This window comes from Enterobacteriaceae endosymbiont of Donacia tomentosa, from assembly GCF_012571135.1.
GTDB lineage: Bacteria > Pseudomonadota > Gammaproteobacteria > Enterobacterales > Enterobacteriaceae.
This window is the reverse complement of the sequence record NZ_CP046216.1, coordinates 2,312-59,982: the sequence shown is the minus strand read 5'-3', so window position 1 is coordinate 59,982 and position 57,671 is coordinate 2,312. Positions and strand designations below refer to the sequence as shown.

49 protein-coding genes, 6 tRNA genes, 2 rRNA genes and 1 other RNA gene (1 of these 58 cut by a window edge) are annotated in these 57,671 nt (G+C 23.0%); 29 read left to right on the top strand and 29 right to left on the bottom strand.

The window, feature by feature from the left end:
* The 3 genes in view from rplY to GJT88_RS00290 are tightly spaced (at most 43 nt apart) and all read right to left on the bottom strand, a layout consistent with a single transcriptional unit that may run on beyond the window.
* Positions 1-253: the 5' portion of a 50S ribosomal protein L25 gene (rplY, locus tag GJT88_RS00300; protein ID WP_168894974.1), read on the bottom strand. It extends 35 nt beyond the left edge of the window; the window shows 253 of its 288 coding nt (coding positions 1-253); its start codon is at positions 251-253; its stop codon lies off the left edge, out of view.
* 29 nt (positions 254-282) lie between these two features.
* Positions 283-1,245 carry a 6-phosphofructokinase gene (gene pfkA, locus GJT88_RS00295; RefSeq protein WP_168894973.1) on the bottom strand — a complete coding sequence of 321 codons (963 nt, stop codon included), beginning with the start codon at positions 1,243-1,245 and terminating at the stop codon, positions 283-285.
* A 43-nt stretch (positions 1,246-1,288) separates the two neighbouring features.
* Entirely contained in the window at positions 1,289-2,227 is a 939-nt protein-coding gene (locus tag GJT88_RS00290) for a cation diffusion facilitator family transporter (protein ID WP_168894972.1), read from the bottom strand.
* Positions 2,228-2,415: 188 nt separating this feature from the next.
* Here GJT88_RS00290 and glyQ point away from each other — a divergent pair, with 188 nt between their 5' ends.
* Both glyQ and glyS read left to right on the top strand, forming a co-directional pair.
* Complete coding sequence (gene glyQ, locus GJT88_RS00285; protein WP_168894971.1) at positions 2,416-3,297, top strand: glycine--tRNA ligase subunit alpha; 882 nt, start codon at positions 2,416-2,418, stop codon at positions 3,295-3,297.
* A 24-nt stretch (positions 3,298-3,321) separates the two neighbouring features.
* Positions 3,322-5,394 carry a glycine--tRNA ligase subunit beta gene (gene glyS, locus GJT88_RS00280; protein WP_168894970.1) on the top strand — a complete coding sequence of 691 codons (2,073 nt, stop codon included), beginning with the start codon at positions 3,322-3,324 and terminating at the stop codon, positions 5,392-5,394.
* Here the strand turns inward: glyS and dapA are convergent.
* From dapA to leuA, 6 genes are all read right to left on the bottom strand, one after another.
* Positions 5,386-6,264: a 4-hydroxy-tetrahydrodipicolinate synthase gene (gene dapA / locus GJT88_RS00275; RefSeq protein WP_168894969.1), complete on the bottom strand. Its 879-nt coding sequence runs from the start codon at positions 6,262-6,264 to the stop codon at positions 5,386-5,388. The genes glyS and dapA overlap by 9 nt on opposite strands.
* A gap of 90 nt (positions 6,265-6,354) precedes the next feature.
* Positions 6,355-7,017 (bottom strand): adenylate kinase family protein, encoded by a 663-nt coding sequence (locus GJT88_RS00270; RefSeq protein ID WP_168894968.1) that lies wholly within the window; start codon positions 7,015-7,017, stop codon positions 6,355-6,357.
* A 19-nt stretch (positions 7,018-7,036) separates the two neighbouring features.
* A complete protein-coding gene (gene leuD / locus GJT88_RS00265) occupies positions 7,037-7,636 on the bottom strand; it encodes a 3-isopropylmalate dehydratase small subunit (RefSeq protein WP_168894967.1) in 600 nt (199 codons plus the stop codon).
* 17 nt (positions 7,637-7,653) lie between these two features.
* The gene (gene leuC, locus GJT88_RS00260; protein ID WP_168894966.1) at positions 7,654-9,051 is read right to left on the bottom strand and encodes a 3-isopropylmalate dehydratase large subunit; all 1,398 of its coding nucleotides are present in this window, start codon (positions 9,049-9,051) and stop codon (positions 7,654-7,656) included.
* Positions 9,052-9,060: 9 nt separating this feature from the next.
* The gene (gene leuB, locus GJT88_RS00255; RefSeq protein ID WP_168894965.1) at positions 9,061-10,152 is read right to left on the bottom strand and encodes a 3-isopropylmalate dehydrogenase; all 1,092 of its coding nucleotides are present in this window, start codon (positions 10,150-10,152) and stop codon (positions 9,061-9,063) included.
* A gap of 18 nt (positions 10,153-10,170) precedes the next feature.
* Positions 10,171-11,715, bottom strand: a complete 1,545-nt coding sequence (gene leuA, locus GJT88_RS00250; protein ID WP_168894964.1) for a 2-isopropylmalate synthase — start codon at positions 11,713-11,715, stop codon at positions 10,171-10,173.
* Positions 11,716-12,010: 295 nt separating this feature from the next.
* On the opposite strand from leuA, the gene ribD reads away from it, so the two are divergent.
* Genes ribD through nusB form a run of 3 tightly spaced genes read left to right on the top strand, consistent with a single transcriptional unit; the run spans position 12,011 to position 14,087 of the window.
* Entirely contained in the window at positions 12,011-13,123 is a 1,113-nt protein-coding gene (ribD, locus tag GJT88_RS00245; protein WP_168894963.1) for a bifunctional diaminohydroxyphosphoribosylaminopyrimidine deaminase/5-amino-6-(5-phosphoribosylamino)uracil reductase RibD, read from the top strand.
* 32 nt (positions 13,124-13,155) lie between these two features.
* Positions 13,156-13,656: a 6,7-dimethyl-8-ribityllumazine synthase gene (gene ribH / locus GJT88_RS00240; RefSeq protein ID WP_168894962.1), complete on the top strand. Its 501-nt coding sequence runs from the start codon at positions 13,156-13,158 to the stop codon at positions 13,654-13,656.
* Positions 13,653-14,087: a transcription antitermination factor NusB gene (gene nusB, locus GJT88_RS00235; RefSeq protein ID WP_168894961.1), complete on the top strand. Its 435-nt coding sequence runs from the start codon at positions 13,653-13,655 to the stop codon at positions 14,085-14,087. Before ribH ends, nusB begins: the two co-directional genes overlap by 4 nt.
* A gap of 105 nt (positions 14,088-14,192) precedes the next feature.
* Here the strand turns inward: nusB and GJT88_RS00230 are convergent, their stop codons facing one another.
* The 3 genes from GJT88_RS00230 to tadA are packed head-to-tail and all read right to left on the bottom strand — an operon-like array spanning position 14,193 to position 16,547.
* Entirely contained in the window at positions 14,193-14,753 is a 561-nt protein-coding gene (locus GJT88_RS00230; protein WP_168894960.1) for a DJ-1 family glyoxalase III, read from the bottom strand.
* Positions 14,754-14,813: 60 nt separating this feature from the next.
* Positions 14,814-16,064, bottom strand: coding sequence for a serine hydroxymethyltransferase (glyA, locus tag GJT88_RS00225; protein WP_168895319.1), 1,251 nt, complete (start codon positions 16,062-16,064; stop codon positions 14,814-14,816).
* Between the two features lie 12 nt (positions 16,065-16,076).
* Positions 16,077-16,547 carry a tRNA adenosine(34) deaminase TadA gene (gene tadA, locus GJT88_RS00220; RefSeq protein WP_168894959.1) on the bottom strand — a complete coding sequence of 157 codons (471 nt, stop codon included), beginning with the start codon at positions 16,545-16,547 and terminating at the stop codon, positions 16,077-16,079.
* A 342-nt stretch (positions 16,548-16,889) separates the two neighbouring features.
* Here tadA and hisS point away from each other — a divergent pair, with 342 nt between their 5' ends.
* From hisS to metE, 9 genes are all read left to right on the top strand, one after another.
* Positions 16,890-18,182, top strand: coding sequence for a histidine--tRNA ligase (gene hisS, locus GJT88_RS00215; protein WP_168894958.1), 1,293 nt, complete (start codon positions 16,890-16,892; stop codon positions 18,180-18,182).
* A gap of 123 nt (positions 18,183-18,305) precedes the next feature.
* Positions 18,306-19,484 (top strand): outer membrane protein assembly factor BamB family protein, encoded by a 1,179-nt coding sequence (locus GJT88_RS00210; protein ID WP_168894957.1) that lies wholly within the window; start codon positions 18,306-18,308, stop codon positions 19,482-19,484.
* Positions 19,485-19,497: 13 nt separating this feature from the next.
* A complete protein-coding gene (gene der, locus GJT88_RS00205; protein ID WP_168894956.1) occupies positions 19,498-20,844 on the top strand; it encodes a ribosome biogenesis GTPase Der in 1,347 nt (448 codons plus the stop codon).
* A gap of 77 nt (positions 20,845-20,921) precedes the next feature.
* Positions 20,922-21,908: a tRNA dihydrouridine(20/20a) synthase DusA gene (gene dusA, locus GJT88_RS00200; RefSeq protein ID WP_168894955.1), complete on the top strand. Its 987-nt coding sequence runs from the start codon at positions 20,922-20,924 to the stop codon at positions 21,906-21,908.
* A gap of 47 nt (positions 21,909-21,955) precedes the next feature.
* Positions 21,956-23,365, top strand: coding sequence for a replicative DNA helicase (gene dnaB / locus GJT88_RS00195; RefSeq protein WP_246213258.1), 1,410 nt, complete (start codon positions 21,956-21,958; stop codon positions 23,363-23,365).
* A 153-nt stretch (positions 23,366-23,518) separates the two neighbouring features.
* Positions 23,519-24,925, top strand: a complete 1,407-nt coding sequence (gene cysS, locus GJT88_RS00190; protein WP_168894954.1) for a cysteine--tRNA ligase — start codon at positions 23,519-23,521, stop codon at positions 24,923-24,925.
* Positions 24,897-26,963: an NAD-dependent DNA ligase LigA gene (gene ligA, locus GJT88_RS00185; RefSeq protein ID WP_168894953.1), complete on the top strand. Its 2,067-nt coding sequence runs from the start codon at positions 24,897-24,899 to the stop codon at positions 26,961-26,963. The genes cysS and ligA overlap by 29 nt, the downstream gene beginning before the upstream one ends.
* 94 nt (positions 26,964-27,057) lie before the next feature.
* On the top strand, positions 27,058-27,882 hold the full coding sequence (gene dapD, locus GJT88_RS00180) for a 2,3,4,5-tetrahydropyridine-2,6-dicarboxylate N-succinyltransferase (RefSeq protein ID WP_168894952.1): 825 nt from the start codon (positions 27,058-27,060) through the stop codon (positions 27,880-27,882).
* Positions 27,883-27,973: 91 nt separating this feature from the next.
* Positions 27,974-30,259 (top strand): 5-methyltetrahydropteroyltriglutamate--homocysteine S-methyltransferase, encoded by a 2,286-nt coding sequence (metE, locus tag GJT88_RS00175; RefSeq protein WP_168894951.1) that lies wholly within the window; start codon positions 27,974-27,976, stop codon positions 30,257-30,259.
* Positions 30,260-30,302: 43 nt separating this feature from the next.
* On the opposite strand, the gene GJT88_RS00170 is transcribed toward metE, so the two are convergent.
* The 5 genes from GJT88_RS00170 to recA form a co-directional block, all read right to left on the bottom strand.
* A tRNA-Arg gene (locus tag GJT88_RS00170) sits at positions 30,303-30,375 on the bottom strand.
* Between the two features lie 3 nt (positions 30,376-30,378).
* A tRNA-Ser gene (locus GJT88_RS00165) sits at positions 30,379-30,466 on the bottom strand.
* Positions 30,467-30,557: 91 nt separating this feature from the next.
* The gene (gene csrA, locus GJT88_RS00160) at positions 30,558-30,743 is read right to left on the bottom strand and encodes a carbon storage regulator CsrA (protein ID WP_168894950.1); all 186 of its coding nucleotides are present in this window, start codon (positions 30,741-30,743) and stop codon (positions 30,558-30,560) included.
* A gap of 112 nt (positions 30,744-30,855) precedes the next feature.
* Positions 30,856-33,489 (bottom strand): alanine--tRNA ligase, encoded by a 2,634-nt coding sequence (alaS, locus tag GJT88_RS00155; RefSeq protein ID WP_168894949.1) that lies wholly within the window; start codon positions 33,487-33,489, stop codon positions 30,856-30,858.
* A 62-nt stretch (positions 33,490-33,551) separates the two neighbouring features.
* Positions 33,552-34,559, bottom strand: coding sequence for a recombinase RecA (gene recA, locus GJT88_RS00150; RefSeq protein WP_168894948.1), 1,008 nt, complete (start codon positions 34,557-34,559; stop codon positions 33,552-33,554).
* Between the two features lie 150 nt (positions 34,560-34,709).
* Here recA and GJT88_RS00145 point away from each other — a divergent pair, with 150 nt between their 5' ends.
* Entirely contained in the window at positions 34,710-34,961 is a 252-nt protein-coding gene (locus GJT88_RS00145; RefSeq protein WP_168894947.1) for a sulfurtransferase TusA family protein, read from the top strand.
* On the opposite strand, the gene rsmD is transcribed toward GJT88_RS00145, so the two are convergent.
* A complete protein-coding gene (rsmD, locus tag GJT88_RS00140; protein ID WP_168894946.1) occupies positions 34,958-35,536 on the bottom strand; it encodes a 16S rRNA (guanine(966)-N(2))-methyltransferase RsmD in 579 nt (192 codons plus the stop codon). The two genes, GJT88_RS00145 and rsmD, sit on opposite strands and share 4 nt — an antisense overlap.
* 136 nt (positions 35,537-35,672) lie before the next feature.
* Here rsmD and ftsY point away from each other — a divergent pair, with 136 nt between their 5' ends.
* The 6 genes from ftsY to metG all read left to right on the top strand — a co-directional run bounded on the left by ftsY (position 35,673) and on the right by metG (position 42,569).
* On the top strand, positions 35,673-36,644 hold the full coding sequence (gene ftsY / locus GJT88_RS00135) for a signal recognition particle-docking protein FtsY (protein ID WP_168894945.1): 972 nt from the start codon (positions 35,673-35,675) through the stop codon (positions 36,642-36,644).
* 60 nt (positions 36,645-36,704) lie between these two features.
* The gene (gene rpoH / locus GJT88_RS00130; protein ID WP_168894944.1) at positions 36,705-37,589 is read left to right on the top strand and encodes an RNA polymerase sigma factor RpoH; all 885 of its coding nucleotides are present in this window, start codon (positions 36,705-36,707) and stop codon (positions 37,587-37,589) included.
* A 107-nt stretch (positions 37,590-37,696) separates the two neighbouring features.
* Entirely contained in the window at positions 37,697-38,224 is a 528-nt protein-coding gene (gene ssb, locus GJT88_RS00125) for a single-stranded DNA-binding protein (protein WP_168894943.1), read from the top strand.
* A 52-nt stretch (positions 38,225-38,276) separates the two neighbouring features.
* Complete coding sequence (locus GJT88_RS00120; RefSeq protein WP_168894942.1) at positions 38,277-40,217, top strand: exoribonuclease II; 1,941 nt, start codon at positions 38,277-38,279, stop codon at positions 40,215-40,217.
* Positions 40,218-40,251: 34 nt separating this feature from the next.
* Positions 40,252-40,779 carry a metal-dependent hydrolase gene (locus GJT88_RS00115; RefSeq protein ID WP_168894941.1) on the top strand — a complete coding sequence of 176 codons (528 nt, stop codon included), beginning with the start codon at positions 40,252-40,254 and terminating at the stop codon, positions 40,777-40,779.
* 152 nt (positions 40,780-40,931) lie between these two features.
* The gene (gene metG, locus GJT88_RS00110; RefSeq protein ID WP_168894940.1) at positions 40,932-42,569 is read left to right on the top strand and encodes a methionine--tRNA ligase; all 1,638 of its coding nucleotides are present in this window, start codon (positions 40,932-40,934) and stop codon (positions 42,567-42,569) included.
* Between the two features lie 74 nt (positions 42,570-42,643).
* Here the strand turns inward: metG and alr are convergent, their stop codons facing one another.
* A complete protein-coding gene (gene alr / locus GJT88_RS00105; RefSeq protein ID WP_168894939.1) occupies positions 42,644-43,723 on the bottom strand; it encodes an alanine racemase in 1,080 nt (359 codons plus the stop codon).
* Between the two features lie 256 nt (positions 43,724-43,979).
* Between alr and hspQ the strand changes: the two genes are divergently transcribed.
* Entirely contained in the window at positions 43,980-44,303 is a 324-nt protein-coding gene (gene hspQ / locus GJT88_RS00100; RefSeq protein WP_211080586.1) for a heat shock protein HspQ, read from the top strand.
* 85 nt (positions 44,304-44,388) lie between these two features.
* Here hspQ and gltX read toward each other — a convergent pair whose 3' ends face one another.
* Positions 44,389-45,795 carry a glutamate--tRNA ligase gene (gene gltX, locus GJT88_RS00095; protein ID WP_168894937.1) on the bottom strand — a complete coding sequence of 469 codons (1,407 nt, stop codon included), beginning with the start codon at positions 45,793-45,795 and terminating at the stop codon, positions 44,389-44,391.
* A 146-nt stretch (positions 45,796-45,941) separates the two neighbouring features.
* On the opposite strand from gltX, the gene GJT88_RS00090 reads away from it, so the two are divergent.
* The 3 genes from GJT88_RS00090 to metB all read left to right on the top strand — a co-directional run bounded on the left by GJT88_RS00090 (position 45,942) and on the right by metB (position 47,424).
* Positions 45,942-46,014: transfer RNA gene (locus GJT88_RS00090), tRNA-Val, on the top strand.
* Positions 46,015-46,041: 27 nt separating this feature from the next.
* A tRNA-Lys gene (locus GJT88_RS00085) sits at positions 46,042-46,114 on the top strand.
* A gap of 137 nt (positions 46,115-46,251) precedes the next feature.
* Positions 46,252-47,424, top strand: a complete 1,173-nt coding sequence (gene metB / locus GJT88_RS00080) for a cystathionine gamma-synthase (protein WP_168894936.1) — start codon at positions 46,252-46,254, stop codon at positions 47,422-47,424.
* Between the two features lie 43 nt (positions 47,425-47,467).
* Here metB and GJT88_RS00075 read toward each other — a convergent pair.
* A tRNA-Arg gene (locus GJT88_RS00075) sits at positions 47,468-47,541 on the bottom strand.
* A gap of 92 nt (positions 47,542-47,633) precedes the next feature.
* Between GJT88_RS00075 and folD the strand changes: the two genes are divergently transcribed.
* On the top strand, positions 47,634-48,494 hold the full coding sequence (folD, locus tag GJT88_RS00070; protein ID WP_168894935.1) for a bifunctional methylenetetrahydrofolate dehydrogenase/methenyltetrahydrofolate cyclohydrolase FolD: 861 nt from the start codon (positions 47,634-47,636) through the stop codon (positions 48,492-48,494).
* Positions 48,495-48,505: 11 nt separating this feature from the next.
* Here folD and rnpB read toward each other — a convergent pair.
* Together rnpB and rsmI are read right to left on the bottom strand one after the other, a co-directional pair.
* An RNA gene (gene rnpB / locus GJT88_RS00065) (RNase P RNA component class A) lies at positions 48,506-48,860 on the bottom strand.
* Between the two features lie 36 nt (positions 48,861-48,896).
* Positions 48,897-49,754 carry a 16S rRNA (cytidine(1402)-2'-O)-methyltransferase gene (gene rsmI / locus GJT88_RS00060; protein ID WP_168894934.1) on the bottom strand — a complete coding sequence of 286 codons (858 nt, stop codon included), beginning with the start codon at positions 49,752-49,754 and terminating at the stop codon, positions 48,897-48,899.
* 95 nt (positions 49,755-49,849) lie between these two features.
* Between rsmI and GJT88_RS00055 the strand changes: the two genes are divergently transcribed.
* Positions 49,850-49,934, top strand: a tRNA-Ser gene (locus GJT88_RS00055).
* Positions 49,935-49,968: 34 nt separating this feature from the next.
* Entirely contained in the window at positions 49,969-50,271 is a 303-nt protein-coding gene (locus tag GJT88_RS00050) for a TusE/DsrC/DsvC family sulfur relay protein (protein ID WP_168894933.1), read from the top strand.
* Between the two features lie 149 nt (positions 50,272-50,420).
* Here the strand turns inward: GJT88_RS00050 and mreD are convergent, their stop codons facing one another.
* From mreD to GJT88_RS00035, 3 genes are read right to left on the bottom strand one after another with little or no spacing between them, the layout of a single operon-like run.
* Entirely contained in the window at positions 50,421-50,903 is a 483-nt protein-coding gene (gene mreD / locus GJT88_RS02335) for a rod shape-determining protein MreD (RefSeq protein ID WP_168894932.1), read from the bottom strand.
* Between the two features lie 4 nt (positions 50,904-50,907).
* Positions 50,908-51,726 (bottom strand): rod shape-determining protein MreC, encoded by an 819-nt coding sequence (gene mreC / locus GJT88_RS00040; RefSeq protein WP_168894931.1) that lies wholly within the window; start codon positions 51,724-51,726, stop codon positions 50,908-50,910.
* Between the two features lie 30 nt (positions 51,727-51,756).
* Entirely contained in the window at positions 51,757-52,800 is a 1,044-nt protein-coding gene (locus GJT88_RS00035) for a rod shape-determining protein (RefSeq protein ID WP_168894930.1), read from the bottom strand.
* 146 nt (positions 52,801-52,946) lie between these two features.
* Between GJT88_RS00035 and aroQ the strand changes: the two genes are divergently transcribed.
* Complete coding sequence (gene aroQ / locus GJT88_RS00030) at positions 52,947-53,408, top strand: type II 3-dehydroquinate dehydratase (protein ID WP_168894929.1); 462 nt, start codon at positions 52,947-52,949, stop codon at positions 53,406-53,408.
* An 84-nt stretch (positions 53,409-53,492) separates the two neighbouring features.
* Here aroQ and murB read toward each other — a convergent pair whose 3' ends face one another.
* From murB to GJT88_RS00015, 3 genes are all read right to left on the bottom strand, one after another.
* Positions 53,493-54,530, bottom strand: a complete 1,038-nt coding sequence (gene murB, locus GJT88_RS00025; protein WP_168894928.1) for a UDP-N-acetylmuramate dehydrogenase — start codon at positions 54,528-54,530, stop codon at positions 53,493-53,495.
* A 19-nt stretch (positions 54,531-54,549) separates the two neighbouring features.
* Positions 54,550-54,665, bottom strand: a 5S ribosomal RNA gene (rrf, locus tag GJT88_RS00020).
* Between the two features lie 56 nt (positions 54,666-54,721).
* Positions 54,722-57,652 (bottom strand): 23S ribosomal RNA (locus GJT88_RS00015).
* Positions 57,653-57,671: the final 19 nt, after the last annotated feature.

The following is a 57,671-nucleotide window of genomic DNA, read 5'->3' as shown; positions in this document are numbered from 1 at the left end:
TATTTTTATAGGGATGATACTGAATATCTAATACTTTAACTTTAAAAATATTATTTTGTTCGTCTATTAAATTTAATTTTTTATTTAAAAAATTACTGAGGTCAACATTTGACATATCTTGATTTTTAATAAAAATTGAAATTTCTTTTATTTTTTTACCGTAAATAATAGCAGGAAACTTATTATTTTTTCGTAGATGTTTACTAAATTTTTTTCCTGTTTTTATTCTTTGAAAACATTTTATACAATGCATATTTATTTCTCTTTTTTAATTGTTTTAGATTAAAATAATTTTTTGGCAGTATCTAGTAAATCTTGTCTAAATACTTTTTTCATATTTAAAATAGCATCGATAATATCATTATGTACCATTTTATCATTTTTTATACCTACACATCTACCTCCTAAACCTTTATATAATAATTCTACCGAATAAGCACCCATTCTAGATGCTAGAATACGATCATAAGCTACAGGAGATCCTCCCCTTTGGATATGTCCTAAAACTGTTGTTCTAGTTTCTCTTTTAATTTTTGTTTCAATAAATCTTGCTAATTTATTAATATCACAAATAAATTCAGTGATCAACACGATTGCATGTTTTTTACCTTTATCTATTCCAAGTTTGATTTCTCTTACTAAATCATTTTGATTATAAGTAATTTCTGGTAGTATAATAAATTCACAACCTCCAGCAATTGCTGCTGCTAAAGTTAAATCACCACAACGCCTTCCCATAATTTCTATAATTGATATTCTTTGATGAGAAGTTGATGTGTCTCTTAATCGATCTATTGCTTGGACTATGGTTTCTAATGCTGTAAAATATCCTATGCTGTAATCAGTACCTGCCACATCATTGTCAATGGTACCAGGTATTCCTATACATGGGAAGCCCATTTCGGTTAATAACTTTGCTCCTAAATAAGTACCATCTCCTCCAATAACAACCAGAGCATCAATACCCTGTTTTTGCATATTTTTAATGGCTATAGAACGGATTTTTTGATCTTTAAATTGAGGAAAACGAGCAGAACCTAAAAAAGTTCCACCTCTATTAATAATATCAGATACACTATATCTATTTAATTTTATTAAATTATTTTTATATAATCCTAAATATCCATTATATATCCCAAATACTTGAATATTATAGCCTATTGCTGTTCTGACAATACCACGAATAGCTGCATTCATCCCAGGTGCATCTCCTCCACTTGTAAGAACACCAATTTTTTGAATCATTTTTTACTCCTTTACTATAAGAATAATTAAATATTAATGTTTATTAATTTTTAAAAAAACCTTTATATTTTTCAGAAACGATAGAATATGGATCTTGATGTATAATAATTTCTGAGTAAGGAAATTTTTTATTTAAAGCATTTTCTATCTCTTCTGCTATAGAATGTGACTCTAATAAAGGTAAATTATCATCTAATACTAAATGAAATTGTATAAAACGTGTAGGTCCTGATTGTCTGGTTTTTAATTGATGTGCTCCCATAACTCTAGGCCAAGAACTTATTAGATTTATTATTATATTTTTTTCTTTATTTGGTAAAGATTTATCTAATAATGATTGTATTGCTTTATATCCAACTTTAAAAGAATTATAAAAAATAAAAATACTTATTACTGATGCTATTAAAGAATCTGCTTTTTTTATATTATAAAAATTTAAAATTAAAGCAGCTAAAATTGCACTATTAATTAAAATATCGGATTCATAATGAATCATATCTGCATGTGTAGCTTGACTATTTGTTTTATATATAACTTTTTTTTGAAATATCACCAGTATTAAAGTTAAAATAAAAGAAGTAATTATAACTATTATTCCTATAATAGGATAGTTTAATTTTTCAGGATGAGATAAATATCGTAAACTATTTAAAAATAAAAATACAGCTGACCCACATACAAATATACTTTGTGTTAAAGCAGATAATGATTCTGCTTTACCATGTCCAAAAGTATGTTCTGAATCAGCTGGTTGTAAAGAATAATAAATAATTGATAAATTAATTATTGAAGATGTTATATCTATTAATGAATCCATACAAGCAGCTAACATACTGATTGATTTTGTATACCACCAAGCTAATATTTTTAATATTAATAATGTAAAAGATAATAGAATAGCTAAACTTGTAGCCATTGTTATTAGTCTATTATATTCATTTTTTTTCTTTTTAAAAGAAATTTTTTTAAAAACATTATTCATATAAACATTTAATCCTTTTATAGATTTTGTAATTTAATATAAATGTTTTATTATTTTAAAATAACAGATTATAATAACATTATTTTTATAATAAAAAAAAATATGTTAAATTTTAGTTGTATTAATTTTTTTAAAAAAAATATATATAATAATTATATTATAATTAAAATTTAAAAAATAAATAATAAATGAAAAAATTTAATGAAAAAACATTTCAAGGAATGATATTTATTTTACAAAAATATTGGTCACAACAAGGCTGTACTATAATTCAGCCAATTGATACTGAAGTTGGAGCGGGAACATCTCATCCTATGACATGTTTATATGCTATAGGGAAAAATCCTAAAAAAATAGCATATATCCAGCTATCAAGACGACCTTCTGATGGAAGGTATGGGAATAATCCTAATAGATTACAACAATATTATCAATTTCAAGTAATAATGAAACCTCCTCCAAAAAACATTCAATCTTTATATTTAAAATCTTTAGAAAAATTAAAAATAGATTTAAGTACAAATAATATTTGTTTTATAGATGATAATTGGGAAAATCCTACTTTAGGAGCTTATGGTATTGGTTGGGAAATATGGTTAAATGGAATGGAAATAACTCAATTTACATATTTTCAACAGATGGGTGGTATGCAGTGCAATCCAATAACCGGTGAAATAACATATGGTCTTGAAAGATTAGGAATGCATATTCAAAAAGTTAAAAATATATATGATTTAATCTGGAATGAAAATAATAATATTAGTGTTACATATGGTAATATTTTTTCTCAAAATGAATTAGAACAATCTATATATAATTTTCAATATGCAAATGTCAATTTTCTTATTTATTGTTTTAAACATTATGAGTCAGAAATAAATTATTTATTAAATTTAAAAAAACCATTGATTTTTCCTGCATATGATAAAATTTTAAAAGCATCTCATTGTTTTAATTTATTAGAATCACGTAGATTTTTTTCTCATACAGAGAGACAAAGATATATTTTAAAATTACGTAATATGACTAAATCAATTATAATGAAATATTATGATTATATACAACAATAATTATTAATTAGGTAATATCATTTTATGAATAACAATACATTATTATTAGAAGTAGGTGTGGAAGATATACCTTCTAAATATTTATTAAAGATAACTAAGATAGTTTTTGAAAACTTTAAAAATGAATTGAAAAAAAATAACTTTAAATATAAAATAATCAAATTTTTTTCTACTTCCAGACGAATTGCTATACAAATAGTTAATTTAAGTGTATTCCAATTAGATTCTACTTTAATAATTAAAGGACCTTTTGTTACTAATAAAAAAAATATGTTCTTACTAAAAGAAGTACGTTTTTGGATAAAAAAACAAAAAATTAAGAATACAAAAGAAATTACATATAAAAATAATTATTTGTTTTACAAAAAAAAGATAAAAGGTTTACATATAAAAAAAATATTACCTAATATGATATTTAATTCTTTAAATAATATCTCTTTAATCCCTAATTTAATGTATTGGGATACACATTATTTTAAGTTTATTAGACCAATAAGAAGTTTTACGTTCGTTTTAGGTAAAAAAATTATTAAAAATAATATTTTGAACATAAAATCTAATAACCTTCTTCAAGGAAATAGGTTTATGTGTAATAAAAAAATTATTTTAAAAAATGCTGAAGAATATGAAATGTTACTTTTTAAAAAGGGTAAAGTTATTGTTAATTTTATCCAACGTAAAAATAAAATTTTGAATAATATAAATAAAATAATAAATAGTTTAAATGCTCATATAAAAATAACTAATGTTTTTTTAGAAGAATTAACTGCAATGGTGGAATGGCCAACAGTATTATTAGGTCAATTTAATAAAAAATTTTTATGTCTACCATCTAAAATATTAGAATATGTTATGATAAACTATCAGAAATATATCCCTTTATATGATAAAAATAATAAATTATTACCTAATTTTATTTTTTTAATAAATATTGAAACAAAAAATGAAAATGTAATTATTAGTGATAATGAACAGGTTCTTCAAGCAAAATTTCAGGATGTTAAGTTTTTTTTTGAAAATGATACAAAAATAAAACTTGAGGAATATCTAAATAAATTAAAAAATATTCTTTTTCAAAAAGAATTGGGTAGCTTATTTGAAAAAACTATTCGCATAGAAAAACTATCTAAATATATAGCTAAAATAATTAATGCTAATATTTTATATTGTATTAGAGCAAGTAGATTGTCTAAATGCGATTTAGCTACTCAAATGGTTTATGAATTTCCAGATTTACAAGGTATTGTTGGTATGTATTATGCAAAACATAATAAAGAAAATATTGAAATAATAAAAGCTATTAAAGAACAATATCAATATAAAATAAATGATAAAATACCTAAAAGTGTAATTTCTTGTACTTTATTTATAGCAGATAAAATAGATACATTAGTTGGTATATTTAGTATATATTCGTTTCCTACAGGAAATAAGGATCCATATGCTCTTAAACGTATAGCATTGTTTCTAGTGCGTATTATTATTACAAATAAATTAAAAATAAATTTGGTAAAATTAATTAATTTTAATCTTCATTTGTATAATTACAATTCTAATAATAATAATATTTATTTATTAAATAAAATATTAGATTTTATTATAAATAGATGTAAAAATTGGTATATTTCTTTAGGTTATAAAAAGATCATTGTAACTAATGTTTTAAAAAATAAAACTGAAATGCCATTAATTTTAGATTATAAAATAAAAGCATTAGATAAATTTTTTAAATCTGAGAAACAACAAAGTTTTTTTTTAATATATACTAATAAAAGAATAGATAAAATTTTATTAAAAAATACGAAGAACATAAATTATGACTTTAAAATTAATATGTCTTTATTACAAAAGAAAGAAGAAATTAAATTAGTTAATTATATAATAAAATTATCTAAAATTTTGAAAAATAAAATTAAAAATTACGAATTTTATAACATACTCCTAATTTTATCAGAACTTTATTATCCAATAAATGATTTCTTTAAAAAAGTTAAAATTAATGATGAGAAAATAATTATAAAGAATAATAGAATTACAATATTATATAATGTAAAAAAATATCTATCAACCATCATAAACCTACAGAATTTATATTAATTTCAGTTTTTTTAATGTAATCTCTAATATTTCTTGATTATATTTTGAAAGTTTTGTCATTGGTAATCTCATTGTATTGCTATCTATGAGTCCAATTCTTTTGGCAGCCCATTTTACGGGTATCGGATTAGATTCAATAAATAATTGGTGATGCAATTTAATTAAACTTTGATTTATTTTTTTTGCTTTTGTAATTTTTTTTTCTTTTATATAATTACAAAATTGGTTCATTTGTACTGCTACAATATTAGCAGTAACTGATATAACTCCATCTCCTCCTAATAACATAAATTCAAAAGAAGTTGTATCATCACCACTAATTAAAAAAAAATTTTTATCAACTAAATTTTTTATTTTATAAAAACGAGATAAATCTCCTGTAGCTTCTTTTATACCTACAATATTTTTTATTTTTGATAATCGATAAATTGTTTCTGGTAAAAGATCACAACCGGTACGTGACGGAACATTATATAATATTTGCGGTAATGTAGTACTATTAGCAATTTCCTTAAAGTGTTGATACATTCCTTCTTGTGTAGGTCGATTGTAATATGGAGTAACACTTAAACATCCTATAATTCCTGATTTTTCTAAAACAGACGTAATAGCTATACATTTAGTTGTAGAATTAAATCCTGTTCCAGCTATAATAGGTATTTTGTTTTTTGAAAAATCTAATGCGTACATTACTGTTTTAATATGTTCTTCATAAGTTAAGGTAGTCGATTCACCTGTAGTTCCCATAATAACAATAGCTTTTGTACCACTATCTATATGATATCGAATAAGTTTTTTCAAATTTTTTTTACAGATATTACCTTTAATATCCATTGGAGTTATAAGTGCCACAATACTTCCGGTGAACATTAGACTATAATCCATTTATTAAAATTATTAATTATGTTTTTCATAATAACAAATTTAAAACAAATAAACAAATTATAAAAATTATGATTTTTACAATTTAGAAAATTTTAAAAAGTTATCTATTTTTTTTTTTACATCTAAAATAGATGATGTATTATTTATTTTTTTATAAAAAAATCTTTTTTTCCACAATTGATTTTTATAATATTTAATTAATGGTTGTGTTTGTTTTAAATATTCTTGTAATCTATTATTTATTGTAGAAATATTATCATCTGTTCTTGTTATTAATTTTTCTCCTGTGATATCATCTTTGCCCTTTATTTTAGGAGGATTTAAAATTATATGATAAGTTCTTCCTGAGGGTTCATGAATTCTCCTACCTATAATTCTTTTAATAATTTGATTATAAGGTATATATAATTCAATTATTATATCTATATTTATGTTTTCTTTTTTTAAAATATCAGCCTGTATTATATTTCTAGGATATCCATCTAATAAAAAACCTTTTTTACAATCTAAATTATATAATCTATTTTTAATAATTTTAATAGTTATATAATCAGGGACCATAGCACCATTATTAATACATTTTTTTATTTTCTTACTTAAAATAGAATTTTTATTATTTAATATATAGTTTCTTAATATATTTCCTATAGAAATATTAGGTAAATTATATTTTTCAGATATAAATTGAGCATAAGTTCCTTTACCTACTCCTGGTGGACCTAATAAAATTATACGCATTTAAGAAAATTCTCATATTTTAAAAAAAATGAAAATATGTTTTTTCAAACATACTGATTTTTTTATAATACTTCATTGTTAAATCTATTTGATCTAAATTATCAGTAATATAATCAATTATAAATGAATCTATATTAAAATTAAAAGATTGATCATTTATGATAATTTCTTGAAATTTTAAATTTACATAACAAGTTATACCAGGAAATTTTTCTACTATAAAAAAGAATTTATCAAGTATTTTTTTTTCTAAAGTTATTAATAATAATTTATTATTTATTGCATTATTATAAAATATGTCTGCGTAACTAGATGCTATTATAGTGTGAAAACCAAAATCTTTTAAAGCCCACGGAGCGTGTTCTCTGGAAGACCCACAACCAAAATTATTGCGAGTTAACAAAATTTTTGCATTTTTAAATTTTTTTTTGTTTAGAATAAAATTAGGATTAGGTATTTGATTATTATTATCTAAATATCTCCAATCATTAAATAAATAATTTCCAAAATTTTTTTTATCATTTTTTTGTAAAAATTGTTTAGGTATAATGACATCAGTGTCAATATTTGAAATATTGAAAGGAGCTATAATTCCACTATATTGTAAGTTTTCTTTCATTTTTTTTACTTTATTATTTATATTTTTTGTACATCAAAAAAATACCCGTAAATAGCTGCTATTGCAGCCATAATTGGGCTTACTAAATGAGTTCTTCCATTACGACCTTGTCTACCTTCAAAATTTCTATTACTAGTAGAAGCACATCTTTCTCCTGGTTTTAATTTATCATTATTCATTGCTAAACACATAGAACAACCAGAATATCTCCATTCAAAGCCAGTATTTTTAAAAATTTTATCTAATCCTTCTTCTTCTGCTTGTTTTTTTACAGAATTAGATCCAGGAACAACTATTGCTTGTATATGAGTAGCAATTTTTTTACCAAAAATTATTTTTGCAGCTGATCTTAAATCTTCAATTCTAGAATTAGTACAAGATCCAATAAAAACTTTATTAATTTTTAAATTAATTAATTTCATTCCTTCTTTTAATCCCATATAATTTAATGCATTTATTGCTAGTGTTTTTTTTGTTATATCTTTATAAGAATTTATTAAAGGAATATGCTCATCAATACTTACTGATTGTTCTGGATTAGTTCCCCAGGTAATTTGGGGTTTTAAATGAGAAATATTTATATTAATAATTTTATTAAATTTAGCATTGTTATCACTGTATAATGTTTTCCAATATTTTAATGCCTCAATCCATAAATTTCCTTTAGGAGTAAATTTTCTATTTTTTAAATATTCAAAAGTTATATTATCTGGAGCAATCAAACCTGATTTTGCTCCCATTTCAATAACCATATTACAAATAGTCATTCTTGATTCCATACTTAATTTTTTTATTGTACTACCTGAAAATTCTACAATATATCCATTACATCCACTAATACCAATTTTTCTTATAATTGATAAGATAATATCTTTCGCTGTAATATTATTTGGAATCTTACCATTAATATTTATTAGCATATTATTAGCACGATGTTGTTTTAAAGTTTGAGTTGCTAAAACATGTTCCACTTCTGATGTACCTATACCAAAAGCTAATGACCCAAAAGCACCATGAGTGGATGTATGTGAATCTCCGCATACAATTACCATTCCTGGTAAAGTTATTCCTTGTTCTGGGCCTATTACGTGTACAATGCCCTGTAAAGGATGATAAATATCATATAATTGAATATTGAAATCCTTACAATTTTTAATCAGTGTTTCCATTTGTTTTTGTGCTATAAAACCGGAAGCTTTAATATCTTTAATTTGTGTAGATACATTATGATCCATAGTTGCAAATGTTTTATTCGGTCTATATATTTTTCTATTATTATTTCTTAATTCATTAAAAGCTTGAGGTGAAGTTACTTCATGAATAAAATGTCTATCAACATATAATAAATTTATTTTATTTTTTATTTTACAAATAACATGTCTATCATATATTTTTTCGTATAATGTTTTACCCATATAATATTCCTATATTATAGATTCCATAATTAATGTTCCCATATCTTCAGTATTAACTATTTTTTCATTTATTTCATTAGTAGATAAATCTAAAGTTCTATATCCTCTATTTAAAACTTTTTTAATAGCATCATTAATTTTTTTAGATATATTATATTCTTTTAAAGAATATTCTATTAACATAGATAAAGACAATATTTGTGCAATAGGATTTGCTATATTTTTCCCTGCAATATCAGGAGCAGACCCTCCTGATGGTTCATATAAACCAAAATAATCTTGATTAAAACTAACTGATGGTAAATTACCTACGGACCCTGTAATCATAGCACATTGATCTGAAATAATATCTCCAAATAAATTTGGACATAATATTACATCAAATTGTGAGGGATTTTTCATTAGTTGCATTACAGCATTATCAATATACATAAATTCTAGTTTAACTGATTTATATTCTTTAGAAATATTAATTAAAACTTCACGCCATAATATGGATGTATTTAGTACATTTGCTTTATCAATAGAACAAATTTTTTTTTTCCTTTTTAAAGCAATTTTAAAAGCAATATGTCCAATTCTTTCTATTTCAAATTTAGAATAAATTTCAGTATCAAAAGCATATTCATTTATACCCTTCTTTTTTCTTCCAGATGGCTGACCGAAATAAATACCTCCTGTTAATTCTCTAATACACATTATATTAAATCCTTTTTTTAAAATTTTTTCTTTTAAAGGACTTAATATACTTAATTCATTATAAAAAAAAGAAGGACGTAAATTAGCAAATAAATTAAAATATTTTCTAATTTTTAATAAAGCTCCTTTTTCTGGTCTTTTGTTTAAAGGTAAATAATCCCATTTAGGCCCACCTACTGAACCAAATAGTATGGCATTTGATTGTTCACAGCCATATAATGTTTTTTTTGGTAAGGTATTACCATATAAATCAATAGCAGCTCCTCCTACAACATATTCATCGAGAATAATTTTTACATTTAAATATTGTTTTACTTTTTCTAAAATTTTCATTGCTTGTTTTATAACTTCAGGACCAATACCATCTCCAGCTAAAATAGCTATTTTAAATATATTTGACATATAAATTTTCCAAAAATTTTAAGATTTATTTTTTAAAATATTTTTTTTTACTTGATCAAATCTCCAAATATCATTTAAGCTATTTACTATAGCAATAATAGAAGCTTCAATTATATCTTTCGATAATCCAATGCCATGGAAAATTTTTTTTTTGTATTTTATTTTAATTTCTACTTGTCCTATTGATTTTTCAGTATGATTTTTAGCTATTAATCTATATTTAATTAAATCTATATTATAATTAGTAATTCTAATTATGGCTTTATAAATTGCATCTACAGGTCCTAATCCCGTTGCTGCTTCTAATTTAATTAAATTACCACATTGTAGTTTTATAGTTGCAATAGAAATTGAACTAGAATTTGACTCTACATTAAAATATTTTACTGAATAATATTCAGTAATATTATCTATTTCATTATTAAATGCTAATGATTCTAGATCATAATTAAATATTTGTCCTTTTTTATCTGCTAATTTAATAAAATTATTATATAATTTATTAATATCATAAGTATTACTTTTATATCCCATTAGTTCCATATGATATTTTACAGCGGCTCTACCTGATTTTGAAGTAAGATTAAATTCTGTTTCATTTACACCTATAAATTTTGGATCTAAAATTTCATAAGTTTTTTTATTTTTTAAAATACCATCTTGATGTATTCCTGATGAATGAGAAAAAGCATTTTTACCTACAATAGCTTTATTTATAGATAATGGAATATTACAAATTTCACTAACTATTTTACTTGTAATATATATTTTATTATATTTAATATTTGTATAAACATTCATATTTTGTTTTCTTGTATATAAAGCCATAATAATTTCTTCTAAAGCACAATTACCAGCTCTTTCTCCAATACCATTTACAGTTCCTTCTATTTGCCTAGCTCCTGCATTTATAGCGGTAATAGCATTACCTACAGCCATACCCAAATCATTATGTGTATGTACGGAAATAATACATTTATCAATATTATCTACTTCATTTTTCAAATTATAAATTATATCATAATATTCTTGCGGAAATGTATATCCAACTGTATCTGGTATATTGATAGTTGTAGCTCCTGCTCTAATAGCTGCATTGACAATTAAACATAAATTTTTAATAGGAGTTCTACTTGCATCTTCACAAGAAAATTCAATATCATTTGTATATTTACGAGCATATTTTATCATAAAAATAATTTTTTCTATTACATCATTTAATGTCGTTTTTAATTTTGTAATTATATGTATAGGAGAAGTTGCTAAAAAAATATGAATTCTAAAATTCTTAGATTTTTTTAAAGATTCATAGACAGCATCTATGTCTTTTTCTGTACATCTAGCTAATCCACATATTTTACTATTTTTAATAATTTTTGATATTTCTTGAGAAGTTTTATAATCCTTAGGAGAGGAAATAGGAAATCCTACTTCAATTATATCTATTCCCATGTTTTCTAATGCTAAAGCTATTGTTATTTTATCTTTAGTACCTAAATTAGTTTTTAGAGACTGTTCTCCATCACGTAATGTAGTATCAAAAAGAATAATTTTTTCTTTCATATAAATATTATCTCTATAAATGAAATATTAATTGAATATATTATATTTTTATTTTTTTTATAATATTAGATATAAAATTTTATTTTAACACTAATAATTAATTTAATAATTAAATAAAAAATTAAAAATATAATATTTTTATTTATTATTTATTTTATAATAATTAAATTTTTTTAAAAAAAATACTAATAATATTTTTTTGATTAAACTATAATAATCAATATTAAATTTTTAAAAATTTAATATTTTTTATAAAATAATTATTTTTAATTTTTTTTTAAAAAAAAGGTTATTCATGTATTTAACAGATAAATTTTATATGACGCATGCTATTAAATTGGCTAAACTTGGTATTTTTACTACAACCCCTAATCCAAATGTAGGTTGTATTATCGTAAATAATAAAAAAATTGTGGGGAAAGGATATCATTTTAAAAAAGGGGAACCACATGCAGAAATTAATGCATTAAAAATGGCTGGTAAATATGCTAAAGGATCTACAGTTTATGTAACGTTAGAACCTTGTAATTATTTTAATTTAACTCCCTCTTGTTGCCAGGCTTTAATAGAAGCTGGAGTATATCGTGTAGTAGTAGCTACAAATGATCCTAATCCAAAAGTAAATGGAAAAGGATTAAAATTATTGATTAAATCAGGTATAAAAATAACAAATAATATTTTATCTTCAGAAACAAAAAAGATAAATTATGGTTTTTTTAAAAGAATGAATACAGGATATCCTTGGATACAATTAAAATTAGCGTCATCATTAGATGGTAAAATAGGATTAGTAAATGGATTAAGCAAATGGATTTCATCACAAGATTCTAGAAAGGATGTTCAAATATTACGAGCGAAAAGTTCAGCGATTTTAAGTACAAGTAAAACAATTTTAAATGATAATTCTATACTTTTAGTAAAATGGGATGAATTAAATAAAAATATAAAAAAAATATATCCTAAAAAATTTTTAAGACAACCAATAAGAATTATTCTTGATAGATTCAATAAAATTAAATCAACTAATCAAATAATATTATCACCAGGAAAAATATTTTTAGTAAAATTAAAACATACATCAGAACAATGGCCTTCTTACGTAAAAGAAGTTATTATTCCTGAAATGGATGGTTATTTTAATTTAAAATATTTATTTAAGTTTCTAGGTAAAAAAGGGATTAATAACCTTCTTATAGAAGCAGGTAGTACCTTATCTGGTTCTTTAATAACTTATAAGTTAATAGATGAATTAATTTTATATTTATCACCTAAATTATTAGGTAATATTGCTTTAAATTTATGTAATATTAAAAAATTTACAAAAATATCTGAGGTCCCTAAATTTTCTTTTAAAAATATAAAAAAGATAGGACTAGATTTAAGATTAATATTAAAATTAATTAAATAAAATATTAATTATAGAGAGATTAAAATATAATTATGAAAATAATTAACGAAAATGTTACAGCTCCTAATTCATTTATAGCAATTGTTATATCAAGATTCAATATATTTATAAATAAAAATTTATTACATGCTGCACTGGATACTTTACAACGAATAGGAATGGTAAAAGAAAAAAATATAACTATTTGTTGGGTACCTGGAAGTTATGAAATAGCACAAGTTATTCAACAACTAATACAAAAGAATATTTATGATGGTATAATTTCTATTGGTACTATTATAAAAGGCGAAACGTCTCATTATAAATATTTATCAAAAGAAGTTTGTTCACAATTATCTAATTTATCAATTAAAAATAATATTCCAATTTCTTTTGGAATTATAACTGCAGATAATATTAAACAAGCAATTGAAAGATCAGGAGTTAAGATAAATAATAAAGGTATTGAAGCAGCTTTAACATTATTAGAAATGATTAATATCTTTAAATCTATAAAATCATCAAAAATCATAAATGAAAAGGAAATTAAGTGAAATTTACAAACCGATATCAAGCAAGGAAATATGCTTTACAAGCTATTTATTCTTGGCAATTATCTAAAAATAATTTTAGTGATATACAATGTTATTTTTTAAACGAGTCTATACAAAATAATAAAAATATTGATATTGATTATTTTAATGAATTAATAAATGGTGTAATAATTAATAGTTTATATTTAGATAATATAATGAAACCATTTTTATCTCGTCAAATATTTGAATTAGGACAAATTGAAAAAGCTATTTTACGTATTTCTTTATATGAATTAATTAATCGTTTAGATGTTCCTTATAAAGTTATAATTAATGAAAGTATTTGTTTAGCAAAAAGTTTTGGAGGAGTCGATAATAGTTATAAGTTTATTAATGGAGTATTAGATAAAATTGTAAATAAATTACGAATTCAAAATAAACCGATATGATTATTATAAAATAAAAAACCCACCCAAAACATATTTTAACGTATGTTAAAATATGTGTCCTTATTCAATATATATAAACATGTATTTTTAATGAAAAGATACTAATTATAATTCTCTTAAAATGTTATTAGATATATTATCTCCTAATATAATTTCTATTAATTTTAAGTTAAATTCAATAGCATATTTAACACTTTGGGCTGTAAGTAATTTAGATTTATTATCCCAATATACTGGATATTTTGCCCATTGCTGATATGGAATTAAATTTTTTAATCCTAAATATCCAGTCATTTTTGCTGTTGGAAAAAGATTATTCGATGCTAATACCATAGCCGGAGAAGCGCAAATAGCCCCTACTATACGATTGGAATTTTTAAATTTATTTAAATATTTTAGAAGCAAAATATTTTTTTTAAAATGTTCTGAAGCTTGTAATCCTCCAGGAAGTATGATCGCTAATGCATTATTATCATTATTTAAATTTTTTAAAAATACATCACTTATAATATGAGTCCCATGTGCACATGATATTCTATGTTTATTATTAGTACTTACTACTATAACGTTTATATTGCCTCTATTTAAAATATCTATAGAAGAAACAGTTTCTATATCTTCTACTCCGTCAGTAACACATAATAATACAGTATGACATGTTTTCATTGCAATATACCTATTTTAAAAAGTTTATAAATATTAATTACTATACTAAAAATATATATTCTATTTTTTATATACTGGAAAAGTTTTACATAACTTTAATATTTTATTTTTAATATTTTTAAGTTTATCATTATTTTTATCTAAAATATCAGCTATCCACTTAGATAATAAAGATATTTCTTTTTCTTTAAAACCTCTTCTTGTAACAGCAGGAGTTCCTATTCTTATTCCTGATGTAATTAAAGGAGATCTAATATCATTTGGAATACTGTTTTTATTGACTATAATATTGTAACGACTTAGTAATTTTTCAGCTTCTATACCTGTCATATTTTTATTAGTTAAATTTATTATAAATAAATGAGTTTCTGTATTATTTGAAATAATTTCATAATTACGTTCTTTCAAAATTTGAACCATTAATTTAGCATTTATCAATATTTGTTTTTGATATATAGTAAAATCTGGATTTAATGCTTCTTTAAATGAAGCTGCTTTAGCTGCAATAATATGCATTAAAGGTCCTCCTTGACATCCTGGAAATACTGAACTATTAATTTTTTTAAAAAGATTTTTATTTTCTTTTGAAGATAAAATTAACCCACCTCTAGGTCCGGATAAAGTTTTATGAGTAGTAGTTGTTACTATATGAGCATGAGGCAATGGATTAGGATAAAATCCAGTAACTACTAATCCTGCTATATGAGAAATATCAACAAAAAGATATGCATTTACTCTATCAGCTATAGACCTCATTATTTCCCAATTACATATCCTAGAATAAGATGAAAACCCACCAATAATCATTTTAGGTTTATATTTTTTAGCTAAATATAATAAATGATCGTAATCAATTATCCCTTTATTATTTGTAATATAAGATATATTTTTGTAAATTTTTCCAGAAAAATTTGCCTTAGATCCATGTGTTAAATGACCACCATGTGAATTTTTTAATCCCATGATAGTATCTCCAGGCTTTAGTAAAGCCATATATACAGCAAAATTAGCTTGAGAACCAGAATGTGGTTGTACATTAATATAATCTGCATGAAATAATTTTTTTGCCCTTTCGATTGCTAATTCTTCTATTTTATCTACATATTTACATCCTCCATAATATCTTTTGCCTGGATATCCTTCTGCATATTTGTTTGTTAATTGCGAACCTTGAATATACATAACATCAGAAGATGCATAATTTTCAGATGCTATTAATTCTATATGATTTTCTTGTCTTTTTCTTTCTTTATTTATCAATTTTAATAATTTTGTATCATTTTTTAAATATTTTTGGTTATTTTCCAAAATTAAAAAACCTCACTAAATAAGTATTTTTTTCTTTCTTTTTAATTTAAAAAAATTTTTTATTAATTTTTCACATTCATTTACTAAAACTCCAGAATGGATTTTTATCTTATGATTAATATTATAAATACCCAATAAATCGATAAATGACCCAATATTATTACTCTTTTTATTATAAATACTAAATACTAATCGATTAATTCTACTAATAATTATTGCACCAGAACACATTAAACATGGTTCTAGTGTTACATACATTGTTGTGTTTAATAATCTATAATTTTGTAAATATTTTCCTGCATTTCTTAATGCTATTATTTCTGCATGTGCTGTGGGATCATTTTTTATTATAGAATTATTAATACCTTTAGCAATTATTATACCATTTCTTATAATAAGAGCACCTACTGGTATTTCTCCTAATTTTTTAGCTAATTTAGCTAAATATAATGCATGTCTCATCCAATAAATATCATCTTTCCTCATTAGAATATTATATTATATTATATTTCATATTTTATTATTAAAAAACATTTTTTATTAAAAATGTTATTAATATGTTATTCCATATATTTATATTTTACAGTTATTTTAAATATTTTAAATAAAAAATTAATCAACATACTATATATAATATAGTATGTACTCATTTTATAAAAAAAATAAGTATTATTTAAATTATTATGTAATAATAAATAATTTATTATTATATAATATATGTTTAGTTTTTAAAAAATATTTAAAGTTTTTTACTAAAACAATGAAATTTAATACATATTAATGATATGTAAATAAAATTAATTTTTTAAAAAAAAGAGATATTTTATTGTGATAAAAAAAATTAATGCCGTGCATGGTATGCATGATTATATTTTTCCAGATACTTTATTATGGCAGTATGTTGAAGATACTATTAAGTCTATTTTGAATAGTTACGGATATAAAGAAATTAAACTTCCTATTTTAGAAAAAAGTGAATTATTTAAAAAAAATATTGGGGAAAATACAGATATTATAGAAAAAGAAATGTATAATTTATGTGATAGAAATGGTGATAATCTAACTTTACGTCCTGAAGGCACTACTGGTTTTATTAGAGCTATAGTGGAGCATAATCTTTTTTATAATAAAAATAAACGTTTTTGGTATAATGGACCAATGTTTCGTTATGAAAGACCCCAAAAAGGGAGATATAGGCAATTTAATCAAATTGGAATTGAAGTACTTGGTTTTGAATCACCATATATTGATATAGAAATAATTATTATTACATATAATTTATGGAAAAAATTAAATATTATAAAAAATATTTTTTTAGAAATAAATTCGATAGGTTCTTTAACAGATAGAAAAAAATATATAAAAGAATTAATATTTTTTTTAAAAAAAAATATTAATTCTTTAGATGAAAATTGTAAAAAAAAAATATACACAAATCCTTTAAGGATATTAGATAGTAAAAATAAAATTGTTCAACAATTATTAAATAAAGCTCCCAAATTACAAAATTATCTCAACGATAATAGTATTAAAAAATTTAAAGAATTATGTAAAATTTTAAGTTTTATGAATATAAATTTTGTTGTAAATAATAATTTAGTTAGAGGCTTAGATTATTATAATGACATTGTATTTGAATGGAAGACAAATAAAATAGGATCACATAAGACTATTTGTGGTGGGGGGCGATATGACTTATTAATAAAAGTAATGAGTAACAACAAAGATATAAATGGAATTGGATGTGCTATTGGATTAGAACGTTTACTTTTATTAATACAGAATAAACAGTCTATAAAAATAGAAACAGAATATTTTATAGATATTTATATAGCACCTTTATTAAAAAATAAATATATCATACAAAAAATTTTTTTTATTGGAGAATTAATTAGAAAAAATTTTCCTTTATTAAGAATAGTGACTAGTTATGTTTTTAAAAATTTGAATAAACAAATTATTCAAGCTGTAAAACAAAAAGCACGTTTTATATTAATAATCGGACAATATGAAATAATGAATAATTTAATTATAATTAAAGATTTACATTTGAAAAAACAAATGATCTTTTCAGAACAAGAATTAATATTTAAATTAAAAAAAATATTTAAAAAATATTAAAAATATTTATTTCCTATTATTATTTTTAATAAAAAATTAATTTTTTATTATGGAATTTTAACGTAAAAAAATAATAATATTATTACTTAAAACCAGTATATTTTTTAAAATAAAGAGAAAAATATGAAAATACAAAAATATATAATTTTAATATTTATCTTTTTTCCTTTTTTCGTAAAAGCAGATGTTTTTAATAATTGGTATTTATCAAATAACTTTTTTTTTAAAGAAAAAAAAAAAAGTAAAATAGACTTAGAGTTACTTTGGACAAAAAAGATAGGACATGGGAAATATATTTTTACACAATTAGAACCAGCTTATAAAAAAGGATTGTTATATGTAACAGATACATGGGGTTCTGTTTATTGTATTGATATATATACAGGAGAAATAATTTGGAATATTAATCTTATAAAAAAATTTTGTTTTTTTCACTGTGATTCTAAATATCTTTTTAGTGGACCTGTAATTTCTGATAATTATTTATATTTAAGTAGTGAAAAAGGTATAGTTTTTGCTTTAAATATTAAAAATGGTAATAAGATATGGGAAAAAAATGTTTTTGGAGAAATTTTATCAAAACCTATTATAAAAAATAACATATTATTAATTTATAATATGAATGATATTTTACAAGCATTAAATAAATACAATGGTAAAATTTTATGGACAATTAATTTAGGTATTACAAATAAATTAAATTTTAGAGGATCTTCTTCACCAGTAATTTTTTTTAATAATGTTATTCTTGGAGGTAACAATGGTATTGTTAGTTCACGAATAATAAATAATGGGATGTTAGTTTGGGAAACAAATTTAACAAAATTTAATTCTAAATCAGATTTTTTGCAAATAAATGATATTGATATACAACCATTAATATATAATGGAATTGTTTATGCGTCTTCTTATAATGGTAGTTTTGTTGCTATAGATTTAAGTAATGGAAATATAATTTGGGAAAAAATATATTTCACACATAAAAATTTTATTATTAATAATAATATTATCTATTTAATAGATACAGACAACAATATTTATACATTAAACACAAAAAATGGAAATATCATTTGGATACAAAAAGAATTTAAAAAATATGATATTAATAATTTATTATTTTATAAGGCAAAAATTTATTTTACAGATAATAAAGGATTTATTTACTGGATAAATGCTAAAACAGGAAAATTTATTGGAAAACAAAGAATTAGTAAAAAAAATATACATAAACTTTTATTAATAAAAAATATGATAGTTATACAAAATATATATGGTAAAATATACGTACTTACAATTAAATAATAAAGAGATAAAAATGGATTTAGATAATCCTATTATAACTATATTAGGAGATGCTAATGTAGGAAAATCTTCTTTATATAATGCATTAACTAAAACAAATGATGCTATAGTAAATAATATTTCTGGATTTACTATAGATAGAAAGTATGGTGATGCTTTAATAAAAAATTATAAATTTATTTGTGTTGATACAGGTAGTTATAATTATCATAATAAATTTTCTAAAAAAAATCCTTTTATAAAAAAACAAATATTATATGTAATAAAGGAATCAAATTTAATTTTATTAATTATAAAAGGAGATAAAATTACATCTATTGATTATAAAATAATTAATATTATAAGAGTTCATAATAAACAAGCATTAATTTTAATAAATAAAAAAAATAAAAATTTTTTAGATATTGAATTTTATTCTATAGGTTTTCAAGTTTATTTAATTAATATTTTAAATAAAAAAGATATTTTAAAATTACGTAAAATATTATTACCTTATATAAAAAATTTTTATCAAAAAAAAAGATATAATAATATAAAAAAACAAAATACAATTTTTTATAATAAAGATATAAAATTAGCTATAATAGGAATGCCTAATGTCGGTAAATCCACTTTAGTTAATAATATTCTTAATGAAGAAAGAGTAATTACCAATCATACTCCTGGTACAACAAGGGATAATATTATAATTTCTTTGAATAAATGTTCTGGTTTCAAAAAAAATATTATTTTAATTGACACAGCAGGTATAAGAAAAAAAAAAATTAATGATAAAATAGAAAAATTTTCTATTATAAAAACTTTCCAATCTATAAAACAATCTAATATAGTTTTATTTATGATAAATGGTGAAAAAAAAATTTTTTGTCGTCAAGAATTATCTATTATTAGATATATTCTTGCCCAAAGAAAAGCTATTATTATTTTAATAAATAAAACAGATTTAATAACATTTAGGGAAGTAGAAAATATTAAAAAATTAATTAGACAAAAATTTTATTTTTTACCAATTATTTCTATATCAGCTAAATTGAATAAAAATATAAACAATATTTTTAAAATAGTATATAAAATATATAATATTTCTAATCAAATTTTTAATACATCTAAATTAATGAAAATTTTACATCTGGCTATAGATAATTTATCACCCCCTATGTGTAAGGGTAAAAAAATAAAATTAAAATATATACATCCTACTAAAAAATATCCTTTAACATTAAAAATACATGGTAATCAGGTAACTAAATTAAATAATAATTATAAACGTTATTTATTAAATTTTTTTCATAATAAATTACAATATTTTGGTACATCTATAATTTTAAAATTTCAAGAAAATAAAAATCCTTATATTTAAAATTTTTTTATAAAAAAAACTAAATACATAATATTTTATTATTATTTTTCTTATAAAAATTTATTTATTAAACTAATATGAAAAAAGATGATAATATTCCATATTTTAGATTTGAAGTTGCTCCTATGTTAAAAAAAACAAATAGATATTGTAGATATTTTTACAGAAAACTAACTAAAAAAGCTTTATTATATACTGAAATGATTCACTCAAATGTAATTAAAAATAATAAAAATATTTTATTAAAAAATAATAATGTTAAAAATGTTGTATTACAATTAGCAGGAAATGAACCCAAATTATTATCTTCATGTGCTAAACAAGCAGAAAAAATAGGTTATAAAGAAATAAATTTTAATTTAGGTTGTCCTTCTTTAAAATCACAAAAAGGTCATTTTGGAGCTTATTTAATGAATCAACCTTTGATTGTATCGGATTGTATTAAAGCAATGAGTGACAGTGTAACAATTCCTATTACAGTTAAAATGCGTACTGGAACTGATCATAATAATAATGATATATTTTTATATAATTTGATTAATTTATTATCAGATAGTGGTTGTAAGCGATTCATTATTCATGCAAGAAAAGCGTTACTTGCTCCTAATATAAATGTTAAAAATAATCTTATTATTCCCAAATTAGATTATAATCTCGTATACAAAATAAAAAAAGAATTTCCTAATATAAAAATATCAATTAATGGTGGGATTAAAACCTTATCAGATATAAAAAATCATTTAAAATATGTTGATGGAGTCATGTTGGGACGTCAAATTTTTAAAAATCCTAGATTCTTAATAAAAATAGATCAATTTTTATTTAAAAATAAATCTGTTGTACAAAATCCTATAATAATAGTAAAATCTATATTTCCTTATATAAAAAAGGAATTAAATAAGGGCATTCCATTAAAAATTATCACTGCTCCTATATTAAATTTTTTTCATGGTATGAATGGGTCAAATAATTTTAAAAAATTTATTTCTAATAAAAATAATTATTTAAATCTCAATAGTCTTGAAGTATTAAATAAAGCATTATCTTACATAAAAATTAAATAATATTTTTTGTTAACATATTATTTAAAAAATAAAACTTATATTTATCTATGGTAATAAACAATTTAATGAAACAATTTAAATTAAAAAAAGATTTACAAATTGAAAAAATAAAAATACCTCCTCATTCTCTGGAAGCAGAACAATCTATATTAGGAGGTTTAATGTTAGATAATGATCGTTGGGATAATGTTATCGAAAAAATAATAGTAGATGATTTTTTTATCGTATCACATAAAATCATTTTTAATGAAATGAATTTTTTAATAGAATTAGGGAAACCAATTGATTTAATTACACTTTCGGAATCTTTAGAAAATAAAAAAAAATTAAATAAAGTAGGAGGATTTGCCTACTTAGCTGAATTATCAAAAAACATTCCAAGTATATCTAATATTTCTGCTTATGTTGATATTGTACGAGAACGAGCAATTATCAGGGAAATGATATCATCTGCACATGAAATAGCAGAAGCTGGTTATTATCCTAATGGCAGAAATAGTGAAGAACTTTTAAATTTAGCTGAATCCCGTATTTTTCAAATAGCAGAAAAAAGATTAAATAAAGATACTAAACCAAAAAGTTTAGATGAAATTTTAGAAATGACTATTTCCAAAATAGAATCATTTTATAATACACCTAAAAATGGAATTACTGGTATAGATACTGGATATCATGAACTAAATAAAAAAACAGCAGGTTTGCAAAAATCAGATTTAATTATAATTGCTGCTAGACCTGCTATGGGTAAAACTACTTTCGCTATGAATATTTGTGAAAATACAGCCTTATCACAAGATAAGCCTGTATTAATATTTAGTTTAGAAATGCCATGTGAACAAATTATGATGCGTATGTTAGCATCTCTTTCTAGAGTACATCAAAATAGAATTAGAACTGGCCGATTAACTGATGATGATTGGAAAAAAATATCTACTACTATGAGTATGTTATTAAAAAAAAAAAATATATATATTGATGACTCTTCTGAATTAACTCCGACTGAAATTAGGTTGCGTTCTCGTAGAATTTTTAGAGAAAATGATGGGTTAAGTTTAATAATGATAGATTATTTACAATTAATGCGTGTGCCCTCTTTATCTTTCAATAGAACATTAGAAATATCTGAAATTTCACGTTCTTTAAAAGCTTTAGCAAAGGAATTACATGTTCCTGTTGTAGCTTTATCTCAATTAAACAGATCTTTAGAACAGAGATCTGATAAACGTCCAATGAATTCTGATTTACGAGAGTCGGGTTCTATAGAACAAGATGCGGATCTTATTATGTTTATTTATAGGGATGAAATATATAATGAACATACTAATTTACATGGTATAGCTGAAATTATTATAGGAAAACAACGAAATGGACCTATTGGTACTATAAAATTAACGTTTAACAATCAGATTGCACGTTTTGATAATTATGCTAATTATTATGATAATAGAAATATTTAAGATATCTATTTAATATCATTAATAATGATTTTATTTAATACATATTTTATATAGATAAAAATTTAGTTTAAAAGAATAAATATATTATGTAAAAAAATTATTAATAATATATAAAAAAATTTATATGTAAAGTTATTTATTATGGAAATATATATGTTAAAAATTTTTAATACTTTAAGTAAAAGTAAAGAAATATTTTCCCCCATAAATAAAAAGCAAGTTAAAATTTATGTATGTGGGATAACTCCATACAAAATGTGTCATATTGGACATGGAAGAACATTTATTATATTTGATATAATAATAAGATATTTAAAATTTTTAGGTTATAATGTGCAATATATAAGAAATATTACTGATATTAATGATAAAATAATACAAATAGCTCATAAAAGGGATATAAATATAAATGATATCACAAAAAAAATAATTAAAGAAATTTCCAAAGATTTTTATAATTTAAATATACTACCACCTAATGTTGAACCTAAAGTAACAGATCATATAAATGATATAATAAGTATGATTAAAACTTTGTTAGATAATAAAAATGCATATATTGCTAAAAATGGTGATATTATGTTTTCAATTAAAAAATATTTAAATTATGGAATATTATCTAAACAAAAAATAGATTTTTTACAATTAGGAAAAAGAATCAAAAATATTAGTTTCAAGAAAAATTGTAAAGATTTTATTTTATGGAAATTAGTGAATAAAAAAACTATAGGTTGGATATCCCCTTGGGGATATGGTCGTCCAGGATGGCATATAGAATGCTCTGCTATTAGTAATAAATATTTAGGAAATTTTTTTGATATACATGGAGGCGGAAGTGACTTGATTTTTCCTCATCATGAAAATGAAATTGCACAGTCTTATTGCGCTAATAAGTCTTTTTCTGTTAATTATTGGGTCCATACAGGGCTAATAAATATCAATAACAAAAAAATGTCTAAGTCTTTGGATAATACTATTAAATTAAGAAATTTATTAACAAAATATAATAAGGAAATTATTAGATATTTTTTTACAGCAACTCATTATCGTAGCCCTATTGTTTATAGTGAAAATAAATTAAAACAAGCACAATTAGCTATACAAAAATTATATACTTCTATGTCTTATTGGAACAATAATTATTTAAATACAACTATACAAAATAATTTTTTCTCACTAGAGAAAAAATTCTATGAAGCGATGGATGATGATTTTAATACACCAAAAGCATATAATATTTTATTTAAAATATCTCATAATATTAATATAGCTTACCATCAAAAAAAATATTTAATTGTCAATCATCTAATACTAAAATTAAAAAAACTAGGGAATATTATTGGTATTTTATATTTTAACCCTAAAAATTATTTTAAAGATTATGGTAAATTTTATAATCAATATAATGAATTAGAAATAGATAAATTAATTAAAAAACGTAATATTGCTCGAAAGAACAAATTATGGTATGAAGCCGATCTAATTCGTAATATATTAAATAATAAAAATATTATTTTAGAAGATAGAAAAAATGGTACTATATGGAAAAGAAAAAATTAAAATAGTTAAATTAATAAAGATTTTGAAAAAAATTTGTATAGTTTTATATTTTCAAAAAAGAGTAAAAAAATTACGTAAAAGAATTATTAATTATAATTATAAATATTATGTGTTAAATAACCAAGATATTCCTGATTATCAATACGATAAATTATTATTAAAATTAAAAAAAATAGAAAGTTTATTTCCTTATTTAAGAAATAAAAAATCTCCTACTCAAATAGTAGGAGAAAAAACATTAATTAATTTTAAAAAAATAAATCACAAAATTCCCATGCTATCATTAAATAATGTTTTTGACAAAAAAAGTTTACTTAAAAATTTTTTATATCCTTTAAAAATAAAATTTAATAAACAAAATTTTTGTTGTGAATTAAAATTTGATGGAATAGCAATTAGTTTACTATATAAAAATGGTTTGTTGATAAGAGGTGCGACTAGAGGTAATGGTATTACCGGCGATAATGTTACACATAACATATTAAAAATTAAAGAGATTCCACATAAATTAAAGGGTACTAATTTTCCATTCTTACTAGAAGTAAGAGGTGAAATATTTATAACTAAAAAAAATTTTAGTGTTTTAAATAAATTACAATTTTCAATTAATAAAAAATTTTGTAATACTCGTAGTGCTGCAGTGGGGCTTTTGAGACTAAATAATAATATAAACAATAAAACAATAAAATTATTAAGTTTTTTTAGTTATGGTATTGGTTTTAGTAAAAAATTAAATATTTTTAGTCAAAATAAAATATTACAAAGATTAAAATCTTATGGACTACCAGTATCTAATTATTCCAAAATTTATTTTTCTTTTAGTAAAATTCAAAATTTTTATAATTATTTTCAAAAAAATAGAAATTTTTTACCATATGTTATTGATGGGATTGTTATTAAAATAGATAGTATAAAAATACAAAATATTTTGGGTTGTACAGCTCATGCACCTAAATGGGCTATTGCGTATAAATTTCCTTCACAAGAAAAGATAACATTTTTACAAAAAGTTATTTTTCAAATAGGACGTACTGGTATTGTAACCCCTATAGCTAAATTTAATACTGTGAATATTTCAGGAAATAATATTAATTATGCAACATTATATAACACAAATGAAATAAAAAAACTAAATCTAAAAATAGGAGATATGATAATCGTACAACGTTGTGGTGATGTTATACCTAAAATAATTAATGTAGTGATAGAAAAAAGATTTTTTAATAAAGTAGAAGATGTTATTCTTCCAAAGAAATGTCCTAGTTGCAATAATTTACTTAAAAAAAACAAGAATAATATTTTATATTGTTCAGTAGGTTTTTTTTGTAAAGATCAATTAAAAGGATATTTAAAACATTTTATATCTAGAAATGCAATTAATATTAATTATATTGGTGATAAATTAATTGATAAATTAGTAGAAAAAAATTTTGTAAAAAATTTATTAGATTTATTTAAAATAAATTATACTACTTTAGTAAAAATAGATACTTTAGGGGAAAAATTAATTCAAAAAATATTAAAATCTTTAAAAGAGGAAAAAATAGTAACATTTGATAGATTTTTATTTTCTTTGGGGATTCCTGAAGTTGGCATAGTATCTTCTTATAATTTGTCTCATTTTTTTAAAACAATAGATAATTTTCTTAATACTAATTTAATAGAATTATCAAACATACCTGGTATCGGGACAAAAATATCATTAAATATATTAAATTATATTAATAATAAAAATAATGTTGATACAATAAAAAATTTATTAAAAGAAATAAATATTATTTATCCTAAAATTCTTATTGAGAAAAATTATTTTTATGGAAAAAGAGTTACTATTACTGGAAAATTATTCTTTATTAAAAGATTTGAACTTATAAAAAAATTAAGACTTTTAGGATCTAACATAGATAATAATATTAAAAAAAATACTGATATATTAATTTTGGGTAAAAAGCCTAGTTCTAAACTCTTAAGAGCAAATAAATTAAATATTAAAATAATTAACGAAAATGTACTTTTAAAATTATTGAGTGAAAAATAAAATTTAGTACTATTTTTTATTAAAAATTGTTTAATATGAAAATTAATGTTATCTTCATTATATTTAATTTAATAAATAATAAATAAAAAATTACATGAATAATATAAAAAATATTATAAAAAATTATTTTGTAGAATATGATAAAGACCATTCTTTTTTAAAGAAAAAAGAATTTGTAGAGATAATTAATCAAATTATTAAGATGTTAGATAAAGGTAAAATTAGAGTAGCAGAAAAAATAAATAATGTTTGGATTACTCATCAATGGATAAAAAAAGCAATACTATTATATTTTAAAATTAATAAAAATTATTTATTAGAAGAATCATATAGTAATTTCTATGATAAAATTCCTTTAAAATTTAATTCTTTTACAAAAAACGATTTTGAAAAAATGAACTGTCGTATTCTACCTCCTACTGTTGTAAGATATGGATCATTTATATCTCAAAATACTGTTTTAATGCCTTCTTTTGTAAATATAGGTGCATTTGTAGGAAAAGGAACAATGATTGACACATGGTCTACAATTGGATCTTGTGCACAAATTGGTAATAATGTTCATATTTCTGGAGGAGTAGGAATAGGTGGAGTTTTGGAACCTATACAATCTAATCCTACAATTATAGAAAATAATTGTTTTATAGGTGCTAGATCAGAGATAGTAGAAGGAGTAATTATTAAAAAAGGTTCTGTTATTTCTATGGGAGTATATATAGGACAAAGTACTAAGATATATGATAGGGAAACAGGATTAATTTATTATGGAGTAGTGCCTAGTTATTCTGTAGTAGTTCCTGGAACTATACCTTCAAAAAATGGTAAATATAGTTTATATTGTGCTGTAATTGTAAAAAAAGTAGATTCTAAAACTTTAAGTAAAGTAGAAATTAATAAAATTTTACGTGAAAATTACTAATTTTTATTATAAAATTATTTTTACTTGAGTTTTTTATCATATTTATAGATTATATATTAATACTTAAAAATTAAATAGGTATATTATAAATATGAATGTTTTAAGTCATATATTAGGTTTTCCAAGAATTGGTAAAAATAGAGAATTAAAAAAATCTTTAGAAAAATATTGGAATAATAAAATTTCTAAAACAGAATTACTAAATACTGGTTTTAATATTAGAAAGTTTAATTTTAAACAACAAAAAAATAATCTTGATTTATTATCTGTAGGAGATTTTGCTTGGTATGATCATGTACTGAATACTAGTTTAATGTTGGGTAATATACCTTTAAGATATAGTAAAATTAGTAATCTTATTGATATAAATACAATGTTCAATATTAGTAGAGGTACTATACATGAAAATAAAAAAATTTATCCTAGTGACATGACAAAATGGTTTAATACTAACTATCATTATATAGTTCCTGAATTTTATTCAAATCAGTCTTTTAATTTTTCTTGGAAAGAATTATTAGAAGAAATAGATGAAGCAATAAGGTTAGGATATAAAAATTTAAAACCAATAATATTAGGTCCTTTAACGTATCTTTGGTTGGGAAAGATAATTGGTAAAAAATTTGATCGTTTAATGTTAATTAAAAAAATTTTACCAATTTATATTGAAATATTAACAGAAATTAGTAATAGAAAAATATCATGGATACAAATAGATGAACCTATTCTCTCTTTAGAGTTACCTAATAATTGGTTATATGAATTTAGAAATACATACAAAATTTTAAATAATCATTTTAAAAAAAATATTAATATATTATTAACTACATATTTTGGTGGTATTAGTCATAATATTGAATTAATAAAATTATTACCTATAAGTGGTATACATTTGGATTTTATTCATGGAAATGATAATATTAGTTTTATAAATGATATCTTACCAAAAGAATGGATATTATCTTGTGGTATTATTAACGGACGTAATATTTGGAAAACTAATTTAAAATTATGGTATGAAAAGTTATTAAAAATTAAAAAAAACAGAGAAAATTTGTGGATCAGTACTTCTTGTTCATTATTACACTCTCCTATTGACTTAAACACAGAAAATAATTTACCAAAAAGAGTTAAGGAATTATTTTCTTTTGCTATTCAAAAATGTTATGAGTTACTTCTTTTAAAAGAAGCATTACAGTATAATGATTTAAATAAATTAATAAAATGGAATAGATATACACAAAATTTTTCTCAAAATACTAAAAATAATCAAATTTTTCAAAAAAAAATTGTGATTAATGACGAAAAAAAAATTAATAGTAATCGTATAAGTTATACAATACGATCTGTTTTACAAAAACAAAAATTAAAATTACCATTATTTCCTATAACAACTATAGGTTCTTTCCCCCAAACTAAAGATATCAGAAAAATAAGATCTAATTATAAATTAGGATTAATTGATTATTCATCGTACGAAAAAAATATAAAAAAACATATTAAAGATATCGTAAATATTCAGGAAAAATTAGATTTAGATATTTTAGTACATGGTGAACCAGAAAGAAATGATATGGTAGAATATTTTGGAGAAAATTTGAATGGTTTTATTATTACTGAAAACGGATGGGTACAAAGTTATGGATCTCGTTGTGTAAAACCTCCTATTATATTTAGTGATATTAATAGAAATAAACCAATCACAGTAAAATGGATTAAATATGCTCAATCTTTGACAACTAAAATTGTAAAAGGAATGTTAACAGGTCCAATGACTATATTTTTATGGTCTTTCCCTAGAGAAGATATTACTCCTATAGAAATTACAAAACAAATTTCTTTAGTTTTAAAAGAAGAAATTTTAGATTTAGAAAAAGCAAATATTAAAATCATACAGATAGATGAACCGGCTTTAAGAGAAGGATTGCCTTTAAAAAAATCAGAATGGAAAAAATATTTACAATGGGCAGTAACATCATTTAAATTAGTAACATCTAATGTACAAGACACCACACAAATACATACACATATGTGTTATTCTGAATTTAAGGATATAATAAATGATATTATTGCTTTAGATGCAGATGTTATAAGCATTGAAACATCTCGTTCTAGTATGGATTTAATTAAATTATTTAAATATGTAAATTATCCCAATGGGATTGGGTTAGGAGTATATGATATACATTCACCTAATATTCCTTCAATTAAGTTAATAAAAAATTTTTTAAAACAAGCATCTCAAAATATACCTATGAAAAATATCTGGGTTAACCCAGATTGTGGGTTAAAAACAAGAAATTGGGAAGAAACTGTAAAAAGTTTATATAATATGGTATATGCTACTAAAATTTTAAGAAATGAATTAAAGGACTAGTGATAAATTAAAGATTAATTAATTAATTAATTAATTAGTTAATTGCATCCGGGAGGATTCGAACCTCCGACCGCTCGGTTCGTAGCCGAGTACTCTTTCCACTGAGCTACGGATGCTCTCGGTGAGAGAGAGATTCGAACCCTCGATATAGCATAACTATATACACCCTTAGCAGGGGTGCGCCTTCAACCACTCGGCCATCTCACCACTATATTAGTGTAATATACTATATACTATAAGTAGATAAGTCAAATTTAATTATATTAATATTAGTTTCATGTATAAATTTTAATTTATTTTAAGTTTTTTTTAACTGTTTTTTTTCTGCTTGTATACGTTGGTAGATTTCTTCACGATGTACAGCAATTTCTCTAGGAGCATTAACACCTATTCGAACTTGATTCCCTTTTATTCCTAATACAGTTACCATAACTTCATCACCAATCATAAGTGTTTCGCCTACTCGGCGAGTAAGAATAAGCATTCCTTTCTCCTTAAAAAAATAAATTATAAATTAATAATTATAATTAAAATTAATAATTTTATATTTTATTTTAAAAAATAATGTTATTAAATAAAATAAATATTTTATAAAACTAATTTGATTTATTTATTTTATTTAAAATAAAAGTTCTAATTTTAGATAAATTAAAAAGATATTTATCTTTATTAATATCAGTATTTATTTGTGCTATACTAGCACATCCACCTATTTTACAAATATTTTTATCAAAATTATTACTAATTATTTCAATAGCACTAATAAAATTAGAAATATTTTTAGTAATTTTAATTATTAAAAATATTTTTTTCTCCCATTTAGTAGATAATACAATTATCGTTTTTTCAAATTTATTAACTAAATTTTTTATAATATGATGTAATAATTTTGGATTAAAATTATAAATTCGACTAATTATTAAATTAATATTATTAATAATAATATTATCTCTTAATAAAATTTTTCTTTCTTTTAAAAGAATATATTTTTCTAATTCTTTAATATTATTTAATAAAATATTATTTTTTTTTTTATATAAAATAATACTTTCAATTATTTTATCTTCATCAGTTTTAAATAAATTAGTAATAATTTTAATTTGGTTATTTTTTTTTTGTATGTATTCTAATGCTAAATTATGAGTTACAGCATGTATTCTTTTTACTCCGTTTGCTATATTTAAAAATTTTGTAATCATAAAAAAACCAATTTGGTTTGTACTATTAACATGAGTTCCACAACACAATTCTCTAGAAATATTTTTAATATCGACAATTTTAACAATATCATCATATTTATTATGATGTAATGAAATAATATTATCTTCTTTTTTAATTTCTTTTTTTATTTTTTCATATATTTTTATTGATATATTTTGAAATATGTAATTATTAACAATTTTCTCTATTTTAAATATATCATTTAATAATAAAGATTCTTGATAAGAGAAATCAAATCTTAGATAATGTTCAGTAATTAAAGATCCTTTTTGTTTTATAAGTGTTCCAAATTCTTGACGTAAACTAGCATGTAATAAATGAGTAGCTGTATGGTTTCTCGTTATTTTAAAACGACGTGATACATTTATATTTGAATATAGGGCATCATTTATTTCTAATGATCCTAATATCATTTCTCCAATATGTATAATTAAATTACCTTTTATTTTTGTGTTATTAACTTGAAAAATATTATCTTTATCTTTCTCTAAAAATCCCGTATCTCCTATTTGTCCACCCGCTTCTCCATAAAAAGAAGTAATATCTAATATAATTTCAGCTTTATCTCCTTTTTTAATTTTTTTTACCAAAGATCCATTATAATATATATCTAATACAGTACTTTTTATACTAAAATTTGTATATCCATAAAATTTTGAAATTTTATTTTTATAATATATATTAATTTTTTTATTAAAAACACTATTGTTTTTAGATTTTTGTTTTTGAATTTCCATATATTTTTCAAATTCTTGAATATCACAATTAATATTTTTCTGCATACATATATCTTTTATTAAACTAAGAGATAAACCAAAAGTATCATATAAATAAAATATTTTTTCCCCTGGTAAATTTTTAGTTTTTAATTTTTTAATTTCTTTATTTAATAAAATAGTTCCTTTTTCTAAAATTATATTAAAATGTTCTTCTTCTTTTTTTATAATTCTTTTAATAAATTTATACTTTTTACATAAATTTATTTTTTCTATATTATTAATATGTTTAATATATATTTTAACTAATTTATAAAAAAAAAGTTTTTTTTCTCCTAAAATTTTACCATGATTAATGGCTCTTCTTATAATACGTCTTAAAACATATCCTCTACTTTCATTACTAGGTAAAACCCCTTCTGATATTAAATAAATAGAAGCTCTTATATGATCTGCTATAACTTTGAATGAATTATGAGTTACATGTCTATTTTTAATAAAAATAGATATATCTTCTATCAGTTCTTTAAAAAATGTTATTTCATAATTAGAATCTACTTTTTCTAAAACACTACTAATACGTTCTAATCCCATACCAGTATCTACTGATTTAATAGATAAAGGGATAAGGTTACCAGAAAAATCTTTATTAAATTGTATAAATACTATATTCCATATTTCAATAAATCGATCTCCAAAATTATGTAAAATATTACCTTTAAGGTGAGAACCTAAATCATAAAAAATTTCCGTGGAAGGACCACAAGGACCAGTATCAGACATTTGCCAAAAATTATCAGAATTATAATCTATATTATTTTTATCTCCAATTATTATAATATTTTTTTTATTTAAACTAATATCTTTATACCATATATCATATGTTTCTTTATCTGTATGATAGACAGTGACAAATATTTTTTTTTTTTCTAAATTAAATTTTTCCGTTAATAATTCCCAAGCAAAAGATATAGCTTCTTTTTTAAAATAATCCCCAAAACTAAAATTACCTAACATTTCAAAAAAAGTATGATGTCTGTTTGTAAAACCTACATTTTGTAAGTCATTATGTTTTCCTCCTACTCGGATACATTTTTGTATCGTAGTAATTCTTGGGAAAGGAGATTTTCTATGTCCTAAAAAATATTCTTTAAATTGATTCATTCCTGCATTTGTAAATAATAAAGTAGGATCATTATAAGGTAATAATGAACTACCTTCTATAATTTTATGTTTTTTTTTATGAAAAAAGTTTAAAAATATTTGACTTATTTCTCTTGTTTTTTTTCTCATATTTTAAACCTTGAAAATTATTTCTATATATTATATAAAAAATTATATATGAAAAATGAAGATTATTTGGATTGTTTTTTTGCAAAAAAAATTTCCCTTAATTTTTTTTCTATTTCATATGTTTTTTTTTTATTATTTTTTAAATAATTAATAGCATTTAATTTACCTTGTCCAATTTTTTCGTTTTGGTAACTATACCATGATCCACATTTATCAATTATTTTCTGATTTACGCCTAAATCTAATAATTCACCGTAAGTATTAATTCCTTCTCCATATATAATTTGAAATTCAGCGTTTTTAAATGGCACAGCAACTTTATTTTTTACTACTTTTACTCTAGTTTCATTTCCTATAATATTATCTCCATTTTTAACATTACCTATTTTACGAATATCTAATCTTATCGAAGCATAAAATTTTAAAGCATTTCCTCCGGTAGTTACTTCGGGATTACCAAATAATACTCCAATTTTCATTCTTATTTGGTTGATAAAAATAAGTAATGTATTTGTTTGTTTTAAGTTACTTGCTAATTTTCTCATAGCTTGACTCATCATACGTGCAGCTAAACCTATATGTGAATCTCCTATTTCTCCTTCTATTTCGGCTTTAGGTGTAAGAGCGGCAACTGAATCTACTATTATAACATCTATAACTCCTGATTTGGCTAATGAGTCACATAATTCTAATGCTTGTTCTCCTGTATCTGGTTGAGAACATAGTAATTTACTAATATCAACATTAAGTTTTTGTGCATAGATAGGATCTAAAGCATGTTCAGCATCAATAAAGGCACATATTTTACCTAATTTTTGTGCTTCAGCAATAATTTGTAATGTTAATGTTGTTTTGCCAGAAGATTCTGGGCCATATATTTCAACAATCCTGCCTATAGGTAATCCCCCAATACCTAATGCTATATCTAAGGATAAAGAACCAGTAGATATTGCTTCAATGTCCATAGTTCTATTATCACCTAATCTCATAATAGAACCTTTACCAAATTGACTCTCTATTTGAGAAATAGCATCTTCAAGAGCTATTTGTTTTTTTTTTTCTAAATTCACAAAATATACCTTATAAATTTTATTTATTAAAATATATAATTAAATTAAATTTTTTTATAATAAAAAATTTAATTTTGAATATTTTAAAGAAATATTTTATTCTTAAGTATAAGATAGTTTTGATAAATTTATAATTAAAAATATATTTTTATGTTTAAAAAAAGTGATTTTTATAGAAATCCAAATTATATTTTGGATATACAAGGATTCGATTGTCCTAAAACAATTATGATGATTAAAAAAAATACATTAAATATGAAAAAAAAAGAAACTTTATTAATTATTGCTGATAATGATTTAGTAATTTTAGATATAAAATACTTTTGCCAATTTACAAATTATATCATAATTAAACAAAAAATAGTTACTAAACCTTATTTATTTTTAATAAAAAAAATTTAATTTCTTATACATAAAGCATAAGTAACAATACTAAATTTTTTTTTACGATAAATCATCCAATTTTTTGGTAAGGTAACATTTTTACTTTTTGTTTTGTATTCAATATATATTCTTGCATTCTTTTTTAACCAATTATTTTTTTCTAATAAAAAACATGTTTGTTCCAATAAAAAATTTTTTTGACAAAAAGGAGGATCAACAAAAATTAAATCATGTTGTACTCCTTTTTTAGATAAAAAATCTAAAGTATTTTTATAGATTAAGAAAATATTTTTTATTTTTAATAGAAAAATGTTTTTTTTTAATTGTTGAAAAATTTTATAATTATTTTCTATTAAAGTAGCAGAAAAAGCATTTCTTGATAATGCCTCAAAACTTAAAGAACCTGTACCTGCATAACAATCTAAACATTTGAACATATGTATATCTTCTTTTATAATCCAATTAAATAAATTTTGACGAATAAAATTCATTGTAGGTTTTAACAAAAAATTGTTAATTACATATATTTTTTTACCCTTCCATTTTCCTGAAATTATATAGATACTGTTAATACTGGATGCTTTTTTTTTCATATTTTATATAAAAGTTATTAATAATGTTGATTACTTTAAAAATTAATTTTGATATATTATTTATATAATAAATTAGTTTAATTAAACTAAGTGTTTGATTACTAAATAATTAAAATTACTTTTTAAAAAATTTTATATGATAAATAAAAAAGATTCTATATTGAATACTAAAAAAAAAAAGACAGGAATCGGTTTTTTTAGTTATTTTAAAAAAAAATTATTAAAAACAAGTAAAACATTTAGCACTAATATTCTTAATCTTTTTAAAAAGAAATATATTATTAATTCACAATTATTTAATGAATTAAAAGAAAAATTAATTACTTCCGACATAAGTATAAATACCACTAAAAAAATTATTGATGAAGCTAAAAAATATGCAGAATTAAATAAACTGCAAAATTCTTCTCAATTATATGAATTCATCAAACAAAAAATGTTAAATATTCTATTACCTATTGAAATACCTTTAAATATTAATAATGGAAGTAAACCTTTTATAATATTAATTATTGGAGTTAACGGAGTTGGTAAAACGACTACAATAGGTAAATTATCAAATTATTTTCATAATAAGGGCAAATCAGTTCTTTTAGCTTCTGGAGATACTTTCAGAGCTGGTGCTCATGAACAATTATTATCATGGAGTAATAAAAGTAAGAGTATATTTATGGAAAATAATATTAAACATGATAGTTCAGCTATTATTTATGATGCAATATATGAAGCAAAAAAAAAAAATATTGATGTTTTAATAGCAGATACAGCAGGAAGAATTCATAATAATCTCTCTTTAATGAGAGAATTAAAAAAAATTGTCCGCGTTATAAAAAAAACTAACAAAAATAATCCAGACGAAATAATGTTAATTTTAGATGCTAATATTGGACAAAATTCTATTAATCAACTCAAAGCTTTTCATGATAATATAGGAGTAACAGGTATTACAATTACGAAATTAGATGGAACAGCAAGGGCTGGTGTTATTTTTTCTATAGCTTATGAATTTAATATACCATTAAGATATGTTTGTATTGGAGAAAAAATTGATGATATTCATTTATTTAATGCAAAAAATTTCATAGATGCTATTTTTACAAAAAATTAAATATTATTTGTTTAAAATTTAAAATTATCTTACTAATTTTAAATTAGTTGAGAGGATCTGATGTATAAAAATATATTCACCTCTGATTGTAAGTTGTTTCTTATACCAGTGAGAACATTAGATTCTTATATCTATGTTACTAATAGTTATCCTATACTAACTCTTAAGGAGGAAAGGGAATTATCAAAAAAATTATATTATAAAGGTGATATTAAAGCAGCAAAAAAGCTAATTTTATCTCATTTAAGATTTGTTATTCATATAGCAAAAAACTATTCTGGATATGGTTTACATCAATCTGATATTATCCAAGAAGGCAATATAGGCTTAATGAAAGCTGTACGTAAATTTAATCCTGAGGTTGGAGTACGTTTAGTTTCTTTTGCTATTCATTGGATAAAAGCTGAAATACATGAATATGTATTACGTAATTGGCGTATAGTTAAAGTAGCTACGACTAAAGCTCAGAGAAAATTATTTTTTAATTTAAGAAAAACAAAACCGAAATTAGGTTGGTTTAATAAAAATGAAATTAAAACAGTTGCAAAAAAATTAGGGGTATCAGTTAAAGATGTTTGTGAAATGGAATCTCGCATGTCTGCACAAGATATGACTTTTAACTATTCTTTGAAAGATAATTTCAAAAATAGTAAAAATATAAGTTCAAACTTTTTTTTAAAAGATTTTAATTCAAATTTTGCTCATATAATAGAAAAAAATGATTGGCAACAACATATTTCAACCAAATTATATAAAGCTATTTTAATGTTAGACTATCGTAGTCGTAACATTATTATTTTAAGATGGTTAAGTAAAAATAAAAAAAAAATTACTTTACAAAAATTAGCTAATTATTATGGAATATCTGCTGAACGTATTAGACAATTAGAAAAAAATGCTATGATAAAATTACGTTCTACATTAGGATATTTATCCCAAACATAATTTTTTAATATTTTTATATATATTAATTTATTATTTAGAATATTTTATGTCATAATAAATTTTTCTAAATTTATTAAAATTAATTTTAAATTTTAAGGATTTAAATAATGGCTAGTAAAAGAGGTATTAATAAAGTAATTATAATTGGAAATTTAGGTAAAGATCCAGAAATAAGATATATGCCTAATGGCAATCCTGTAGTAAATATTACAGTAGCAACATCAGATAATTGGAAAGATAAAAATACGGGAGAAAGTAAAGAAAAAACTGAATGGCATCGAGTGGTAATATTTGGTAAATTAGCTGAAATTGCAAATGAATATTTAAAAAAAGGTTCCCAAGTGTATATAGAAGGATATTTACAAACACGTAAATGGCAAAATCAAAATGGACAAGATAACTATATTACTGAAATAATAGTTAGTGTAGGTGGTACTATGCAAATATTAGGTAATTTACGCCAAAATGATCATAATATTACTAATATTTTTAATAAAGAAAAAAATAAAGAAATTTCAAAAAAATGGAATAAAAAAATTAATGAAGTTAATATGATAAATAAAAATAATAATAATGATGTATCTAATAAGAAAAATGAAGATATTATTGATTTTGAAGATGATCTTCCATTTTAGTAATTAAAAATTAAAGAATTTGTTTGATTTTTTAAAAAATATAATTAAAACTATGTTATATAATAATATATCACTTTTAAAACTTAAAAAACAACTGACAAACACGTTACCACATATCAAAGGTATTATAAAAATTATAAGTCAAAAAATAGGGATTTTAGAAACAGACAAAAATTATATATATACTATACCTTATATTTATTTAAAAAATATAATGGAGGGCGATTATGTATTAGCAAAAATAGAACATAATAATGAAAAATTATACGCTATACCAATAAAATTATTAAAATCAAATATTAATATATTTATTGGAATTATAAAAAAAAAGAATAAAAATTTTTTTATTATTCCAGAAAAGAAAATTTTACTAAATAATTTAATTAAATGTTATATAAAAAAAAATGTTACACATACGTTGAATGATAAAGATAAAGTAATGGCAAAAATTGTTCATCATCCATTAAGAGGGGATGATATTTTTCTTGCAGAAGTTATTGAGTATATTAATCAAGATAATAATTATTTGTTACCATGGTGGTCAATATTATCTAAATATAACCTTAATACTAATCCTCCTGATGATTGGCTTTGTCAAAAAATAAGTTTTTTAGATAAAAATTTCTTTAGAAAAGATTTAACTCATTTATGTTTTATCACAATAGATAATAATGAAACTAAAGATATAGACGATGCTTTATATATTGAAAAAATATCTTCAAAAAAATTATTAGTTTATGTCGCGATATCTGATCCTACAGCTTATATTAAACAAGATAGTACAATAGATAAAATTGCGTCAGAAAGAATGTTTACAAATTATTTACCAGGATTAACTATTCCTTTATTACCAAAATTATTATCAGAAGATTTATGTTCTCTAAATCCTAATAAAATTAGACCAGTTTTAATTTGTAAAATGATTATTAATAGTGAAGGTTTTTTATTAGAAAAGAATAAATTTTTAATGGGATGGATAAAATCCAAAGCTAAATTAAGTTATAATAATGTTTCTGATTGGTTAGAAAAAAAAACGAGTACCTGGCATCCTAAAAATAATGATATTGAAAATCAAATTATATTATTATATAAATTTTATTTATATAGGAAAAAATGGAGTAATAACCATATAGTTTTTTTTCAAAATCCTGATTATAAATTTATTTTTGGTGATAAAGGTAAAATATTAAATATAATAATAGAAAAAAAAAGAATTGCACATAAAATGATAGAGGAAATCATGATAACAGCAAATATATGTGCAACTGAGTTTTTATATAAAAAATCACATTTTGCAATATATAATATATATTATGGATTTGATTATAATAAAATTAACAAAGTAGTTTTACTATTAGATCAATATGGAATTAAATGTGATGCTGCTTTTTTAATGACTTTAAAAGGATATAAAACTATTTTTAATAAATTAAATGATTTAGATTTATCATTTGTTATTAATCGTATAAAAAAATATCAACATATTACTATGTTTAGTACAAAACCAGGACCGCATTTTGGTTTAGGATTAAAAAGATATGCTACATGGACATCTCCTATTAGAAAATTTGGTGATATAATTAATCATAGATTAATTAAATCTATTCTAAATAAAGATAATATTAAAAAACCTTTGGATAATATTTATATTATTATGAATCAACAACGGCGATTAAATAAACAAGCAGAAAAAGATTTATTAAATTTTTTATATTCAATTTATTTTAAAAAAATATTTATTCGTGGACAAGTTTTTTTGTCTGAAATAATTGATATATTATCTAATGGAATAAAGGTACGATTAATAAAAAGTGGTGCCTTAGCTTTTATTCCAAAACATTTTTTATATCAAAATTTAAATGATATTTTAATAAAACCTAATAAAGGGATGATTTTTATCAAAAATAAATTATTATATAAAGTAACCGATCAGATACAAGTTATTATTAAAGAAATAAATATTCATAACAATATTATTGTAAAAATTGTTTAATTTACAAATTTTTTCATTTGGATATCATATTTATATGACAGTTAGAGGACATATAATATTTTCTATATCTAGTAGTATTTTAGTACAACATTTTATTTTTTCAAAAATATTATACCATGATGATTGGTGGCGTATTATACCTGTATCAATTGTCACATGTTTATTACCAGATATAGATAATCCTAAGTCTATTTTAGGGCGTAAAATTAGAATTTTTTCATATTTTATAAATAAAATCTTTGGACATAGGGGATTTACACATAGTTTATTATCAATAATAATAATTACATTTATTATTTTGAATAAAAAATTTGTTGATGTTATTGATGTTAAATTAGGATTAATTATTGGTTATTGTAGTCATATTATTGCAGATATGTTAACTCCTTATGGAGTTCCTTTATTATGGCCTTATAAAAAAAAGTTTAGATTACCACTTATTAAAAAAAATTTATTTAAAGAAGATATATTTTGTTATTTATATTTAACAATCTCATTATATTCATTGTATCCTATTTGTAATAATATTATAATAAATTTATTTAATAATATGATTTTATAATTATAAAATAACATTTTACCGAACATAGAATTAACATAAATTTTCATAAAGTTAAGAGTTAGCTTATTGGGCTAATTTTTTCTAAAATGTAAAATAATAATGACATAAAGAAAAATATTATTATATAAACTAATAATCTACAATAAAATATAATGCAATTTAAAAAAATATTAGTAACTTGTGCATTACCATATGCTAATGGTGATATTCATATTGGCCATATGTTAGAACATATTCAAGCGGATATTTGGGTTAGATATCATCGAATGATGGGCCATAAGGTATTTTTTATTTGTGCTGATGATGCACATGGTACCCCTATTATGTTAAAAGCACAAGAATTAAAAATAAGTACAGAAGAAATGATTAAAAAAATATATCATAAACATGTATTAGATTTTACTAAATTTAATATTAGTTATGATAATTATTATACCACCCATAGTAAAGAAAATTATTTTTTTTCAAAATTAATTTTCAATCGTTTAAACAAAAAAAATTTAATAAAAAAAGAAATAATTCAACAATTATATGATTTACATTATAATATCTTTTTGCCTGATAGATATGTAAAGGGAGATTGTCCTCAGTGTAAGTCTATTGGACAATATGGTGATAATTGTGAAATTTGTGGTGCTATTTATTCGTCTAGTAATTTAATTAATCCTATATCAATTTTATCGAATACAAAACCTATATTACGAAATTCAGAACATTATTTTTTTGATCTTCCTAAATTTAATAAGATTTTAATAACTTGGATTAATTCTGGAGTTTTAGAAAAAACAGTTTCAAATAAAGTAAAAGAATGGTTGTTTTCTGGATTAAAAAAATGGGATATCTCTAGGGATGCACCATATTTCGGATTTAAAATTCCTAAATCTATAAATAAATATTTTTATGTATGGTTAGATGCACCTATTGGTTATATAGGTACTTTTAAAAATTTATGTAATAAAAATAAAAAATTAAATTTTGATGAATGGTGGAATAAAAATTCAAAAACAAAATTATATCATTTTATAGGTAAAGATATAATCTATTTTCATAGTTTATTTTGGCCTGCAATGCTAGAAGGTAGTGATTTTAGAAAACCTGATAAATTATTTGTACATGGACATGTTACATTAAATGGACAGAAAATGTCTAAATCTAGAGGTAGATTTATTACCGCAAAATTATGGTTAAAATATTTAGATACAGATAGTTTACGTTATTATTATGCTTCTAAATTATCATCTAATATTAATGATATTGATTTTAATCCTTTGGATTTCGTTAAAAATATAAATGGGGATATTGTTAATAAAATTGTAAATATAGCTGCAAGAAATGCTTATTTTATCAATAATTATTTTGGTAATAATTTATCTAAAACTATTAATATGAAATTGTATTTAAGATTTGTTCAAAAATCTGAAATTATTCATAATTATTTAAAAAGTTGTAAATTTAGTCATGTTATTAAAGAAATTTTAATGTTATCGGATATAGCTAATCGTTATGTTGATAAGCATAAACCATGGCTTTTAATTAAAGATGATGCACAAAAGAAAAATATTCAAGAAATTTGTTCTATGGGTATTAATATGTTTCGTGTAATTATGATTTATATGAAACCTATTATGCCTAATTTATCTCAAAAAACTGAATTTTTTCTAAAAAAAAAATTATGTTTTAATAAAATTAAAATACCTCTCATTAATAGAAAGATTAATAAGTTTCAAAAATTATTTGAACGTATTAATATTACAAATCTAGATAAATTGATAAAAATATCTAAAAGATAAAAAATATAAGTGTATAGAATAATTATATTTTAAAGAACATTTTTTATAGTAAAAAAATAGTATTTACTTAAACTTTATTTTATTATTCTAGGTACTCTTTTTGATAAAGAACACATTAATTCGTAACTAATTGTATTAGCAGATTTTGCTATTTCATCTATTTTAATATTATTACCCCATAATTCTACTTGACTACCAACTTTTGCTGAAGGTATTTTGCATAAATCTACAATTAACATATCCATAAATATATTTCCTAAAATAGTGGTTCTAATTCCTTCTACTAATACAGGAGTATTATTAGAAATATTTTTTGGATATCCATCAGCATATCCACATGCAACTATTCCTATTTTACGTTTTTTATATGTATAATATTCACAATTATAACCTACAATTTCTCCTGGATAAATTTTTTGAATTGATATAATTCTACTTTTTAAAGTCATGACTGGTTTTATTTTTTTTTTTGATATATCTCTCCAATTTCCTGTAGGAGAAGCTCCGTATAATATAATTCCAGGTCTAACCCAATCATAATGTGTCTGAGGATGCCATAATATAGCAGCAGAATTTGCAAATGAACGAAAGAATGTATAATTATGAATAATTTTTTTCATATATAATAATTGTTTTAATACAAGATTAGAATTTTTTGAAGCATTAATAAAATGAGTCATTAAAGTAACATTACTAATTTTAATATTTTTTTTTATGATGTTAATTATATTAATAATATTTTCATTTTTAAATCCTAATCTATTTAAACCAGTATTAATTTTAATATATACTTCAATAGGGTATTGCGGAGGATTTTTTATTAAAATATCAAGTTGCCATTTATTATGTATTACTATTGTTAAATAGTATTTATAAATAAGACGTAAATCTTGTTTATTAAAAAAACCTTCTAATAAAAGTATTGGTTTTTTACAATAATTTTCTCTTAAAAGTATTGCTTCATCTAAAGTTAATACTGCAAACCCATCACTTTTTTCAAGACTTTTAAAAACATTTTTAATGCCATGACCATAAGCATTTGCTTTTATAACAGCCCAAATTTTGGATTTATGTGCAATATTTTTAATAGTTTTTAAATTATTTTTTAATGCATTATTATTAATAATTGCAATAATAGGTCTAGTTTCTATCATTAATTAGTTCTCTAGTTAAATTAATAACTAAATCTTTTATATTTAATATTATTAAACATTTGATAAAAATCAAAATTTATTTTATATTCTTTTTCAGAAAATATTCTTTATATTTAAAAAAATAAAATTAATTTAATCTAAATTTATTTAATAAAAAAATTTGTATATCTTAAATTAAGATTTAACTTCACATAAATTTATTTTATTATATAATTAGTTTTATTATAGTAGTAATTTTTTTTAAAAAAGGATCTTAATAATGATTACCAGTAAATTTGGTATTGGGCAACAAGTTAGACATAAATTATTAGGTTTTTTAGGAGTTATTGTTGACGTTGACCCTGAATATTCTTTAAATGATCCAAAAATTGATGAAGTAGCAGAAAGTATAACATTAAGAAATAAACCATGGTATCATGTAGTAATGGAAGATGATTCAGGACGTCCTATACACACATATTTAGCAGAAGTGCAATTATCCGGAGAACCTGCAGATAATGAACATCCAGATAATTCATCATTAGATGAATTATCTGAATCTATAAAAAAGCAATTAGTTACTCCAAGATTAAGAAATTAATATAATTGATAAATAATGTCTAAACTCTAGCTATTAAAATTTTAGTTGTTATTTTAATTCTATTAAAAATAAGTTTTATAATTCGTTAATTATTGAATTCAATGAAACTTATTGCATTTTTTAAATGGTTTATAACTTTATTTTGTCCCATTAAAAATAATATACTACTAATGGGCGGGGTATTATTTTTACCTGTAACAGCTATACGTAAAGGCATAATTACATTTTTTAAATTGATATCTAATTCTGTCATTATTTCTTTAACAATTAAATTAATATTTTTTACTGACCATAAGTGTATTAATTTGAATTTTTTGAGTAATTTTTTTAGTATTATTTTATTTTTTAAATTTAAATATTGTTTAATTAAAATATTTTTAGAATAAATAGGATCCATATAAAAAATATAACATAAATTATTAATTTCATTTAATGTATTACATCTATTGGAAAATATTTTATATAAATTTTTTATTTTAGGACCGTTATGAGTATTAATATTTTTTTGTTGGCAAAATTTGGTTAAATAATTAACCATATATTTTTCTGGCAACTTATTTAAATAATATCTATTTAACCAATTTAATTTATCAATATTAAAAATACTTGGTGATTTGTTGAGATTTTTTAAATTAAATAGTTTTTTCATTTCTTCTAATGAAAAAATTTCTTTATTACCATAAGACCATCCTAATCGTAAAATATAATTTAATAGAGCTTCGGGTAAATATCCATTTTTTTTATATTCTAAAATATTTATAGAATGATATCTTTTAGATATTTTTTTTTTAAATTTATCAGTAATCATTGATACATGAGCATAAATAGGTATTTTAGCTCCAATAGCGTTAATTATATGTATTTGTTTAGGAGTATTATTAATATGCTCTTCACCTCTAATTATATGAGTAATATTCATATCTAAATCATCTAAAACAACACAAAAATTATAAGTTAATGTACCATCTGTTCTTTTAATTATGAAATCATCTAATTCGTTATTATAAACTATGATTTTTCCTCGAATTTTATCTATAAACGTAATAAATCCTTTATCTGGTATACGAAATCTTATTACATAAGGTTTCGTATTATTTACTAAATTATTTAAATTACGACACTTACCATTATATCTAATTTTTTTTTTTTTAGATATTTGTTCTTGTTTCTGGTTTGCTAATTCTTCTTTAGTACAAAAACATTTATAAACATGTCCACTACTTAGCATTTTATCAATAAAGATATTATGTTTTTTAAATCTTTGACTTTGTAAGTATGGTCCTTCATCCCAATTAATATTTAACCATTTTAATGTTTTAGTAATATTTTCAATAAAAATTTTTTTTGATCTTTTTACATCAGTATCTTCAATACGTAATATAAATTTACCATTATTTTTTTTTGCAAATAACCAAGAATATAAAGCAGTACGAATATTACCTATGTGTAAGTTTCCAGTAGGACTGGGAGCAAATCTAGTAATTACTTTCATAATATAATTTCAAATTTTTTACTTAATATTGTATTATTAGTATAATATAAATAATATTTTATATTTATTTAAATATTTTTTAATTTTTTATTAAAAATATATTGACTTATTTATAGTAATAAATATAGCATATAAGAGTTGTATAAGGGTGATTAGCTCAGTTGGTAGAGTGCCTCCCTTACAAGGAGGATGTCGGCGGTTCGAATCCGTCATCACCCATATAAAATATTTTGTTTTATAAAGAAAGGGTCGTTAGCTCAGTTGGTAGAGCAGTTGACTTTTAATCAATTGGTCACAGGTTCAAATCCTGTACGACCCAGAGATATGAAATAATGGTTTAATGATTATTTTATTTCATACATAAAAGTAAATAGTGTTGTTTATAGTGTAAATATTTATTTATGTTACGATATATGTTAAATTGGCAATATTAATTAAATTTATTTATATATAAATATGAGCTATTCCTATAAAAAAAGAACTATTTCAGTCCATGATGGTTTAAATAAAGATAAACAATACGGAAGTGTAGTTCCTCCTATATATTTAACTAGTACATATAGTTTTAGTAGTTTTAATAAACCTAGAAAATATGATTATTCAAGAAAAAGTAATCCTACACGTGATACTGTGCAAAAAGTCATTGCATCTTTAGAAAAAGGTTTAGGTTGTATTCTTACAAATAGTGGAATGTCTGCACTTTATTTAATAATTATTACTTTGTTAAAACCAGGTGATTTAATAATTTGTCCTAATGATTGTTATGGTGGTAGTTATCGATTATTTAAAAGTCTTTTATATAAAAAAATATATAGAGTAAAATTTATTACTATGCATAATGAAAAACAATTTTTGTTATCATTAACGTATAAACCTAAAATTATTTTTATAGAAAGTCCTAGTAATCCATTACTAAATGTTATTGATATTGCTTATTATTGTAAAAAAATTAGACAATCTAATGCAATTAGTATAATTGATAACACCTTATTAAGTCCAGTATTACAAAATCCATTAGAATTAGGATCAGATTTGGTAATTCATTCATGTACAAAATATTTAAATGGGCATTCTGATATTATTTCAGGAGCTATTATTTCAAATAATAAAATTTTTATTAATGAATTATTATGGTGGGCTAATAATTTAGGTTTAACAAATTCTGTTTTTGATAGTTATTTTTTATTAAGAGGTATAAGGACTTTATATCCTAGACTAAAAATAGCACAAGAAAACGCTCTGAGCATAATAAAATATTTAAAAAAACAAAAATTAGTAAAAAAAATATATCATACATCACTTAATAGTAATATTGGTCATGAGATAGCAAAAAAACAACAGAAGGGGTTTGGAGCTATATTAAGTTTTGAATTTAATGGTTCTAAAAAAATGTTAGAAATTTTTTTGAATTCGTTAAATTTATTTACTTTAGCTGAATCTTTTGGAGGTGTTGAAAGTTTAATTTCTCATTCTGCAACTATGACACATGCTTGTATAACAAAAGAAGAAATGACTAAAGCGGGTATTTCCCATTTATTACTAAGAATATCAGTCGGTATTGAAGACCCAAAAGATCTTATAGCTGATTTAGATAAAGCATTTTCGAATGCTATTAAAGATTATAAATAAAAAAAATAAAATATACAAATACAATAAAATTAACTCAAATGCTTGCGCTCTACAGGATTCGAACCTGTGACAAATAGCTTAGAAGGCTATTGCTCTATCCTACTGAGCTAAGAGCGCAAAATTACTTATCATAATAACATATTATGTTTTTTATTCAAATTAAATAAAGAAATTATTTAATAATTTTATTATAAAATGAGTTATTTAAAATGAATGCTAAAATTATTAATGGACATGCTATTGCCGAAAAAATATATATAAAAATATGCAAAAAAATGAAAATTCTTTTGTTACATGGTCGGAGAAGACCTGGATTAGGGGTTATTTTAATTGGAAACGATAAAGCGTCTGAAATTTATGTAAAAAACAAACGTAAAATTTGTAAAAAATTAGGTTTTTTTTCTTGCGATTATAATTTATCTAAAAATATTGATGAAAATACTGTTTATAATATTATTGATTTTTTAAATACTAATAATAATATTGATGGTATTTTAATACAATTACCATTACCTAAAAATTTTAATACAATAAACATATTAGAAAGAATTTTACCTCAAAAAGATGTAGATGGCTTTCATCCCTATAATATAGGTAGATTATGTCAAAGAGCACCTTTATTAAGACCTTGTACTTCTTTAGGAATAATAAGACTATTGGAATATTATAACATAAAAACTTATGGGTTAAATGCTGTAATTGTGGGTGCTTCTAATATAGTAGGACGTCCTATTGCTATGGAATTATTATTATCTGGTTGTACAATAACAGTTACACACAAATTTACTAAAAATTTAAAACATTATATTAAATATGCTGATTTATTAATAGTAGCTGTAGGAAAACCTAATTTTATACCAGGTAATTGGATTAAGTTTGGTGCGATTGTTATTGATGTAGGTATTAATAGAATTGATGATAATAAAATTATAGGTGATATTGATTTTAACTTAGCAAAAGAAAGAGCATCTTACATTACTCCAGTACCTGGAGGGGTTGGACCGATTACAATAGCCACATTAATGCAAAATACTCTTTATGCTTATGAAAAAAATAACTATTTTTTATAAAATTTTAAAAAATATAAAATTAATTATTAAGCCGGATTCTGTCTAGAACAGTCATTTATCTAGAATAATAATCGCTTATTATCTCAAGCAGCTTACCCAGGTTTTTAGTACGGGTTAATACAAACCTTATTTAGCCTTGCTCCTGGTGGAGTTTACATAGTCATATATTATTACTAATATATCGGTATGCTCTTACCACACCTTTTCACCCTTACCAAATTAATAAAAATCATGGCGGTATTTTTTCTGTTGCACTATTCGTAAGTTTTTACTTCCCAGTTATTATCTGGCACCATAACCCTACGGAGTCCGGACTTTCCTCTTCTGTTTTCACTTATAACAAAAGCGACTGTTTTAATCAATTTTATACTAATAATTATTAATTTTATTAAAAATAAATCGTTATTTATTTTCTATATACATCTTATATAATATATTTTTTTTAACTGAAAATATATTAGAAATAATATTTATTGCTTTTCTTATTGGTATTTCTTTTTTTAGGCTTAAAAAAGATTTAATAATATGAGAAGGTAATATATCATTATTTTTAGTTTTATAACCATCAATAATTAAAATTATTTCCCCCTTTATCATATTTTTATTTTTTTCAATCCATTCTATTAAATTTTCTATAGTATTTCCATAAAAATTTTCCCATTTTTTTGTTAATTCTTTAGTAAACATTATGTATCTATTTTTACCAAAAATATTTTTTATGTCATATAAACAATTTATTAATCTATGTTTAGATTCGCAAATAATTAAAGTTCTACATTCATATTTTAATTCATTTAATCTTTTAATTCTTTTATTTTTTTTATTTGATAAAAATCCTTCATAACAAAATCTATTTGTTGGTAAGCCTGATGCTGATAAAGCTGCTATAGCAGAGCAAGGACCAGGTATAGGAATAATTCTAATATGTTTATATTTTTCTCTGCATAATTTTATAATCCTATATCCTGGATCATTAATTAATGGAGTTCCAGCATCTGAAACTAATGCTACATTATTACCTTTTACTATTTTATCTAAAAAAAATTTTGCATTTTTTTTTTCATTATATTCATAATATAAATATAATTTATTTTTAATATTAAAATATTTTAATAATAATCCTATTTTTCTTTTATCCTCAGCTAAAATAAAATCTACTTTTTTTAAAATTATTAATGCCCTTTTACTTATATCAGAATAGTTGCCAATTGGGGTAGATACAATATATAGATAACCTAATTTTAAATCATTATTTTTCATAATATTTTAATAATTAATTTTTAGAAATATTTACTTTAAATTTATATATAAATACTTTACTATATGTAAAGTATTATATATTCTAATACATAAAAGGAGGAATGGCCGAGTGGTTGAAGGCATCGGTCTTGAAAACCGACAATAGGTTACTATTCGAGAGTTCGAATCTCTCTTCCTCCGAAAGTTATTTTCTATATATTTATTCAAACATAATATGAATTTACAAAAAAAAAAAGATATACATAATATTTTTTGGAAAAAAGAATCAGTTCTTAAAAGAGCTAATTCTGAAAATATTGTATTAACTTCAGATCATTGGAAAGTAATAGTAGTATTGCGTTCTCTATATATAAATTTTAATACAGCACCTAATTTGCGTATACTAATTAATATGTTAAAAAAAAAATATAAAAATGAAAAATGGAATAGTGTATTTATTTTTAATTTATTCCCTAAGGGAGTTATAAGACAAGCATCTTATATTGCAGGATTACCAAAAAAATATATCTGCTTATAAAAATTAATATTTACAATAATTTGATTTTTTATTTAAAAAGTATTGATTTTATAATTTTTTTTAAAATTTTAGAGTTTTTTTAAAACATTATCAACTAACAGGATAATGTTTTATTCTTTTATTTCTTTTATTTCTTTTATTTCTTATAATTAGAAATAGTTAATATATTTATATTTAATTTTTTTCATACAAAAATAGATAACACAATATAATACACTATTTATTAAATTTTGTAATATAAAATTTAAACATTTTATTTGTAAAAAATAACCATTTAAATAATAATAAATAATATTTATTACACTGAAAGTAGTAAATATTAATATTGTTTTATTTATTATATTTAAATTAATAATAAACTTATGTTTATTTAATATAAATAGTATTACTATACTAAATAGTAGACTTCTTACCCCTAAGAGGGAATCAGTAAATAAATCAATAATAAAACCAAATATAAAACTAGTTATTATATTAATTTCTGCTGGAATTATAAAAATCCAGCAAATTATGATTAATAATGTCCACGATATATGGAACATAAAATTATGACATTTTATAAATAATATTTCCAAAATTAATGATATAAAAAAAGTTATATAGATAAATAGTTTCAGTAAATAATTTCTCATAATTTTATTTTGGATTTGTTAGTAATAATAAATATCTTATTTCTTCTATTTTGATTAATGGTTTTGCATAAATTATATTCATATTTTTTTCAGTATCAAATACAATATTAGTTACAGTAGCTACTGGAAAATTTTTTGGATATTGATCATCTAACCCAGAAGTTACTAATAAGTCTCCTATATGGATGTTAATCTTTTTTGGGATTTCAGCACGTAAATTATGGTTACATCCAACTCCATTTAAAATAAATTTAATATTACTATTTCGTTTTTGAATTGGAATTGAATTATTTTTATTACAAACTAACAGAACCTGGCTACTTGCTTTATTACTAAATATTACTTGTCCAATTATACCTCTATTATTTAGAGCTATTGTTCCCTGAGATATATTATTTCTGCTTCCCTTATTAACAAAAATTCTATCTTTATAAATAGGAAAGAATGTAGGTATTATTTCTGCAAATTGTTTTTGTTTATTATAGTAGATAGGTAATCTTGAAATTTTTTTTAATTGATGATTTTCATTTTGTATAGCTTTTAAGTTATATAATTCAAAATTTTGTTTCAACAATTTATTATATAAATATTTATTGCGTTTTCGTAAAATACTGTTACTCGTTTTTTTTTTCATAAAATTAACATATATTGCATATGGTTTATTAATAATATAATAAAAATAACTGATATTACTATCAATATGGTACCGTAATTTTACGAAATAATTAGAATAAATATCTGTTGTAGTAATTATTACAGATAGTATTATTGCTATAATAATTTTTAATTTAAATGCAGGTTTTTTATTAAAAATTGATTTCATATAGATATCATTTAAGAAAATTAAAATCTATTATTCTTCACTGAATAAATCTCCACCATGTATGTCTATCATTTCTAATGCTTTTCCTCCCCCTCTAGCAACACAAGTCAAAGGATCATCGGCAACAACAACAGGAATTCCAGTTGCTTCTATTAATAATTTATCAAAATATTTTAATAAAGCTCCTCCTCCTGTTAATACCATACCCCTTTCAGCTATATCAGCAGCTAATTCTGGAGGACATTGTTCTAATGCAATCATTACTGAACTTACTATACCAGTTAAAGGTTCTTGTAATGCATCTAATATTTCATGTGAATTTAGTTTAAATCCTCTTGGAACTCCTTCAGCTAAATTACGACCTTTAACTTCCATTTCTAATATTTCTTCATTTTTATATGCAGATCCAATTTGATGTTTTATTCGTTCAGCTGTAGCTTCTCCAATTAAAGAACCATAATTACGTCTAACATGATTAATAATAGCTTCATCAAATCTATCTCCACCTATTCTAACAGAAGAAGAATATACTACACCATTTAAAGAAATTACAGCTACTTCAGTGGTCCCCCCACCTATATCTATTACCATAGACCCTGTTGCTTCAGATACTGGCAATCCAGAACCAATTGCTGCTGCCATTGGTTCTTCTATTAAAAATACTTCACGAGCTCCAGCACCTTGAGCTGATTCTTTTATAGCTCTTCTTTCTACTTGTGTAGCTCCTACAGGAACACATACTAGTACCCTAGGACTAGGACGCATAAAACTATTACTATGCACTTGTTTAATAAAATGTTGCAACATTTTTTCTGTAATAAAAAAATCAGCTATAACTCCATCTTTCATAGGTCTAATAGCTGCAATATTACCTGGTGTTCTTCCTAACATTTGTTTTGCATTATAACCAACAGCTGCAAGACCTTTAGGAAAACCTGATTTATCTTGTCTAATAGCAACCACAGAAGGTTCGTTTAAAACGATTCCTTGCCCTTTAACATAAATTAAAGTATTTGCTGTACCTAAATCAATAGATAAATCATTAGAAAACATTCCCCGAAATTTTTTTAACATAATAAAAAAACCCGATTATATATTTTATATTTCTTTAATTAAAAATGTATTACTATCATCAGATAGTAACATTTTATTTATAAAAAATATATTATTTATTATAAATAAAATGTTATTATAAATGATAAAAAATATATTGTAATATAATGAATAAAAAAATAGAACAAAAAAAGAAGCATATTTTAGTTTTAAATGGGCCTAATTTGAACCTTTTAGGAAAAAGAGAACCTGAAAAATATGGTTATAAGTCACTAAATGACATAATAGATATTTTAGATAATCAAGCGAATAAAAATAATTGTAAACTTAGTCATTTTCAATCTAATGCAGAATATTTATTAATTAATTGTCTAATAGAATTTAGTAAAAAAATTAATTATATTATTTTAAATCCAGCTGCTTTTACACATACTAGTATTGCATTACGTGATACTTTATTAGCTATTAATATTCCTTTTATTGAAGTACACATTACTAATATATATAAAAGAGAGTCTTTTCGAAAAAAATCATTTTTTTCAGACATTTCTGATGGAATTATAGCAGGATTAGGCACTTATGGTTATTTTTTAGCTTTAGAAGTAATTTTAGTTCGATTATTAATTTAATAAATTAAAAAAAGACTACTTACGATATATTCTATATTTAAAACTTTTAGCTAAAGTAATATTTAGTATATTTTAATTTTTAATTCAATTTTTTTTACTAAAAAAAGTTGATGGATCTATCTCACCATAATCATCAATAATTTTAACTTCTGGTTCTAACCAAATACCAAATTTATTGCCAACAATATTATATATTTTAATTGCTAAATTTAATATATCCATACCAGATGCATTAGAATTATTTATAATTATTAATGCTTGTTTTTTATGAACCATAGCTCCTTTTTGTATATATCCTTTTAATTTACATTGATCAATTAACCATCCTGCTGATATTTTAAATATATTATTTTTAATAGTATAAGGCATAGTAGGAAATATTTTTAATAATTTAAAGCCTAATGTATCAGAAACAAATGGATTTTTAAAGAAACTACCTGCATTACCCAAAATTTTGGGGTCAGGAATCTTTTTTTTTCTAATATTAGAAATATAATGAAAAATTTTTTGGGGGGTAATATCTAAATTAAAATTTTTAAAATCTTTATAATTTAAATGAGGAATCCATTTTTTTGGTAAAGACAAACCTAAAGAAATTATCACATGATTTTTATAAATATTCTTTGTAAAAATACTATCTCTATATTTAAAAAAACACTCTTCTTTATTTATTCTTTTTATTTCTTTATTAATAGGATTCACGATATCTACATACTGACAAAAATTTTTTAAACTTACTCCATAAGCTCCAATATTTTGTATAGGTGCAGCACCTACACATCCTGGTATCAAAGCTAAATTTTCTAATCCATACATTTTTTTTTTTATGGTATATTTTACTAATTTATGCCAATTTTCTCCAGAATTTACATGTAAATTCCAGAATTGTTTAGATTCACTTACGTAAATTCCTTTAATTTTATTAATTAAAATAATACCACAAAAATTTCTTAAAAAAAGAACATTACTACCTTTACCTAAAATTAAACAGGGTATTGATTTTTTTGTATATTTCTTCCAAATTTCACATAATTGAAAAAAATTTCTAATTTTTATAATTTTTAAAGCATTAACATTTATACCAAATGTATTTAATTCTTTTAAAGAATAATTATAAATCATTTTTTTTTCACATCATTCATCCTGGTATTTACCTACTCTTACATGAGGAAACCTCACACTACCATTGGCACTACAACGTTTCACTTCTGAGTTCGGAATGGAATCAGGTGGTACCATTGCGTTATATATACCAGGATAAATTTAATTTAAATAAGTTAAGTTAATAGTTGATCAAACGATTCTGGTGTTGTAAGGTTAAGCCTCACGGGTGTTTATTAGTACTGGTTAGCTCAACATATCACTATGCTTACACATCCAGCCTATCAACGTCATAGTCTTTAACGTCCCTTCAGGGATATTCATAAATAAATAAATATCCAGGGAAGACTTATCTTAAGGCAAGTTTCGCACTTATATGCTTTCAGCGCTTATCTTTTCCGTATTTAGCTACCGGGCAATGCCATTGGCATGACAACCCGAACACCAGAGATACGTTCACTCCGGTCCTCTCGTACTAGGAGCAAACCCTTTCAATCTTCCAACGCCCACGACAGATAGGGACCGAACTGTCTCACGACGTTCTAAACCCAGCTCGCGTACCACTTTAAATGGCGAACAGCCATACCCTTGGGACCTACTTCAGCCCCAGGATGTGATGAGCCGACATCGAGGTGCCAAACACCGCCGTCGATATGAACTCTTGGGCGGTATTAGCCTGTTATCCCCGGAGTACCTTTTATCCGTTGAGCGATGGCCCTGTCATATGGAACCACCGGATCACTAAGACCTGCTTTCGCATCTGTTTGAATTGTCGTTCTCACAGTTAAGCCAGCTTATGCCTTTGCACTAATCTCACGATTTCCGACCGTGATTAGCTGACCTTAGTGCTCCTCCGTTACTCTTTAGGAGGAGACCGCCCCAGTCAAACTACCTACCAGACATTGTCTCTAACCCGGATAACGGGTTTAGGTTAGAATAATAAATATTAAAGGGTGGTATTTCAAGGACGATTCCATACTAACTAGCGTTAATACTTCATTATCTCCCACCTATCCTACACATTAATATTCATTATTCAATATCAAGCTATAGTAAAGGTTCACGGGGTCTTTCCGTCTTGCCGCGGGTATACTGCATCTTCACAGCAATTTCAATTTCACTGAGTCTCGGGTGGAGACAGTCTGACCATCATTACGCCATTCGTGCAGGTCGGAACTTACCCGACAAGGAATTTCGCTACCTTAGGACCGTTATAGTTACGGCCGCCGTTTACCGGGGCTTCGATCAAGAGCTTTTCGTAAACGATAACTCCATCAATTAACCTTCCGGCACCGGGCAGGCGTCACACCGTATACGTCCACTTTCGTGTTTGCACAGTGCTGTGTTTTTAATAAACAGTTGCAGTCAGCTATTATCTTAGACTGATTTCAGCTTAAAAAGTAAATTTCTTCACCTAATATCAGTGTGCCTTCTCCCGAAGTTACGGCACCATTTTGCCTAGTTCCTTCACCCGAGTTCTCTCAAACGCCTTAGTATTCTCTACTTAACCACCTGTGTTGGTTTAGAGTACGATTTAATATTATTTAAGCTTAGAGGCTTTTCTTGTAAGCATGGTATCAATTACTTAAGTACAATGAAGTACTTCGTCATAACGCCTCAGTGTTTATATTAACTACCCGGATTTTCCTAGGTAATTCACCTAAACGCTTAAACCAAGACAACCATCACCTGGATAATTTAACCTTCTTCGTCACCCCATCACAATAATACTAAGTACAGGAATATTAACCTGTTGTCCATCGATTACGCTTTTCAGCCTCATCTTAGGTATCGACTTACCCTACCTCGATTATCGTTGGATAGGAACCCTTAGTTTTTCGGCGAATAGGTTTTTCACCTATTTTATCGTTACTCATGTCAGCATTCGCACTTCTGATATCTCCAATAAATTTTACAATTTATCTTCAGCAACTTACAGAACGCTCCCCTACCCAATAAATAAAAACTTTATTGTCGCAGCTTCGGTGTATAATTTAGCCCCGTTACATCTTCCGCGCAGGACGACTAGACCAGTGAGCTATTACGCTTTCTTTAAATGATGGCTGCTTCTAAGCCAACATCCTGGCTGTTTATGCCTTCCCACATCGTTTCCCACTTAATTATAACTTAGGGACCTTAGCTAGCGATCTGGGTTGTTTCCCTCTCCACAACGGACGTTAGCACCCGCTGTGTGTCTCCCGTGATAACATTATTCGGTATTTGAAGTTTGCATCGGATTGGTAAGTCTGGAAGACTCCCTAACCGAAACAGAGCTCTACCCCCGAAAATGAATTACACGAGGCGCTACCTAAATAGCTTTCGGGGAGAACCAGCTATCTCCCGGTTTGATTGGCCTTTCACCCCTAACCACAAGTCATCCGCTAATTTTTCAACATTAGTCGGTTCGGTCCTCCAGTAAGAATTACCAAACCTTCAACCTGCTCATGGTTAGATCACCGGGTTTCGGGTCTATATCTTGCAACTTAACGCCCTTTTAAGACTCGGTTTCCCTACGGCTTCCTTATACAGTTAACCTTGCTACAAAATATAACTCGCTGACCCATTATACAAAAGGTACGCAGTCACATTATTAAAACAATGCTCCTACTGCTTGTACGTATATGATTTCAGGTTCTATTTCACTCCCCTAACCGGGGTTCTTTTCACCTTTCCCTCACGGTACTAGTTCACTATCGGTCAGTCAGTAGTATTTAGCCTTAGAGGATGATCCCCCTATATTCAAACAAGATTTCACGTGTCTCGTTTTACTCTTTGAGATTTTAATTAATATATTTTCATATACAGGACTATCACCTTATATTGTATGACTTTCCAGTCATTTCTATTAATATAATAATCAAGTATATCTCTGGGCTATTTCCTGTTCGCTCGCCACTACTAAGGAAATCTCTATTGATTTCTTTTCCTCAGGATACTTAGATGTTTCAGTTCTCCTGGTTCACTTCGTTATTCTATATATTCAAATAACGATAATATATTATTAAATATATTAGGTTTCCCCATTCGGATATCGTCGACTAATAACGTTTCAAATCAACTTATCGACGCTTTTCGCAGATTAGCACGTCCTTCATCGTCTCTGACTGCCAAGGCATCCGTCATATACGCTTATTTACTTAACCTTACAACCCACAATCGTCT

Coding starts and splice junctions, on each gene's coding strand:
- pfkA (WP_168894973.1), bottom strand. CDS start 1,245: ATGATTCAAAAAATTGGTGTTCTTACAAGTGGAGGAGATGCACCTGGG.
- GJT88_RS00290 (WP_168894972.1), bottom strand. CDS start 2,227: ATGAATAATGTTTTTAAAAAAATTTCTTTTAAAAAGAAAAAAAATGAA.
- glyQ (WP_168894971.1), top strand. CDS start 2,416: ATGAAAAAATTTAATGAAAAAACATTTCAAGGAATGATATTTATTTTA.
- glyS (WP_168894970.1), top strand. CDS start 3,322: ATGAATAACAATACATTATTATTAGAAGTAGGTGTGGAAGATATACCT.
- dapA (WP_168894969.1), bottom strand. CDS start 6,264: ATGTTCACCGGAAGTATTGTGGCACTTATAACTCCAATGGATATTAAA.
- GJT88_RS00270 (WP_168894968.1), bottom strand. CDS start 7,017: ATGCGTATAATTTTATTAGGTCCACCAGGAGTAGGTAAAGGAACTTAT.
- leuD (WP_168894967.1), bottom strand. CDS start 7,636: ATGAAAGAAAACTTACAATATAGTGGAATTATAGCTCCTTTCAATATT.
- leuC (WP_168894966.1), bottom strand. CDS start 9,051: ATGGGTAAAACATTATACGAAAAAATATATGATAGACATGTTATTTGT.
- leuB (WP_168894965.1), bottom strand. CDS start 10,152: ATGTCAAATATATTTAAAATAGCTATTTTAGCTGGAGATGGTATTGGT.
- leuA (WP_168894964.1), bottom strand. CDS start 11,715: ATGAAAGAAAAAATTATTCTTTTTGATACTACATTACGTGATGGAGAA.
- ribD (WP_168894963.1), top strand. CDS start 12,011: ATGTATTTAACAGATAAATTTTATATGACGCATGCTATTAAATTGGCT.
- ribH (WP_168894962.1), top strand. CDS start 13,156: ATGAAAATAATTAACGAAAATGTTACAGCTCCTAATTCATTTATAGCA.
- GJT88_RS00230 (WP_168894960.1), bottom strand. CDS start 14,753: ATGAAAACATGTCATACTGTATTATTATGTGTTACTGACGGAGTAGAA.
- tadA (WP_168894959.1), bottom strand. CDS start 16,547: ATGAGGAAAGATGATATTTATTGGATGAGACATGCATTATATTTAGCT.
- GJT88_RS00210 (WP_168894957.1), top strand. CDS start 18,306: ATGAAAATACAAAAATATATAATTTTAATATTTATCTTTTTTCCTTTT.
- der (WP_168894956.1), top strand. CDS start 19,498: ATGGATTTAGATAATCCTATTATAACTATATTAGGAGATGCTAATGTA.
- dusA (WP_168894955.1), top strand. CDS start 20,922: ATGAAAAAAGATGATAATATTCCATATTTTAGATTTGAAGTTGCTCCT.
- dnaB (WP_246213258.1), top strand. CDS start 21,956: ATGGTAATAAACAATTTAATGAAACAATTTAAATTAAAAAAAGATTTA.
- cysS (WP_168894954.1), top strand. CDS start 23,519: ATGTTAAAAATTTTTAATACTTTAAGTAAAAGTAAAGAAATATTTTCC.
- ligA (WP_168894953.1), top strand. CDS start 24,897: ATGGTACTATATGGAAAAGAAAAAATTAAAATAGTTAAATTAATAAAG.
- dapD (WP_168894952.1), top strand. CDS start 27,058: ATGAATAATATAAAAAATATTATAAAAAATTATTTTGTAGAATATGAT.
- metE (WP_168894951.1), top strand. CDS start 27,974: ATGAATGTTTTAAGTCATATATTAGGTTTTCCAAGAATTGGTAAAAAT.
- csrA (WP_168894950.1), bottom strand. CDS start 30,743: ATGCTTATTCTTACTCGCCGAGTAGGCGAAACACTTATGATTGGTGAT.
- alaS (WP_168894949.1), bottom strand. CDS start 33,489: ATGAGAAAAAAAACAAGAGAAATAAGTCAAATATTTTTAAACTTTTTT.
- GJT88_RS00145 (WP_168894947.1), top strand. CDS start 34,710: ATGTTTAAAAAAAGTGATTTTTATAGAAATCCAAATTATATTTTGGAT.
- rsmD (WP_168894946.1), bottom strand. CDS start 35,536: ATGAAAAAAAAAGCATCCAGTATTAACAGTATCTATATAATTTCAGGA.
- ftsY (WP_168894945.1), top strand. CDS start 35,673: ATGATAAATAAAAAAGATTCTATATTGAATACTAAAAAAAAAAAGACA.
- rpoH (WP_168894944.1), top strand. CDS start 36,705: ATGTATAAAAATATATTCACCTCTGATTGTAAGTTGTTTCTTATACCA.
- ssb (WP_168894943.1), top strand. CDS start 37,697: ATGGCTAGTAAAAGAGGTATTAATAAAGTAATTATAATTGGAAATTTA.
- GJT88_RS00120 (WP_168894942.1), top strand. CDS start 38,277: ATGTTATATAATAATATATCACTTTTAAAACTTAAAAAACAACTGACA.
- GJT88_RS00115 (WP_168894941.1), top strand. CDS start 40,252: ATGACAGTTAGAGGACATATAATATTTTCTATATCTAGTAGTATTTTA.
- metG (WP_168894940.1), top strand. CDS start 40,932: ATGCAATTTAAAAAAATATTAGTAACTTGTGCATTACCATATGCTAAT.
- alr (WP_168894939.1), bottom strand. CDS start 43,723: ATGATAGAAACTAGACCTATTATTGCAATTATTAATAATAATGCATTA.
- gltX (WP_168894937.1), bottom strand. CDS start 45,795: ATGAAAGTAATTACTAGATTTGCTCCCAGTCCTACTGGAAACTTACAC.
- metB (WP_168894936.1), top strand. CDS start 46,252: ATGAGCTATTCCTATAAAAAAAGAACTATTTCAGTCCATGATGGTTTA.
- folD (WP_168894935.1), top strand. CDS start 47,634: ATGAATGCTAAAATTATTAATGGACATGCTATTGCCGAAAAAATATAT.
- rsmI (WP_168894934.1), bottom strand. CDS start 49,754: ATGAAAAATAATGATTTAAAATTAGGTTATCTATATATTGTATCTACC.
- GJT88_RS00050 (WP_168894933.1), top strand. CDS start 49,969: ATGAATTTACAAAAAAAAAAAGATATACATAATATTTTTTGGAAAAAA.
- mreD (WP_168894932.1), bottom strand. CDS start 50,903: ATGAGAAATTATTTACTGAAACTATTTATCTATATAACTTTTTTTATA.
- mreC (WP_168894931.1), bottom strand. CDS start 51,726: ATGAAATCAATTTTTAATAAAAAACCTGCATTTAAATTAAAAATTATT.
- GJT88_RS00035 (WP_168894930.1), bottom strand. CDS start 52,800: ATGTTAAAAAAATTTCGGGGAATGTTTTCTAATGATTTATCTATTGAT.
- aroQ (WP_168894929.1), top strand. CDS start 52,947: ATGAATAAAAAAATAGAACAAAAAAAGAAGCATATTTTAGTTTTAAAT.
- murB (WP_168894928.1), bottom strand. CDS start 54,530: ATGATTTATAATTATTCTTTAAAAGAATTAAATACATTTGGTATAAAT.